The organism is Paenibacillus sp. FSL R5-0473 (assembly GCF_038004565.1).
Taxonomy (GTDB): Bacteria; Bacillota; Bacilli; order Paenibacillales; family Paenibacillaceae; genus Paenibacillus; species Paenibacillus amylolyticus.
Genome location: NZ_JBBORL010000001.1, coordinates 6,170,840 through 6,228,510 on the forward strand (window position 1 = coordinate 6,170,840; position 57,671 = coordinate 6,228,510).

The following is a 57,671-nucleotide window of genomic DNA, read 5'->3' on the forward strand; positions in this document are numbered from 1 at the left end:
GTAAAAGCGAACGGATGAAAACGACATCATCAGTTGTGCAGATTGTAACGGTACAATTATTGAACAAAGCCTTGAAATTCATCTCAAGAGATGGGCATGGTTCTGATTTCATTGAAATACAATATATGGATGAGCTATTTCTTTTTCCGGGGTATGCTAACCCTTTGGAGTGGATATAGGTTAGAATATAGATAGATAGCAGGATTAGGAGATGGAAAAATGGCTAATGATGAAGTGATTTTGACACAGGAAGGCTTGGAAAAGCTGGAGGACGAACTGAAGGATTTGAAGACGGTGAAGCGTAAGGAATTGGCAGCTCGTCTGAAACTTGCGATCAGTTACGGTGACCTGAAGGAAAATAGTGAGTATCATTCAGCCAAAGATGATCAGGCCTTTATGGAGACCCGAATTTTGATTCTGGAGAAGATGCTGACAAAAGCAAGAGTCATCTCTTCAGACAATATAGACTCCAACAAAGTGAGCATTGGATCCACGGTGTTGCTTAATGACATTGAGTTCGCCGAGAAGATTGAATATAAAGTGGTTGGTCCTGCCGAAGCCGATGTTGCGGATAATAAAATTTCGTACGAGAGCCCGCTGGGCAAGGAGATAATGGGCAAAGAAGTGGGCAGCGTCATTCATGTCAATGCTCCGATGGGCGTTATCAAGTACGAGTTACTTCAAATTAAAGTGTAATTCAAAAAGAGAGGTGGTCCGCAGTCATCCAAATGGCTGAGGGGACACCTCTTTTTGATTCTATTGGGCTTTGAACAGTTGGGAATACGGATTTGTTGAAACTTCATACGGTTGGACTAACGGACTTTATCACATACTGTGTTTAAGGAACTTATGAGATGAAGATTTCCGTGTGTTTTATATGTAAAAAAATAACATTTCGACAAATTTCGAATTTCGAATGACCTGACAAGTTGAGTAGTATATAATTACGGGAAAACTTTAAAGTGATGGAGTAGATACGATGAATTTTAGTAAGCCTAATCTAGATCAAGACAACGCTGGCAAAGGAGAACGTTTCTCCCAAGCTGGATTTATCCTGGCGGCCATTGGTAGTTCGGTTGGTCTGGGCAACATGTGGAAATTCCCGTACATTACGGGTGAGAACGGAGGGGCTGCGTTTTTCCTGCTCTTCATCGTTTGTTTGCTGCTGATTGGTCTGCCAGTGCTCCTGGCTGAACTTGCGATTGGTCGCAGTGGCAGAGGTAGTGCAGCTACGGCTTTTATCAAAGCAGGTGGACATAAAGGTTGGCTCGCAGCCGGTTTGCTGCAAGTACTGACGCCTTTTATCATCCTCTCGTTTTATGTCATTATTGCAGGGTGGACCCTCCAATATGCAATTACGTCATTCAGTGGAACACTGTTTAACAATCCGGATTATGCCGGACAGTTCGATTCCTTCATAGGCGGTTATATGCCGATTGTGTGGCAACTGGTCGCGGTCTTAATTACAGGCTGGATTGTAGCCAAAGGGGTATCCAACGGAATCGAGAAATTCAACAAAGTTCTGATTCCAGCTATGCTTGTACTGCTTATTATCCTGATGATTCGTGCAGTTACATTGCCGGGTGCAGGAGCTGGGGTATCCTTCTTCCTGAATCCGGACTTCTCGCAGCTTACAACGGAATCTGCACTGGTGGCGCTTGGGCATGCCTTCTTCTCCCTGTCACTTGGGATGGGTATTCTTGTAACCTACGGTTCGTATGTGGATAAAAATCAATCCCTCGGTGCGGCAACCGTTGCCGTCGGCGCGGGTGACCTGATCTATGCGTTCATTGCGGGTCTGATCATCTTCCCAACAACATTCTCGTTTGGTATTGCACCGGACCAAGGACCTTCACTGATCTTTGTGGCACTTCCGGCGGCCTTCTCGGCGATGCCACTTGGTTTCTTGTTTGGTGGACTGTTCTTCATCCTGCTGGCTATTGCGGCATTAACGTCAGCAGTATCTTTGCTGGAAGTTCCGGTGAAATATTTCATGGAACGTTTGTCCTGGAGCCGCAGTCGTTCGGTGTGGGTTATCTCTCTAGCGGTCTTCATCGTGGGACTTCCTTCGGTATTGTCGCTCGGCTTGCTGCCTGAATGGACGATTGGATCGAAGAGTGTGTTCGACTGGATGGACTTTGTAGCATCCAACATCCTGCTGCCTGTAGGTGGACTGCTTGTAACGATTTTTGCCGGATACTTCTGGAAAACGGCTGCTGAAGCTTCCGGCCTGCGTTCCGGATGGTTCCGGGTATGGCTGTTCATGCTGCGTTACGTGGCTCCGATCCTGGTTCTGCTGGTTCTACTGCACACATCCGGTATCATTCACTTCTAATGGTGAAGGCCCGATAGGGTGAAATATGGTATGTTGTGCAGATTTACCATGGATAAAACCTCTTGGAAGAAATGCAAAAGCCCTTGTTTTCCCTCGTCAATTTTGGGACAATACGGAGTAGAGGTTTTTTGGGTAGGACCGATAAGCCATATGCTTTTTTGCGAAAAGAGGATTATACAATGAACAAGTCATCCATATATGGATTAACATTAGAGCAATTACGTTCCTGGCTGCCGGAGCATGGGCAGAAAAAATCCCGTGCATCCCGGATCTGGGAATGGTTATATCAAGAGCGTGTACACGATTTTCCTGCGATGACCGATGTCCGTCAGGAATGTCTGGACGTTCTTTCCGAGCACTTCACAATGAACTCTCTTAGCGAACATGTGAAGCAGGAATCGGCAGATGGTACCGTGAAGTTTCTGCTTCGGATGCAGGACGGCAACCTGATTGAGACGGTATTGATGCGGCAAAAATACGGACTCACTGTCTGTGTGACCACACAAGTGGGCTGTAACATTGGCTGTAGCTTCTGTGCGAGTGGTCTGATCAAGAAGAGCCGTGACCTGACCGCTGGAGAGATTGTGGAACAGATTATGCATGTGCAGCGACATCTGGATGCAGCGGGTCAAGACGAGCGGGTAACCAACGTGGTTGTCATGGGGATTGGCGAACCATTTGACAACTTCCAACACATGAGTGATTTCATCGAAGTCATCAAGGATCGCAAAGGACTGGCACTTGCCGCCAAACGGATTACTGTGTCCACGAGCGGCCTTCCGGACAAGATCAAGGAATTTGCAGACAGTAGTCTGCAGGTTAACCTGGCGATCTCTCTGCATGCACCGAATAATGAACTGCGTACACACATCATGAAGATCAACCGGGCTTTCCCGATTGAGCAATTGATGGATGCGGTGGATTATTATCTGGCTAAAACGAACAAACGCATCATGTTTGAGTACATCTTGCTACGTGATGTTAACGATCAACGTGAGCATGCCGCGGAGCTCGCTGAACTGTTGTCCAGTCGCAGAAGTATGGTCAGTGTGAATCTGATTCCATACAACCCGGTGGATGAGCACAGTCAGTATCAACGGAGTACAGAAGAGTCGATTCTGGGCTTCTATGATACGCTCAAAAAGAACAACATCAACTCCACTGTACGTATGGAACATGGTACGGATATCGATGCTGCCTGCGGACAGTTGCGTAGTAAACAAATGAAGAACAAAGCTGCCGAATCCGAACCAGGCCGTCTGGCACTGGGATAAGATACAACGCGGAGCTGGCAAGTAAGTTAGGATACTTGGTTGTATAATTAGTGCCTGTACTTTGTACGTGCCACCTACCGTTGTTGAGTTCGCGAATGTGTTGCCTGAATGCAAAACGCCTCTGTAATCACTGAGAAGTGATAACGGAGGCGTTTTTTGGAGTTTCATTATTTCAGTTTTTTGGTCATCAGCAGATGGGGAATGCCGTCTTCCATAAATACTTCCGACGCGGGTGCATATCCGAGACGTTCGTAGAACCCGGAAGCTTGTACCTGTGCGTGCAGCTTGGCTTTCTCAAGACCATCAGCAACAGCCATCTGCTCCAGTTTGTCGATCAGCACACGGCCCAGGCCGTGTTTGCGGTAATCAAGCATGACACAGATCCGTTCCAATTTGGCGACCTGTTCCACAATGCGCAGTCTGGAGGAAGCAGCAGGTACACCGTCTACGTAGAGCAGAATGTGGCGTGCCTCCGCGTCTAATGTATCATAAGCATCGAATTCGTCCGCTGCGGGTACGCCTTGTTCTTCGACGAAAATAGCAGTACGAATGGCGAAGCACGCATCAAGCAGTTCCTGATTATTAACTTCAACAATCGTTGTATTCATGAATGTTTCTCCTTTAGGTGATCGTAATGTTATCCTGACGTGATAAACTGGTACATAACAGGAATATGGAACGATTTTCGTTCCATGTATACGGTTTGAGCTATATGTTTAAAATTGAAGCCAATTCAACTGTAGTTATACCATCAATTATGTTGCGAATGCAACAATTTTATAGGGGCGTGAGTGTGTGTTGACTGAGAAAAAAGAAGTGCTGCGTGAAATTGGTATGATTGCCCGCTGTCTGGATTCAATCAGTAATGTCGAGTTTCAGCATCTGAACCTGTCCCGTGGACAATATCTATATCTGTATCGAATCTGTGAGAATCCGGGCATTATTCCGAATCAGCTTGCTGAACTGATCAAAGTGGATCGCACGACGGCGGCCAGAGCTATTAGCAAACTCGAATCCGATGGATTCATTATTAAACAGCCAGCAATGGGTAATAAGAAGAATAAGGTGTTGTATCCCACCAAAGCTGGGCTTGAAGCATGGGAATTCATTCGTAAAGAGGGCGTGCATTCGGATCAGGTGACTCTGGATGGTCTGACGGAGGAAGAGATCGAGACCGCAGTCATGCTTCTACGTCGAATGCGACATAATATCGAGGTGGACTGGAAATTTGTCAAAAAGGGTGGACGGCGACCCTACATGGATATTTCGGAATGAACAGAGGAACGATTCTTGACCCCTGCATCCCAGACTCTAGCCGAAATTATCCAAAGGAGAAGAATCATTATGCCAGGGAAGCATCAGTACAGGAGGGAGTCATGAAACGGGTAAACCGAAAAAGGCTAACGTGGTGGATCATATTGGCAGTCAGTATCACGGCAGCGTTAATTATTTTTGTGAAGGAGCGGTTTGTGATGAATGAATCATCCCCTACGGTATCCTTTGTTCAAGATCATATGACTAATCCTAATGGTACAATTGCGACCTATTTGCAAGATGCTACCTCAGAGAGAGCGGACATCGTAGCAGGCAGAGAGGCTTTATCTGAATCACTTGGTCTTTGGATGCAATATGCTGTAGCCAAGAATGATCAGGCGTTATTCGAGGAAAGCTATGAACTGCTGACCACCTATTTCCTCATGCCGCAAAAATATATTGCCTGGAAGCTGGATGCCAAAGGTGAATCTCAAGTGACTACCAACGCGCTTGGCGATGATTTTCGAATTGTTGGTGCTTTATTAAAGGCAGCAGATCAATGGAAACAAGGAAGAGAAGCCAAGCTGGAAACGGCTTCGGAAATATCCCGTACACTTTCGCAATCGGTTCAGAATAAAGGATATTATGTTGATTTTCACGATTTTGCGAGTGGTCACTCCACAGATACATTAAGCCTGGTTTATGTTGATCTCCCGTCTCTTCAATTGATGGAAAAACATCAGATGGTGGAACGGGGAACCTATGCCAAGTACGAAGCTTTGCTGAAGAAGATGCCTGACGATGGATTGTTCTATCCGAAGACCTTCGATGTAGTCCGTAAAAAATTTACGTATGATGATACGGTGAATCTGATCGACCAGTTGATCGTGGCGAATCATCTAACCGTGACCGACCGCAAACCGGACAAGCTCATTTCTTTTTTGAAAAAAGAGTTCAACACCCGGCATCAGCTGCCCGGACAGTATAAGCGAGAATCACGCACACCTGCCGTCTCTTATGAATCTTCCTCGGTATATGGCCTTGCCATTTTACTCGCTGTTCGTTCAGGTGATCCAAAATGGGCCAAACAGTTGTATAACCATATGACTACGTTGCGTGGTCAGGACTCTCGTTATCCAGGTGGATATGTATTTGACGGTAACACACATCTGTTTGATAATCTTTTTCCTTTATTGGGAGAAGTTAATTTACAGAAAAATATGAAAAAGTAATGATTTTGTCATTTAATGAATTCTTCAATGTGTTAGCATAGTTTTGTCTAAACATGTCATAAATTGTTGCGATATAAAAGAAGTGAGGTTGAACAAGAGTTCTATAAATTCAACGGAGAGAAGGAACTATGAGGAATAAAGCACCTACCCGCCGTATTGCGTGGGGATATGCCCTTTTAATTGGACTAGCCCTCATGCAGCAACTGATGATTTATCTTAAAGTGTACATGGATCAGAGCTACACTACAGGGGATTTGATTTTTAGTATCGTGTCGCTGAGTGCCTTGGTTTTTGGTCTTTTTCTGCCTGTTGGTGTATCCGTCGTGACGGGGTTTGTATATCTGGTTTCTTATTTTGTGTGGCTTGTTACTTATGCTGATGCAAATGTGCTTGTGTTCTCCTGGTGGTTGCTCATCCCTGCCAACGTTGCCGTGGCTGCGTTCATCAAGGCAAGTCTGCTGCGCAGTGCGCGTGTAGTGGAACGTCTCCAGGATATGCAGGACCGTAACCCGGAAATCGATCTGGATACCACGCTTGGTAATAAGGGAGCGCTGGCAGATACGTTAATCAAACATAGTAACCTTGCTCGTCGGTACTCCGAAAAGTATGGATTCAGCATTGCCATGTTCAAGATTGAATTTTTGCCACTGGTGATGGAATCCCTCGGTTCTGTCCGGTATGCACAGTTCCTGCTTGAAATCTCGGGTATGATTCAGAAGCAGATTCGGTATGAGGACTATAAATTTTTCGTGGATCGTGGGCGATTTGTCATCATATGTCCGATGGTGAATGTGGAATATCTTCCACTTCTTACACAGCGGATCAAAAAAGCCATAATGGATCTTCATATTATTGATAAAAAGGGAAATGAGCTGCAAACGGTGATACGCTCTGGTGCTCTGGTATTCCAAAAGGAGCAATTCAGCAAGTACGAGGACATTGACGCGGTTATTGCCGCCCTTGAACGAAACACAGAGACCGATCTCATCGGTGAGTATATATAAGTTATATAGTTCAACTAATCATTTACACGATAACGGAGGGGACAGAAATAATCTGAAGAAGCGTAGCGTTCGCCTTTATCCCTGGATTTTCCCTTATGAAGAAGGGAATCAAAAAAATCTGGGGATAACAGCGATCGGAAGGTTGTTCTGTCCTCGGAGTGTCAGTGTAAATAATCTTTAGTTGAACTTATATAACGGGAAGGAGAGAGGCGCTGTGGACTATATGTCCTGGTTCATCCCGATCTGTATCGCCGTCAGTTCTTTATTTGCGGTATTCACGATTTGGTTAACAATTGCAACCCTTCGCTTTCGGTCGAAAGTTATTCGCAAGTATGATCGGAGGAAAGTAAGTGGCTGATTTTATATTAATATTATCTATATTTAGTATCTGGATTGCCGTATTCGAGTCGATTGTTATTATGGCAGGTGCGATTCGTTTTATTAATAAACAGGACAAAAAAGGGATTCAGATCCCTGAAGATATGGATCATTATCCAACAGTCACGGTCATGGTACCTGCGCATAACGAGGGTCTGGTCATTGTTGCGACAGTAGAGCACATCCTGCGCCTGAATTATCCGGAGGATAAAGTTCAGGTCATCGTGATCGCGGATAACTGTACAGATGATACCGCAGAGAAGCTGAGATCATTCCTCAGTCAGACCAGTTATATGCATCGCAATGTAACAGTAATGGAGCGTAAAGGAACAGGTGGCAAGTCCGGGGCATTAAATGACGGACTGGACATAGCCACAGGTGATTGGATCTGTATCTTCGATGCAGATGCCGCACCTGAACGGAATGCATTAATGTTTTTGACCCAAAAATCGCTTGAGAATCCTGAACAATATGGCGTGGTTTTTGGCAGAAACAAAGCACGCAACAGAGGTCAGAATTTCCTCTCCAAATGCATCAATCTGGAGATCATTACTTCGCAACGTGTGTATCACACGGGTCTGTGGGAATTGTTCCAGCTTGGTTCCATCCCGGGGACGAATTACATTATCAAAACCGAGTTGATCCGGGAGATTGGCGGCTGGGATGTGACAGCTATTACAGAAGATACGGCGTTATCATTTGAGATTTTGAATCGCGGACAGTTTGTGGCACTTGCGCCGCAAGCGGAAGCTTATCAGCAGGAGCCGGAACAGCTTAGTGTGTACATGAAGCAGCGCGAACGCTGGGCCAAGGGGAACTACCAAGTGGTACTGGATAATATCCATAACCTGTTTAACCGTTCCAGTTGGCGTAATAAGTTGCTAGTCATCTATTATGCCGTCAGTTATTTCTGGTTTATGCTTGCGATCATTGTATCGGATATTATATTTCTCGTGAATCTGGTCTATCAGGTCATTGCCATATTTAAACCAGAGGTAAGTTCACCGTTCCAGTTTGCCGGCGATGCATATGTGTTCCTGGTCATTGGTTGGGCACTCATGTACTTTATTTACGTGTTACAGATCAATTTGGCACTTGCCGCAGATATTGGACAGAGCAATACCCGTAATTTCATCTATGCCTGCGTATCCTATTTCACGTATGCACAGCTGTTCATCCTGATCTCGATCAAGGCTTTCTACTCCTTGATTATGGACAAGATTCGGAAACGCGAAAGCAAATGGTACAAAACAGAACGTTTTGGCTAAGCGACTAAAATTGTAGAAGTGTAAGGCAGAAAGGCTGTTTGCTGGATAACTCCAGACAACAGCCTTTTTGTTATAGCCAGACACATCCATATTCTGTATACTCTTACAGGCTGTAAATAGGAAGTATGCTTATCCGAAATGGAGGGTCACGGAATGAAGGACAGAGGATCGGACTTTTACGATGATGAGGCGAACTTTGAGAAGTATATGGAACGTCGCAAGTGGCAGGAGAATGTCAATGATACATTGGAGAAGCCGGTGATGCTGGAGTTGATTGGAGATGTTGCCGGCAAGAACATACTGGACCTTGGTTGTGGAGATGCAAGGTTCGCCGCAGAATTGCTGAGTCGGGAGCGCGAAGGTGCGACGTATACGGGAATTGAAGGTTCTGTGAATATGATTCAGGCAGCTAACGAATCGGTAAAAGGATTAAATGCCCGGATTGAGCAAGCGTTCATGGAAGACTGGACCTACCCGGCCGGAGCGTACGATCTGGTTATATCAAGACTGGCTGTTCACTATATTGAAGATGTGGAGAGCCTGTTCCGCAACATATACAATACTTTGAAAGAGAACGGGACATTTGTATTCTCTGTAGAACATCCTGTGATCACGTCCACACTGCAACCCTCCGGGACTCGAACGGATTGGGTGGTTGATCAGTATTTTGTAGAAGGATATCGGGAGCAGCAGTGGATGGGCGGTTCTGTGAAAAAGATGCATCGTTCCATTGAATCGTATTTTATGGCATTGCAGCGGGCAGGGTTCCGTGTAGAACATTTGCGCGAGTCAGCACCACAACGTGCTTATTTTGTAAACGAGGAGACCTATCTGCGCAGGCAACGCATTCCACTATTTCTGTTTCTAGGTGTGCGGAAAATAGATGAAACCGTAAAGTTATACTCATAAATTAGAAAGTTCTACACAGAAAACGGTGGATAACACTAGATATAGGAGTGAAAAGCCCGAAATCTATCCACATGTGGATAAGATATTGGGCTTTTACTGTTAAGTTTCTTCACCTATGTTACGTTTGCTGTGTATAACCCCGCAATTATGAATCCGCCGCTGCTCTGACATAGACACGTTCTCCGTGCCGATCAACTTCCACAGGTGCCTCGAAGAAGTTACTCAGCACTTCGGTGTTCATCAGATTGTTAGTTAATCCGCTATGGACTATTTCACCCCGGCGAAGAAGGAGGCTGTGACTAAAGACAGGCAATATTTCCTCGGTATGATGGGTGACATAGATGAGTGACGGGGTATCTGGACGCTGTGATAATTCACGGATGCTATCCAGCAGTCGCTCTCTTGAGAACAGATCCAGTCCATTGCAAGGCTCGTCCAGAATGAGTACGCGCGGATTGGCCATCAGTGCTCGGGCAATGAGAAGTTTCTGTTTCTCGCCTTCAGAGCAGGTACGATATTCGCGATCCCACAGGTGCTGACAACCCAGCGTTTGCATCAATTCCTGTGCCTGATCCAGATCATCATCTGACAGCTTGTCATACAGGCCAATGGTGGCGTGTTTGCCGCTGATCACGACATACTGCGTGCGGTCTGTGCCATGCAATTTCTCTTGCAGAGATGAACTGACCCAGCCAATGGATTTGCGAAGCTGTCTCAGATCCACATCACCATATTCATGGCCTAACACGGATATCTTGCCTTCGGTCGGCCAGAGATATCCGGTGATCATGTTCAGGAGTGTTGTTTTGCCTGAGCCATTCAGGCCAAGCAACGCCCAGTGTTCACCGTCATTCACCTGCCAGCTCACATCGTTCAGCAGGGTAAGGGGTCCCCTTTTCCAAGTGACATGCTGTACATCAATAATCATGCGTTATTCCTCCCTTCTGTTATCCTCGAGTGTCCTAGATGTATTGTAGTCACAAAACGAAAGAGGTTTCAACGGTTATCACGCTGTTCTTGGTTGGTCCTTGCGCAGAAATACAGCACACACACCAAGCAGTGGCAAAAACGAACATAACTTGATAACAAACGAAATGCTGGTCACGTCAATTAAGGAACCTAACACAACTGAGCCAAGCCCAGCCATTCCAAACGACAGGCCAAAAAACAATCCGGATACCGTTCCAATATGACGAGGAAGCAATTCCTGTGCATAAACAATGATGACGCTGAAGCCGGACATCAGGATGAGTCCAATCATCCCGCATAATACCATGGACAAGACGGGGCCCGCATAAGGTAGCATCAGGGAAAACGGTGCAGTGCCTGCAATGGAGAACCAGATCATCGGTTTGCGTCCGTAGCGGTCAGCGAGTGGGCCGCCGAGCAAGGTCCCGACCATACCTGCAAATTGCAGAACAAAAAGACAAATCTGTGCCTGGGAGAGAGGCAAGCCATGTGCATCCGCGTAATAGAAGGCGTAATACCCGGTCATGCCTGCAATATAAACGAATTTGGAGAACAGCAGCAGGATGAGAATTCCCATTGTAAAAGCGATGAATCCCCTGCTCACAGGCCGAGCTGCTGGCCCTGCGCCACTTGATTTTAGAAGGCGTTGCTGACGAATGTGAGTCTCGGCAAGCTTGTCTCTGTACCAACGACTGACAAAAGACTGAATGAAGATGCCGATCAGGGCAAAGCCCATCAGCCATAGAAAACTACGCTGCCCATGTGGCAGCAGGATGAAGGCGACCAGTAATGGAGCAATAGCCTGTCCTGTGTTGCCTCCCACCTGGAAGATCGACTGCGCCATTCCGCGTCCTCGTCCGGCTGCCATATGGGCCACACGTGAGGATTCGGGATGGAGGATGGATGAGCCTATACCAATCAATGCTGCCGAAACAAGCAACATCCATAACTCGGAAGACAAGGCTAAGCCGAGAACACCGATCAGGGAGAATAACATGCCTCCGGGAAGCAGGATCGGCATTGGCTTGCGGTCTGACATATAACCGACCAGTGGCTGAAGGACGGATGCGGTAATATTCAGGGTGAAGGCAATCCAGCCCATCTGGGCGAAACTTAGCTGCATGGTCTGCTGGAATAACGGGAAAGCAGACGGAACCACTGTCTGCATCGCATCATTCAGCAGATGGGCGAAGCTGACTCCGGCAAGTGCCCAATTGGCGGAGGAGTTGATTTGCATTTTGCTTAAAGTGGCCTGAGCCATGGGAGATCACCTCGATTTATTTTTTTCTATGATAAAAGATGGGGGCAGATCATGTCTTTGTGAAAAGTGCTTGGAAAGTGAGCACGATTTGCTATAATGTCAGCAGGTGAGCAAACGATGGAATTAAACATGACGCTAAATGGGTTGGAATTATGGAAAGCTACCGGAGGCTTTGCGAATGAGCCGCATATACATGACGACTGGTATCAGCTAACGCTGCCGGTCAGAGGTCAATGTCATCTGGTACAGGAACGGCATGCATACCCGCTAAAAGCAGGGATAGGGATTATTGCTCATCCCCAGACTGAGCATTATTTTGAGATAGGGTCGGATTCGGCTGTCATTGTGATTAAGTTCCGTAAACCGCCATTAGGCAGTTTCGAAGGTGCGGAGTTAAGTGGGGGGCGAGCTGAGTTTCGACCTACCCAGACATTTGATCCTGCTGAGATCAGCAGTCTGTTTCGAGGCTGGAATTCCATTTTGTTAGATGATGTGCCCGAAATTCTGCAAGTGCAGGAAACAGAAATGGCGATCGAGACGTATCTAAGACGTATGTTGACGGGGCAGGAAAATGGAAAAAGGACTGTAAATCCCGGTACATTCATGGACCCTCATCTCCAACGAGTGCTGGATTACATTCACAGTGCCTATACAGGCCCAATGGATATTGATTCGATGGCGATGGTCGCACATCAGAGCCGGTATCATTTTATGCGTTCTTTCAAGGCTCTTACGGGAACAACACCGTATCAATATCTGCTGAATTTGCGCGTAGAAGAAGCGTCCAGGAGGCTCCGTCATACAACGGATTCAGTGACCACAATCAGTTATGAACTGGGATTTTCCAGCGTCAGTCAGTTTTACAGAGCCTTTCAGCGAGTGTATGTTATGACACCGATGGAATATCGGAATCATGTGTAGATTTTAACGGGCAGTCTCGCATATGCGAGACTGTATTTTAGTACGTTACAGCATGCCACTGATTTTTTTTGTTGCCAAACATTGAAGACTTTGCTAAGATGGGAAAAAGTTTATGTAAGCGTATACATTTAGATTAAAATTACAACGTTGTAATTATAATTATGGCAAGTATTTAAAAGAAAGAAATACGGTGTAAGGAGGACTGTTTCAAATTAGTTATCTCGTTATTACGCAAAATGATATAGGTTGTTACAAAATGTGAATGAGATGAATAACAAATGCGTCAGTGGAATGATAGTTCCTTTTATTCAAAAATTCAAACGTTGTAATTATGTAGCGAAGGGGAGTGTTTCACGTTGAAAAAACGCATGTCCACGCTGTTCAGCCTGATCAGACGGGATAAATATTTGCTACTGATGTTTTCGCCTATCTTTCTGTATTACCTCATCTTCATGTACCTTCCGATGCCTGGCGTGTTGTTGGCATTTCGTAATTTCTTGCCGGGGCAGGGAATGCTCAGCGGGGAGTGGGTGGGACTGCGCTGGTTCGAACAGTTTGTGAATTCCATTTACTTCTGGCGACTGCTGCGTAACACATTTCTGCTCGCCTTCCTGCCACTCCTGTTTGGCTTCTCCATTCCGATTTTATTCGCTGTCTGTATCGTGGAGATCAAGAACCGGACATTCAAGCGATTTGCCCAGACGGTTACGTACCTTCCTCACTTCATCTCCACTGTTGTTGTAGCTGGCATGATTATTAACTTCCTGTCACCAACAGACGGTATTGTGAACACCCTCATCGCGAGTCTTGGCATGGAAAAAGTGAACTTCATGATGGATGCGAGCTGGTTCCGCACCATATTCACGAGTTCCGACATCTGGCAGAGCTTTGGCTTCAGCTCCATCATCTACATTGCAGCCATTATGGGGATCGACCCCGAGATGTATGATTCCGGCAAAATTGATGGCGTCAACAAATTCCAGGAGCTATGGCACCTGACCCTACCCAGTATCAAACCAACCATTGTCATTCTTCTGCTTCTGTCGCTTGGCGGCATTATGAGTGTAGGTTTCGAGAAAGTATATCTGCTCTACAACGGAGCCACCTACGAAACGGCTGATGTCTTGTCCACCTATGTATACCGGATGGGGATTGAGGGCCAGAATTACGGCTTCGCCACAGCGGTCGGCCTGTTCAACTCCATCATCACCTTTATCCTTGTTTTTGCTGCCAATTCCATGACCCGCCGCCTGACCAAGATGTCACTCTGGTAAGACTATAACCCGGACCAAAGGAGACCTGTATGCAAAAATCGAGAAGTGACCGTTTGTTCTACGGATGTGTCTACCTGCTGACCATACTGGCGGTTGTTGTCACGTTGTATCCCTTTCTGTACGTCATTAGTATTTCATTCAGCTCGGTGGATGCCATCGACAAACAAAAAGTTGTATTGTGGCCCGTTGGGTTTACCCTGTCAGGTTACCAAATGGTACTGCAATACAAGGAGTTGTGGGTTTCGTTCTACAACACCCTCTGGTACACCGTGGTAGGCACACTGTTGAACATCGTGGCAACATGTCTTGCGGCGTTTCCATTATCCAGACAGCAGTTTTTCTTACGTCGCAAGCTGAATTTCTTCATCGCCTTCACCATGTATTTCTCGGGTGGACTCATTCCGGTCTACATGCTGATTACCTCGCTTGGGCTGTACAACACTCGCTGGGTTATGGTGCTGCCTGTGCTGGTGATTACGTTTAACGTCATGATCTGCCGCTCAGCTTTCGAAGGTATTCCGAATGAAATTTTCGAAAGTGCCAGTATAGACGGGGCCAACGAGATGACGATGCTTTATCGTTTGGCGGTTCCGATCATTAAGCCAACACTGGCTGTGCTCACGCTGTACTATGCGGTATTCCACTGGAACAACTTTTTCACGGCCCTATTATATCTGGGCAAACAGGATATGCAGCCCTTACAGATGTTCCTGCGAAGAGTGCTGATCATGGCTTCGCCGGAAGTGATGCAGAAGATGGGCGGTACGATGACATCCGGTGCGCTGGCGGTCTCCTCCCTTCAGGTTCGTTATGTATCCATTGTGGTCAGCATTCTGCCTATTGTTACGATCTACCCGTTTATCCAACGGTACTTCGTTAAGGGGATCACCCTCGGAGCCGTGAAAGGATAGCTTTACTTACTTAAGTGTCATGTCATTCAAGGGAGTTCAAAATGGTTCATACCAAGGAGGAATGATGGATGAGATTTAAAGGGGCAGGAAGAAAAAGTGTAATCGCAGCGATACTGGCAATCAGCCTGGCGGGATGTAGCGGCGGAACAGGGGCGGGAACCGATGCGGGGAGCACCCCGTCCAGTTCGGAGCCAGCCTTCAATTATACCGGAGCAGGGCCGGTGACGGATCAACCGGATGCCAAGCTGTCTATTCTCGGCACCAACGCTTGGACGACCAATGTGGACTTGTCCACCGCAGCCATCGTGAAGAAAATTGAGAGCAACGCCGGTGTGACGGTGGATTGGGATCTGATTCCGCCGCAGAATTATGCGGATGCCGTCAATCCGAGGCTGGCTGCTGGTACCGGCTTGCCCGATATCGTGTACCTGCCGGATCAGGATCAGCTGATGAAGTACATTAACAGCGGTCTATTCATTCCGATTAATGAACTGGTAGAGAAATACGGCGTGAATCTCAAAAAAATATATGAAAAGTCGCCTTCGGTTAAAGCCAGTTTAACAACGCCAGATGGTAAAATGTATTATATCCCGCAGCAGACGTTAACCCGCAACTACATGCCGGTATTTATGGTCAATGTGCGCTGGCTTGATAAGCTGGGATTAAGCGAGCCGACCACGCTGGATGAATTCACGGCGATGCTGCGCAAATTCAAGACAGATGACCCGAACGGCAACGGAAAAGCCGATGAGATTCCGCTGTCCATGGAAGCAAAATTTGTGTCAATGGCCTTTGGCCCGGCATTTGGTCTCGACCTGTCCAACCAGTTCTACGCAGATGATCAGGGCAAAGTACATTTCAGCTATTATGAGCCTACCTATAAGGAGTACTTGACCTATCTGAACGGACTGTACAAGGAAGGTCTGCTTGGGGTGGATTATGCGAGTACCACGAGTGATCAGGTCACGTCGCGCATCTCTCAGGATGTGACGGGAGCAACGTTTAATTTTAGCTGGTATATGTCGATGGTCTACAGTCCGTTGTTCAAGGATTACAATCCGGAAGAGCCTATCATCAAAGGCATTTTACCACTGAAAGGACCGCATGGGGATCAGTTCTATGTAGGACGTACACCAGTGAGTGGCATCTTTGGCATTACACGTGATAGTAAAAATCCCGAACTTGCTTTCCGTTTCCTGGACTATGCCGTAAGTGAGGAAGCACAGACGTATTATACGTGGGGCATCAAGGATGACACGTATACGGAAGAGAATGGCGTGAAGACATTCACGGACAAAGGCAAGGACAATGAATACATTCAGAAGCTCGGCATTGGTCCGGTGAATCTGCCGAACATCCAATCCACTGATTCTGCTGATTCCGTCGTAGCCCCTTGGCATGCGAAGATGGATAAAGAACTGGAGCCGTATGTGCGCGAACCGTTCCCGTTTGTCTATGCCCTGCCCGATGAAGCGAGTGTGGAAAGCATGGCGATGCCTGACATCACCACATATGTGGAAGAGATGAACTTTAAGTTTATTAGCGGGGACGCCAGTCTGGACCAGTTTGACAGTTATATTGAGACGTTGAAGAAGATGAATATAGAGCAGGTTATTGCGGGCAGACAGGCACAATATGATCGTTATAAATCTGCACAGAAATAAGAAATAGGGCTTCAGGCGTATGAGAGGTGTTGATTGATTTTGATAACCATTAAAGACATTGCTAAACTGGCGGGGGTGAGCTATAGCACGGTATCAAAGGCGCTGAATGATGATCCCCGAATCAAACCGGCAACAAAGCAGAAGGTGCTTGCAGTCGCAGAGAAACATCAATATCGGAAAAACATGCTGGCCCGGCAGCTCTCCACAGGCAGAAGCAACATCATCGGTTTTGTGCTGGATGAGCTGAGCAATCCGTTATTCTCGAACATCTCCGGCCGTCTGCACACCGAGCTGAAGAAGCGGGGATATCAGATGATCTTGGTTGTGGCGGATGATGGAGTGGATGTCTTCAGCCAGCTGCGCGTGGACGGATGTATTCTGTGGGACTATGCACTGGACAATCGGGAGATGTTCTGGAAAAAGTTTGCAACACTCAACATGCCATGTTTTGTGCTGGGTACAGATGAAGCGCCGAACTCTCCTTACATCAAGATTGATCGCAAAGAAGGGCTGTTCAAAGCAGTGGAGCATCTGAAATCGCTGGGCCACAGCCGAATCGGATTCATCGGCAACTCCCAGAATATTAAACTGGAGGGATACCGGGAAGCGTTGCAGCGTACGGGTCTGGATTTTAACGAAGACCATGTGCTGCCAGCGCATTCCTCTTGGGAAGACGGGTATTTTGCCATACGTAATCATGCGTTTGGGGCGGATTCGCCGACAGCTTTTATTGGACTGAACAACCTGGTCACCCGAGGTGCACTCCGGGCTTTACTTGAGGCAGGTTACAGTGTTCCACGCGATATCTCGTTAATCGGGTATGATGATCTGCCGGATATGCAATATGCCGAGGTGGCCTTGACTACAATTGGCCCGCCTCTGGATGAACTGGCCGTGCAGGCAGCAGAGTTGATTGTCTCGTTGATCCGTGATGAACAGGTCGATGTTCCGGTAGTCATTCAGCCTAAGCTGAACCTTCGCAATTCAACGGCAATGTGCCGGCAATAAGGACAGCAACCTTTGAAGAGTGAAGCGGTTATCCGTTAGTCATACATGTATGTATTAGGTAAGTACAACATTCAAGGAGGAATTGCTTATGCAGGTACAGACACAGTTATCCTGGTCTGAGCGAATTGCAGCAACGATCATCCAGCAATGTGACGGGGACGGTTATCATGCGTTCCCTTCGGGACGATGGGCATACGTGGAAGGCATGACCTTGATGGCAATGGCACGAACCGGGCAGTATTATGGCAAACAAGAGTATGTTGATTTTATGAAAAAACATATGGACCTATATATCCAGCCGGACGGCTCTATTGGCACCTATACTTTGGAAGAATATAATCTGGATCAGATTAATCAGGGGAAAAACCTGTTTGCCTTACTGGATGGTGCTGAAGATCAGCGTTACGTAGAAGCGGCTCATCTCTTGGCAGCACAGCTCGCAGGGCAACCCCGCACGTCGGAGGGCGGTTTCTGGCACAAAAAAATCTATCCATTCCAGATGTGGCTGGACGGCCTGTATATGTCCTCTCCCTTTTTGTCCGAGTATGCCAAGACATTTCATCGCCCCGAGTTATGGGATGAAGTGGCACATCAGATTTTGCTGATCGAACGCCAGACCCGTGATCCGCGGACCGGGCTGCTCTATCATGGCTGGGATGAATCGAAGGAGCAGGTCTGGGCAGATTCATCGACAGGGTGCTCACCACACTTCTGGAGCCGGGCGATGGGCTGGTATGCCATGGCGATTGTAGACAGCGTGGAGCATTTCCCCGTGAATCATCCAAAGCGCGGAACCATCATCGGCATCTTCGAACGGATGTGTCATGCTCTGGTACGCGTGCAGGAGCAGGAGAGCGGGTTATGGTTCCAGGTGCTGGATCAGGGCTTCCGCAAAGGCAACTATCTGGAAGCATCCGGGTCAAGCATGTTTGTATATGCACTTGCGAAGGGTGTGCGACTAAGGTATCTGGAGCCGCATTTCAGAGCTGCGGCGGAGAAGGGATGGCAGGGACTGTCCTCCAGATTGGTGGAGGAGACGGCTGACGGCGTTCGGTTAAACGGGATCTGTCATGGCGCAGGACTAAGCCTGGATCGGGATGGCTCGTACAACTACTATGTAACCGAAGCGGTTGTAAGCGATTCCTTTATGGGTGTGGCTCCGCTTCTGCTGGCAGCACTGGAAATGGAGCGACTGCCATGACGCAGCAGAGATTGCCAAATACAGCATTGGAATCATCAGCTCCCTGTCTGACTGTTGCTTCAGATGGGACAGGGGATTATGTGACGATTCAGGCCGCAGTTGATGCGCTGCCGGAGAATGGCATCGGAATCGTTCCAATTCGAGTGAAGGCTGGTGTCTATCATGAGAAGCTGCATATGGAGAAGCCGGGCATCCACCTGATTGGTGAGGGGGCGGAGCAGACGATCATTACGTATGATGATCATGCACTCAAGAAGTTTCCGGACGGGTCGCCATATCATACGTTTCATTCCTATACGGCTTTCGTTGGTGCCGATGATTTCACGGCAGAGGGGATTTCCTTCGTAAATGCTGCCGGGCCGGGCAAGCAGGTTGGTCAGGCCCTGGCCGTTTATGTGGATGGAGACCGGGCGGTCTTTCGCCGCTGTCGTTTGATCGGTCACCAGGATACGATCTTCACCGGCCCGCTGCCGGAGCAGCCCATGGATCGCAGTTATTTTGGCGGGCCACGCGATGGTGCCGAGCGGCGCAAACTGCGGCAGTATTTCGAGGACTGTTACATCGAAGGTGATATCGATTTTATTTTTGGTTCGGCTACGGTGGTGTTTAAGGGCTGCGAGATCTTTACGAAGAATCGCCTGACTGAAGCGGAGGCTACGGATGGACAAGTGAACGGTTGGATTACCGCAGCCTCTACGCCGGAGGATGTGCGTTACGGCTATGTGTTTCTGGACTGTGATCTGACCAGCAATGCTCCTCCGCAGTCGGTGTATCTGGGCAGACCGTGGCGTCATCATGCCAAAGTCTGTTTTCTGAACTGCTGGATCGGCGCTCATGTGAAGCGGGAGGGATGGCACAACTGGAACAAGACAGATGCAGAGCAGACCGTTCAGTATGCTGAATATAACAGCGCCGGACCTGGTGCCGGAAGTGCTGCTGATCGTGTGCCTTGGGCCAAAATACTGACCGAACAGGAAGCGGCCGAGTACACTGTACCTCTGATTCTGTCCGGCGTGGATGGATGGCAGCCTTTGGAAAGGAGAGGGGAGTAGCGGCAGTAAGATACGCCCTCTTCTCTGCGAAATATCTAACACAGGTTTTCTTTCAAGTCTCCTAAGGAGTTGAAAGAAAACCTTTTTTGTGCGCTATATTACATTTTTCGCCCCCAATAGAACTATTTTATCCCTTATCTCTTTTGCATTTTACTGATTAAATACAGGGTGAGGATCTGTAAATTCCCTGTAAAATTTGGGTGGTACCTGCAAAAAAAGAACACGAGAGGGAAGGTCCATTTTGGTAAGGGAAGGGAGTGAAGTGACAAGCAACATCAGATGGCTGAATGAGGTTGGCTCTAATCGATCACAGATCAGATGCAGGTGGAAAATTGAAGTTTTGTTTGCAAGGTGAACGTATCCTTAGTACAGGAGGGATTTTGCTTGAATCAAGCTGTTCGATTCCGCCCGGTCATTACATTTGCTTTGGCATTTCTTCTACTTATTTCGTGGTTTGCACCGAGAGCCGATGCCGCCGCCCAGTGGCAGGCAGGCACCGCATACAAGAAAGGAGACCTCGTAACATATCAAAATAAAGATTATGAGTGTATTCAGGCCCATACGGCGTTGACCGGATGGGAGCCCTCTGTTGTGCCCGCGTTGTGGAAATACGTCGGGGAAGGTTCGGGAGGGGAAACGCCAACGCCAGATACGGCACCACCTTCTGTTCCTACGGGTCTGACTTCATCCTCCATCACGAACACCTCCGTGAGTCTTTCCTGGAATGCATCCACGGATAATGTGGGCGTAGCGGGGTATGAGGTGTACCGAAACGGCGTCCTTGTGACAAGTACTTCAACTACAACGGCTGTAGTCACGGGACTGACAGCTAGCACGACTTATGCTTTTACGGTAAAAGCCAAAGATGCCGCAGGCAATATATCCACTGCGAGCAACTCCCTCAGTGTGACAACTTCCAATGGATCATCCAATCCGGGGCCAACCGGCGGCAAATGGCTGATCGGCTACTGGCATAACTTCGATAATGGTTCAACGAATATCAGACTTCGTAACGTATCAACCGCCTATGACGTCATTAATGTCTCCTTTGCCGAACCGATTTCACATGGCAGCGGAACACTTGCTTTTACTCCATACAATGCGACGGTAGCCGAATTCAAATCCGATATTGCCTATCTTCAAAGCCAGGGGAAAAAAGTACTTCTTTCCATGGGGGGAGCCAACGGTACCATTGAGCTTACCGACGCAACCAAGAGACAGCAGTTCGAAGATTCGTTAAAATCAATCATTTCCACGTATGGTTTCAATGGTCTAGATATCGATCTGGAAGGAAGCTCCCTGTCTCTGAATGCAGGGGATACCGATTTCCGTAGTCCAACTACACCGAAAATTGTTAACCTCATCCAAGGTGTGAAAGCGGTTAAGTCACACTTCGGCGCCAATTTCATCCTGACGGCTGCGCCGGAGACGGCCTATGTACAGGGTGGATATCTGAGCTACGGCGGCCCTTGGGGAGCTTACCTGCCAGTCATCCATGCCTTGCGTAATGACCTGACCCTGCTTCATGTGCAGCACTATAACACGGGCTCCATGGTGGGGCTGGATGGGCGCTCTTACGCCCAAGGAACAGCTGATTTCCATGTGGCCATGGCGGAGATGTTGCTTCAAGGCTTTCATGTAGGCGGCAGCACAGGCCCTTTCTTTAGTCCCTTACGACCAGATCAGATTGCCATCGGTGTACCGGCTTCCCAGCAGGCTGCTGGAGGTGGTTATACAACGCCAGCCGAGCTGCAAAAGGCACTGAATTACCTAATCAAAGGTGTGTCATACGGCGGTTCCTATACCTTGCTCCAGCCTGCGGGCTATGCGGGGATAAAAGGGATTATGACCTGGTCAATCAACTGGGACGCATATACGAATAATCAGTTTTCGAGCGCACATCGTCCGTTCCTGAACGGGCTGAGTACGCAAACGACAAAGGAGGTTGTGTATTAGATGATACATTTTAATAAACACACTGCTTTTAAGAAGACTGCAACATTTTTACTGGGTCTATCCCTGCTCTTATCCGTCATTATTCCTTCTTTTGTGCTCCAACCCGCTACGGCAGCAGCTGCAGATTCTTATAAAATTGTTGGTTACTACCCGTCCTGGGCTGCGTATGGGAGAAACTATAATGTAACGGACATCGACCCAACCAAAGTCACGCATATCAACTATGCGTTTGCCGATATTTGCTGGAACGGTATTCATGGAAATCCAGACCCTTCAGGCCCTAACCCGGTGACCTGGACGTGTCAGAATGAGAAGAGCCAGACGATCAATGTACCAAATGGAACGATCGTGCTTGGCGATCCATGGATTGATACCGGCAAGACATTTGCAGGGGATACGTGGGATCAGCCCATTGCAGGCAATATCAATCAGCTTAACAAGCTGAAGCAGATCAATCCTAATCTGAAGACAATCATCTCCGTGGGAGGATGGACATGGTCCAACCGCTTCTCTGATGTAGCTGCGACTGCTGCAACGCGAGAGGTATTTGCAAACTCTGCCGTCGACTTCCTGCGGAAATACAATTTTGACGGAGTAGATCTGGACTGGGAGTATCCGGTATCAGGCGGACTTGATGGTAACAGCAAACGTCCTGAGGATAAGCAAAATTACACACTGCTTCTGAGCAAAATCCGTGAGAAGCTGGATGCTGCCGGAGCTGTGGACGGCAAGAAGTATCTGCTTACGATTGCAAGCGGTGCATCGACGACCTATGCTGCGAATACTGAGCTTGCCAATATAGCTGCCATCGTCGACTGGATTAATATTATGACATACGATTTTAACGGGGCTTGGCAAAAAGTCAGCGCGCATAACGCGCCGTTGAACTATGACCCTGCGGCTTCGGCTGCTGGGGTGCCGGATGCCAATACATTTAATGTGGCTGCCGGAGCACAAGGGCATTTGAATGCAGGCGTACCAGCCGCTAAACTTGTGCTTGGTGTTCCGTTCTATGGCCGCGGCTGGGATGGATGCGCACAGGCGGGCAATGGTCAGTATCAGACCTGCACGGGAGGTTCTTCCGTTGGAACATGGGAAGCAGGCTCCTTTGATTTTTATGATCTGGAGACCAACTACATTAACAAAAACGGGTACACGCGTTACTGGAATGACACGGCCAAGGTGCCATATCTCTATAATGCGACCAACAAGCGATTTATTAGCTATGACGATGCGGAGTCTATTGGATATAAAACCGCTTATATCAAGAGCAAGGGACTCGGCGGAGCGATGTTCTGGGAACTTAGCGGTGACCGGAACAAAACACTTCAAAATAAACTGAAAGCCGATCTGCCTACCGGAGGTACAGTGCCTCCAGCAGATTCGACGGCGCCAAGCGTACCCGGTAATGCCCGTTCGACAGGCGTGACGGCAAACTCGGTAACGCTGGCCTGGAATGCTTCAACGGACAGTGTAGGGGTTACCGGTTATAACGTCTATAACGGCAATAATCTTGCAACATCCGTCACCGGAACGACAGCAACGATCAATGGACTTACCGCAGGTACTTCTTATACCTTTACGATCAAAGCAAAAGATGCGGCAGGCAATCTGTCTGCAGCCAGTAATGTTGTAACCGTGAGCACTACGACTCAGCCGGGAGGTGATACGCAAGCGCCAACTGCACCGACGAACCTGGCATCAACGGCGCAAACAACATCCAGCATAACGCTGAGCTGGGCGGCATCCACGGATAACGTGGGTGTAACGGGTTATGATGTGTACAACGGAACGGCTCTGGCGACATCCGTGACCGGAACGACAGCAACGATCAGCGGGCTTGCAGCGGATACCTCGTATACATTTACGGTAAAAGCAAAGGATGCGGCGGGGAATGGTTCTGCTGCGAGCAATGCGGTGACTGTGAAAACGGCAGCAGGAACGACAAATCCGGGCGTTTCCGTCTGGCAGGCGAATACAGCCTATACTGTAGGACAGCTGGTCACCTATAGCAACAAGACGTATAAATGTTTGCAGTCCCACACATCCTTGTCTGGGTGGGAACCATCAAATGTCCCTGCATTGTGGCAGGTTCAATAGTTAAAAAATGGGTTACAACATTTTGAATTGAAACGTGCAGTTTTAGCGAGGCTTGGCTATAGGGAAGAGAATATAACGAAAAACACCGGATACTGGTCCGGTGTTTTTTCGTTATATTATGTCAAACCAAGCAGGCTCCAAAAAGGCTATTCATTAGAAATCGAAGTTGTCCGGATCAGGTCCAACGCGTACATCTTCGTTCAGAGCACTGATCTGATCCATCTCTTCATTTGAAAGTTCAAAGTCGAAGATGGAGGAGTTCTCGATAATCCGGTTTTCCTTGGTGGACTTCGGAATGGTAATGACTCCATTTTGCAGATCCCAACGCAGGATGACTTGTGCAACCGATTTGCCTTTGTCTGAAGCAATCGCCGTGAGCACTGGGTTGTCCAACAGCTGACCTTGCATCAGAGGCGACCAAGCTTCAAGCTGGATACCATGCTTCTCACAGAAAGCCTTAAGCTCAACCTGAGTCAGGCGAGGGTGGTATTCCACCTGATTGATCATCGGTTTCACTTTGGCATCCTGCATCAGGTCTTCGAGATGATGAATCTGGAAGTTGCTTACGCCAATAGCTTTAATGCGGCCGGCTGCGTACAGTTCCTCGATTGCTTTCCAGGCTGCTTTGTATTTGCCTGCCTTAGGCCAGTGAATCAGATACAGGTCAAGGTATTCCAGTCCCAGTTTGTTCAATGTGGTATCAAAAGCGGCAAGTGTCTCTTCATATCCAAGGTCTGCATTCCATACTTTAGATGTAACAAACAGTTCTTCGCGTTTCAGGTTGTTTTCTTGCAAAGCTTCTGCAATCGCTTGGCCAACACCAGCTTCATTGCCGTATATTGCAGCAGTATCAATGCTGCGGTATCCATGTTTAATCGCATTTTTCACGGCTTCAATCAGTTCAGATCCTTCTTCTACCTTAAATACACCAAGTCCGAACCAAGGCATAGAAACACCGTTATGCAGAGTTACTGTGGATTGTAAATGTTGTGCGGTTTGAGCTGTTGTCATGAGATTTCCTCCTTAAAGTGTGTAAAAATCAGTCATATTAAGCTGGATTTTTGTTGTTTTATCATACAAAATTAAATCATAGTAGATCAAATTGGGTTCAACGTATTATAGTATAATAAAATACAATGTGAAACCGGTTCCCCTCTAAGGCTGGAACTGATATATATAAGAGTGAGACCCATGGTCGGAATGGAAATTAGAACGAAGCTTTTTCCATTTCGACTGATGCATGTTGATCTTTGCTTTCCAGCATTTTAGCCCAAGCGGTCAGGATTACAGCTACGAGAACCATCAGGGCACCGACCCATGTCGTGTGAATCAAACCGATGGAATCATTGATCACTCCACCCAAATAGGCACCTATAGCGATCCCTGCATTAAATGCGGCGATGTTAAAGGCTGAGGCTACATCCTTGGCCTGTGGTGCATATCGTTCAGCCAAGGTTACAACGTACATCTGAAGACCAGGCACATTCATGAAAGCGAGCAGGCCCATACCCATAATGGTGAGCAGTGCTGCCAACTTAAACGGGACGGTGAAGTACATCACGCCGAGAATGATGGTCTGAATGATGAACATGTAGAAGAGCGCCTTGAGCGGGTTGCGATTGGCTGCTCTGCCGCCGATGATGTTGCCAACAGCAATGGCGATTCCGTACAACAACAGAATGAACGCTACTGTTTTCTCGGAATATCCGCTAATATCATGCAACAACGGGGACAGATACGTAAAGACAACAAATGTTCCTCCGTACCCAACAGCAGTGATGGCAAAAGCAAGCAGCAAGCGTCCACCTGTAACAAGCTTCAGCTGATCCCGAAATGCCGTCCGTGTTCCTCGCTTCAACGTGGATGGCACGAGTATCAGGTTACCGATCATTGCAACGATGCCAACCACAACAATCAGGATAAAGGCAGCGCGCCAGCCCCAATGTTGACCAATGAGTGTACCGAGAGGTACACCGGTTACTGTGGCAATGGTTAGACCGGAGAACATGATGGCAATGGCACTCGCCCTACGGTTGGCAGGCACCAGATCGGCTGCAATCGTGGAGCCAATGGACATGAACACCCCGTGTGCCAGAGCGGACACTACTCGTGCAATGAGTAACATGGTGATGCCCGTCGATAGTGCAGCCAACGTGTTACCCGCAATGAAGACAATCATGATGGCAAGCAATAGCGTTTTGCGTGATATGGTAGACGTCAGTGAGGTCAGGACAGGAGCCCCAAAGGTAACGCCTAATGCATATAAAGTAACGGTCAGTCCCGCTGTAGTTACGGAAATGCCCAGGTTATCTGCAATGAGGGGCAGTAGCCCAACGCTGATAAATTCTGTGGTACCGATTGCGAATGCACTAATGGCCAGTGCTAGCAGTGCCCACGTGCTGCGTTTTGAATCTTGTAACATTTCTTGCTCAACTCCCCCGAATGTAGATTTACGTACCGGCAAATGCTATTATGAGTTATTCGGTATAGATTGAATAGTACGTACTTTTTAGTACCCTACGTACTTTTTGGTGCCTATACAGCATGCGACGGATGTAATCCAATTCATCAGGGAGGAAGCAAGTTATGGTTAGAAAAAAATATAACATCTCGGTTGAAGCGACCTTAGAAGTGATCGGTGGCAAGTGGAAATGCGTCATTCTCTGTCATCTGACACATGGGAAAAGACGAACCAGTGATCTCAAGCGTATTATGCCCGCAATTACACAGAAAATGTTAACACAGCAGCTGAGAGAGCTTGAAAACGACGGAATCGTAAACCGCATCGTATATAATCAGGTCCCTCCCAAAGTAGAATACGAATTGAGTGATTACGGGAGAAGTCTTGAACCGATTCTCAATGCGCTCTGTAATTGGGGAGATCAACATATTGTGAAGGAATACGGAGACAAATCAGCAGTTCTGGAAGATAATGGACTCAATGATTTTAACTCTGACAATAGGGAGCTGGTGCAACCGTGAACTATGAGATTTTATATGATGGTGCTTTTGCGATGCTCAAGGTACATTTGCAGCGGGGAGAGCGGTTCAAGGCCGAAAGTGGTGCGATGGTATCTATGACTCCTACGGTTGAACTGAAGGGTTCAGCAGAAGGTGGGATGTTTGCCGGGTTCGGTCGGATGTTGAGCGGGGAGAAGTTTTTCTTTCAGGAACTGACGGCTGCGGGCGGATCGGCAGAGATTCTGCTCTCACCTTCAAGCATGGGCGATGTAGAAGCTGTTGAATTGGACGGTTCCTATTCACTTTATGTGCAAAAAGACGGATTTCTGGCAGGAACCGAGGGCATTCAGGTGAATACCAAAATGCAAAACCTGAAAAAAGGTCTCTTTTCGGGAGAAGGTTTCTTCATTATTGAGATCAGCGGACGTGGAACCGTATTTCTGTCTTCCTATGGTGCCATCCATGCAATTAATCTGGCAGCAGGTGAAGAAATGATCGTGGATAACGCCCATTTGGTGGCATGGCCTCATTATGTAGATTACCGTATTGAGAAAGCTTCACAGGGCTGGTTATCCAGTGTTACAAGTGGAGAAGGACTGGTATGTCGGTTCCGGGGAGAAGGAACCATTCTTATACAGAGCCGCAATCCTCAAGGATTCGGACAATGGGTGAAGCAGTTTATCCCTGCGCGCTAATTATTTTTTTGAGAAAGAACACACAGAGTTGCAACGGATATGTTTCCATCATCGTTATATGAATAATGGATTTACTTCATTGACTGACGGGTATATATTCTGTTGCATAAGGTCGCACATCATGGAGGTATGAGATGACAAGCTCACGGTATAAAAACGCACAAGAAAGTCCGGGATATCTGTTATGGCAGGTTACAGCCATGTGGCAAAAGGAAGTACGCAGGGTGCTGGAGCCCCTCGAACTGACACAACCTCAATTTGTATTATTGCACGCCTGTTTATGGCTCAATGAACACGATGAGGAAGGCAAGGGAGTGACTCAGGTTCAAATTGCTCAGTTTGCCAAGGTGGATGTTAACGTGACTTCTCAGGTTCTACGTGCGCTTGAAAAAAGGGGATTAATTACCCGCGCTCGTCATCAGACAGATACGCGTGCCAATATTATCACAACAACGGAAGAAGGAACCCGATTGGCTGTGGAGGGAATCCATCTGGTCGAGGAATCGGACAAGGCATTTTTCGAAACTTTGGATGAACGTAAGGGAGAGTATTTGGAGATCATGCAGGAGTTTCTTCGCCAAAAAACAGAGAGTTGATCCGTAATATATCTTTTTTTAATGTATTAAACTACAGAATGTAGTGGAACTGGAAAATTTTCTGATTATTAATAATTATAGCGCCTCTGTAAAATACAAATAGACCTCCTGACTTCATCTTGTCGGGAGGTCTATTTTGGTTGCTCAATCGATTCGATAGGACGCAAACGGCTCGCGGCGACGGAAAGAGTCGCTGATCTGGTCCAGATCGGCCAACAGCTCATCGGGCAGTGACATGTCCAGACTAGCCAGATTATGTTCCAGCTGTTCGGTGCGTGTAGCGCCCACAATCACTGTGGATACAGCTGGACGTGTCAGTAGCCATGCGAGTGACAGCACACTCGGGGAGCAACCATATGAGGCAGCTTTAGCACTCACTTGTTCACTCAGTTGGATATTATGCTCCAGCAGGAAACGGTTGAAGGACGGATCGGTGTCTGCTCTGGAACCAGAAGGCACACGGGTCTGTCCGTTATATTTACCGGTCAGAATACCACCTGCCAGCGGGAAATACGGGATAATGCCTACACCCTGATCGAGACACATCGGTACCAGTTCAAGCTCGGGTGTACGGTCTGCCAGGGAGTAGCTGGTTTGGGTGGAGATGTAGCGCACATAACCTTTCTGTTCACTGATGCCCAGAGCTTTCATCAGCTCCCAGGCTGCGTAGTTGGAGGCTCCGATGTAACGGACTTTGCCGGAAGTGACCATATCATCCAGTGTGCGCAGTGTCTCATCCAGTGGTGTATGCGGATCAAAAGTATGGATCTGGTACAGATCGACGTAATCCGTTTGCAAACGCCGCAGGCTATGTTCCAGCTCTTGTTGCAGATGGTAGCGGGAGGAACCACGCCCATGAGGACCATCATGCCGGGGTAATCCGGCCTTGGTAGCAAGCACCGCGTTTTCCCGTCGACCTGTAAGAGCCTGTCCAATGATGCGTTCCGATTCCGTGCCTGCGTAGATATTGGCGGTATCGATAAAGTTGATGCCCTGATCCATCGCTGCATGAATAATGCGGGTAGAAGCTGCTTCATCCGCGCGTTTGCCAAACGCATTGGTGCCAAGCCCCAGTGCCGACACACGCAAACCACTATTGCCCAAACGTCGATACTCCAACATTCATCGCTCCTTCTCTATTCATTTATGTAATGCAGATTATAACGTAATCTATTGAAAACGTGTTATTAATATAGTTAAATGATTCTAAGAACCCGTTATTAAAGGAGATATGATGGAAAACAGTGCCGCACATTTAACAAGACGGAAGCCGAAGAAACCGAAGAAGAAATGGAAGAAGCCATTGATCATCACCCTAAGTGTGCTGCTTGTGTTGGGAGGACTCGGATTTATCTATCAAAAGCAACTCGTCGTGTTTGCCTTTAATTTGTTCGCTTCAGCTACGGTGAAGGAAGCCTTGGATGACTCCTTTGTACCAGCGGGCGATAAGGATGCCCCTGTCGTGGAACATACGGACCCATTCTCGCTGTTGCTGCTAGGGATTGACCAACGAGATAACGAACCAAGCCGTTCGGATACCATCATCTATTCCGTCGTGCGTCCAGAAGACAATAAAGTGCTGCTGCTGTCCATTCCACGTGATTCCTATACCGAGATTGTCGGCCGGGATGTGAAGTCAAAGATCAACTCAGCGTATGCCCACGGTGAAGCCAAGATGGCGATGGATACGGTGGAGAATTTGCTGGGGAACAAAGTGGATTTCTATGCCGCGATTAATTTTAACGGGCTCAAGGATATTGTTGATGCGGTGGGTGGCGTTGAACTGCCAATCAAAAAGAATATTGAGAACAAACTCAAAATTCATGAGAAGCTGTTTGTTGAAGCCAATAAACCGATCTATAGCGGCGAAGAAGCGCTTGGTTATGTGCGTTACCGGGAGGACTCCGATTTCAATCGGACGATGCGTCACCGGATTTTCCTAAGTGCCTTCATGAATCGTGCGCTGGAAGTGAAAAATCTGACCAAGATCCCGGACGTAATCCAGATTGCCGGATCGAATTTTACAACCAACATGACCTCGGACTTTATCGTGAAATTTGCCGAGTCCTTATATATGAAAGATAGCATACCAACGATCAGCAATTACATGCTGAAGGGTGAGGGTGCAACGCGCAGTGGCACATGGTACTACGATCTGTCGGAGGACGATCTGCAATATGTGCGTGGCATGATCGCCAGTTGGCTGGACCCAGATGCGACCGAGATAATTGAGCCCGAGTCAGCGGACCAATCGGAGACGAGTGATGCGGCATAAGCATCGATTCTTGTGCAAATGTTCATATGAATATAAGTCCGGCGAAGCAGTTGCTTCCCGGCTTTTTTTGCGTTTGAGATCCTACGGATGAAATATTGCACAGATATATCTAATGTTTAAACCTCTTTTTATGGCATACATATAGTAAAATATAGGGAAAAGATTAAACATCAACCAACGGAGGAAGCTCATGAAGGAGTTTAAGGATCGGCTTCAACAGGTTCAGGAGCAACAAAAGCAACTGGCGAAGGAGTATCACGCCCTGCTCCAGGAATACCAGTCCGATGACCTGATCGTTCAGAATGAACAGTTACAGGAACAGTATGAAGCTCACAAACTCAAGCTGCAACAGCTCGAAATTCGCTCGCGCAAGATGGAAGAAGAGAATGCACGTCTTCGTATGGCTTTATCTGAACAGATGCTGGATGAGAAGCTGAATCTGATCCGGGTATCGCGGGAGAAGATGGAGACCTATTTTCAAGGGAAAACAGCGGTACATAATGATCGAATTGCATTCCATGAACATCGAACCAAATCCAATCTGAACGCGCTGTACAACCAGGCCGCACAGGAGTTGCAAGAGGATTCCGATGAGGTAAAGGAGAGGATTGCTTACCTTGCGGCAGAGGTGAACGAGCGCATTGAATCGCACAAGCGGGCCGTACGGGAGCGAGAAGAGGCTCTGCGTGGGCACATGGAGCGTGGATATGAGCAGATGGCGGAGGAAGGGTTGAGCGAAGAGACTATTCAGCGCCGGATCAAGCAGAATCGCATGGAGATGAAGATTGGACTCAGCTGGATTAACAAGGTAGCCATCCTGCTCCTCATTCTGGGCGTTGGAGCAGCGTTCCGTTACTCGTACTCGACCTGGTTTAATGACGAGATGAAGAGCGGAGCCTTTTTCCTGCTCGGTGTACTGATGCTTGCTGGAGGAGAGTTGCTGTTCCGCCGCAAAAAGCAGACGTTTGCAATGGGGCTGCTCGGCGGTGGGATCTCCGTGTTATTCGGGTCCATCTTCTATAGTTACTTTTTACTGCATATTATCGGGTTATATACGGGACTTGCCCTGTCTGTATTGGTATCGGCAATCTCCGTATTGTTGTCCCTAAGGTATCAGTCGAAGACCATCTGTTCATTGGGTCTGGTAGGCGGATATCTTCCGCTATTCTCGTATATGTTCTCGTTCGGGCTTGAGGGCACTGCTGTCTATGTAGCCATGATCTATCTGCTGCTCTTAAACGGCATTATTGTGTTCATTTCGTTTGGCAAACGGTGGCCGGTTGTGCACTATATCAGTTTCCTGTTCAACACACCATCCATGCTTATCCTCTTATGGCTGTCGCCAAGTGAGAAGATTGGCATGTTGTATTCCATTGTGACGTTTGCATTATATCTGGGCATTACGCTGGCATATCCGTTCAAACACCGAATGAAGTTAACCTGGTGGGATTTCGCTCTACTCGCCATGAATACGAGCATTAGTTGTCTGATGTTATACGTATTATTTGATGTGGCGGGTTGGAATGATGCTCAGGGCTTGCTGGCGTTGATCTTCTGCGTGGTGTATCTGGGCCTCGCACGATTCGTCCAGCGCCATATGGCTCAGGAGAAACAGACGATATTACTCTTCTATGTCACTTCCCTGACCTTTGCCATTCTGATTATTCCGTTCCAATTCGGGGCCAAGTGGTTATCGATGGGTTGGTTAATCGAAGGGGTTCTGTTGGTTACGCTTGGACATCTGAAACGGCTCAAGTCGGTGGAACGTGCCGGATGGGGTATCGTTCTTCTATGTCTAATCACTTTTGTGTACTACGATCTGCTGGCGCTATTCTTCATCGGGGAACGTTCTTACTTCATGTTAAAGTACTCCAGTATCACGCTGGGAACCTTGCTTATTACACTATATTATTCCTGGGCAATTGGCAGCAGTTCATCTTCCAGAGAGAGATTCCAATACAGCGCGCTGGAGCTGGGTTTCCTGAACGGATTCAAGTATGTGACACTTGCGAATCTGTGGTTATACGTGCTATATGAATCGAATGAATTGTATACCAGAGCTGTCGATGGGACGTTTCTATTATACATGTTCTACAAATTACTCATGTTTGCAGCGCTTACGATTGCATTGGCGTATGGACTGAACAAGGTGAAGCTGCTGCGTGATCGATACGTGCAGGTGTATACCACTTTCTTGCATGCTATTGGCTGCTGTATTGCACTGGCCGTAACCTTAACCATGCCAGCGCTTCAGCCGGAAGTTCAACAGCATACAGCGGCAGAGATTGTTGGTTTGCTGGTGTTAATTATCTTTAACGTAGGGGTATTCTTTGCAGGAAGGGATCTGCTGATTGCAGGCATCCGCGGGCAGTTCAAGAGCATTGAATGGTACCCGGTTATCGCTGGGGTGTATCTGCTCGGTGTCATCACCGTCTTCCTGACAATCCAGTTCCAATGGGGCGATGTGGGGCTGATGTTCAGTCTGATCTATCTGTTGCTGGCGATTCTCTATATTGCCTATGGATTCCGTAGAAAATATGTCATGATTCGGCGTCTGGGCCTAGGACTAACGTTGTTCGCTACGGGGAAGATGGTGTTCTATGATGTGGGGATGCTTACCTCGGGTAGCAAAATCTTTGCCTATTTCAGCTTCGGCGTACTATTGCTGGGGATCTCTTACCTATATCAGAAGGTGTCCAGCCGGATGGAGGAAGTACAGTCCAGAGTGACAGCGAAGCCTGACGACGAGCCGACTGTACCGGAGGAAGACCAAGATTGATTTGGGTTTTGAACGATTGTATTTACCTTTGCGATTATCGGAGGAGGGATTCTTGAAATGGGATTCGACCTGAAAATTATGCTTTGGCAGTTGTTATGGTTCGCTGGCCCTGTAGCTCTTGTCGTGTATGGCTGGAGGAAATTCGGCGCGAGAAAGAAACGGCATTGACGTGAGTGTGGGTAAGATGGTGGGAATGTCCGCTGTCCACTTCACTTCGCTTTGGGAAATAAGTCGTTATCTCTGTTGATCAACGGATAGATGATCTTTTATGTAGTATAGATTTTTTGGATTAAAATGAGGCTCCGGGCTGCTGTTACCAGCAATCTGGGGCCTTATTGATGTGAGTCTATGGCATAGCCTAATATGACATTCGTGAAACGTTTTGCGCAGAGATCGCGTTATAATAGAGTAGACTTAGGGTTGGATCTTCATTTGTAACCATGAGGTTTCGGAAGCCGATGTGCCTTTCAGTGATTCTCCGCCATCATCATTCATACGGGAGAGCACGGTTAATGTCATGGACAGGGCAAAGGCGAGCAATACGTATATGAAAATGTTTTTTTTGTTCATTAGAAGGTACCTCTCTTGTTGAATGAGCTAAAGTAGACATCCGGCCGTCATGAGAAAAAAAGCACAACGTCTGGTATAGTAGAGTAAGTAGAACCGAACATAAATCGTTCCTGTATACCACTATATTGAACTATAGCGGTGCAAACAATGGAACAAATCTGATGAATTTATCATTATTGTTGAAGGTATGTTTATAGAGATCGAGTGAGTGATCATTGAAGGTGGGAGAATAACATGCGGGAGACGGCAAAAATCGTCATTCGTACGCCAGGACAGGAAAGTGACGGCTCATTCGCTTATGTAAGCCAAGGTCGCTCCATTACGGTGGGACGTTACACAGGCGGTAATGAATTGGACTTGTCTGTTTATAATCAGATGATATCGAAGCGGCATTGCCGCATTCATTATGATGTACAGCAACAGCTATGGATCGAGGATCTGGATAGCAAAAATGGAACCGAACTGAACGGGCAGCGCCTCGTTCCCTATGAGAAATATCCGTTTAGTGAGGGAGACAGCCTGACGTTGGTCAACGGCCTGATCCAGCTTCGCACGGAAGGTGATCTTGGAGAGACGAGGGAATATCGTGTGTCGGATCTGCTGGGTGAGGGCGTACGTTTACTGGATCACCTGCAAACCGTACAGATCGGCGAAGTGGAGATTCCGCTGTCCAAGAAGGAGTATCAGCTGTTCAAGCTGCTGTATAGTCAACTGGACCACTTTGTGACAAGGGAACAGATTGTGGCTCAGGTGTGGCCGGAGCGGAGCATGCTGGAGAGTGAAGCGGTAGGGATCGACGAGATTAACTCGCTAATCTATCGGACGAATCGCAAGCTGGGTGTGCATTTTACCATCAAGTCCGTTTATAAAAAGGGTGTATATATGAAGTCTCATGTGCCGGAATGAATGAGTGATAACAAAGGGATGAGTTCATGTTCATCATTTACCTGATTCCATGGCTGATTGCCGTGGTGACATTGATCGGTGTCATATCGATCGTACTCGTGAGTTGGAAAAACGGGATTTCCCCGATGCCCACATCCAGTCGTGTCAGACAGGTGGTCATTCAGGAAGTGAACCGTACTCCAGGGTACGGGGATGTGCTCGAAGCGGGCTCTGGATGGGGCACATTGGGACTGGATGTTGTAAGGCATTGCCATGGCAAAAGGCTGACCGGGATTGAGAATTCTATCATTCCCTTATGGTCTTCCCAACTGATTGCCTATTTCAGTGTTCGCTTACGTCGAGCCAAGGGAAACAAGCACTCTCTCAAGGGCAGGTTGCGCTTCATGCGCGGGGATATCTACACCAGTTCCTATGAACATGCGGATTGTGTGATCTGTTATCTGTTCCCGGGAGCCATGACTAAGCTTCTGGACAAGTTCAGTCGGGAGCTTCCGCCGGGTGCCAAGGTAATTAGCGTCTGTTTTGCCCTGCCAGGAAAAGAACCGCTACGCACCATTACATGCCGGGATGCCTTGCGCACCAAGGTGTATGTGTATTCCTTTTAAAGAAAAGAACAGGAAAGTGATCACCAGGTTTTTGCTCAGCTGGAGTGCTGTAAGCCTTCTGCCATAACGTTAATGGATGAAAGAGTGTGCTCCATATCATAGTAATGCAGATACCACGTAAGAACGCGGATGCGAAAAAGGCCCCGAACTCACTATGAAGTGATTCGGGGCCTTTTTGTCTCGCCTTTGAGTTGGGGCAAGAGATTGCTTGATTATTGCTTACCGCACGTATTACTTTGCAGAATCAGTAGTAACTGTGCTGTCGGATGTTGTACCGGATTGCGATCTGTTTCTGCCGCCTCCGAAGCCGCCTTGACCACGGCCTCCTCCTGGACCACCCATACCTGAATTGGCAGTAGTTACACCCGATTCATTGACCCAAGTTACATTGCTTGTCGATTGGAATGCAACCACTTGAGTTCCGCCACTATAGGTACCGTCTGTGTAGAGTCCATCTACCGCTTTACCCGTAGACGTACCACCGGAGTAGATCACGTAGGAACCATCTTTCGCAAGATCCGGTGAGCTGACAACCACCGTTTGATAATCTTTTGCCGGAGCGAACGTCAGAATGTTGTTGCCTTCGCTATCTTGTACATGTACAAGTGTTCCAGCTTTTTGCGTGGCAGGGAATGTCATCACAATGGTATTTTGCGTAGATGCATCGGATGTTCCTTGTACCATGCCAGAGCTTCCGGCAGCCACGAGGTACCCACCGCTGATTTCAAATGTGCCATCATAATCCAATGCTCCGTTGCCGCTATTCGTCGGTCCGTTCACAATAACCGTTCCGCCAGTCATGTCAATGGAACCATTGGAATCCAGCCCGTCACCACCTGCGTTCACAGTGAGGGAGCCGCCGTTAATGTGGAACTCGTTATTGCTTGCTGCTGCACCACCCATACCGCCCGGTCCACGTCCTTGTTGAGTAGTAGCCGTACCTTGGGATGCCTGATCGGTAGTCGATGTTGTACCTGTCGTTTCGGTTACAGAGATGTTGGATGTCGTGGCTGCATCGGTTGCTGTAGTCGCGCTATCTGTACTTGCCGCTGTATTCGCAGCTGTTTCCGTCTCGCCACCTGCAGCATTTACGCCATCATCGGATGCCGTTACATCTACATCCCCATCGTTCAGGGTGATGATTGCACCTTCAAGTCCTTCATAGCTCTTCGCAATCGTGATGGTTCCGCCGTTAATCGTCAGGGCCTGATCGGCATGTATGCCATCATCACCGGATTCGATGTTGAATGTTCCGTCGTTAACTGTCACGTCATTGTTGCTGTGCAGGGAATCATCCATGGAATCAATGGTATACGTACCGCCATTAACCGTAAGATCTGTACCTGCTTTGAGTGCTTTGGCACTTGTGGACTCAGTAGCTGTTGTTGCAGTGTCCGCATCAGCATTGTTATCCGTTGTTGTTGTTGTGTTAGCAGAGCTGGATGCTGCTGCGCCGTTTGTATTAGCACCTGCATTCGTACCGCTGTTAGGCATCTCTGGCATATCCGCAGGAGGTTCGCCATCCGGTGGTGTGCCCATATCTGTTGGAGGTGTGCCGCCTCCCCATCCACCGCCACCGCCGCCAAACGGACCTTCTTCTACTTTGGCTGGTGCATTGGCGCTACCGCCAGCAGTCACAATGTTGTATGTCCCGCCATCCGTAACAAGTGCAGTTTCGGCCTGGATACCGTCGTTGCCACTTTGGATATCGAAGGTACCTCCTGCGATAGCAACGTAACCTTTGGTGGTATCTGTGTCATTGGTTGATTTAATGCCGTCGCCTTCGGCTTCAATGGTAATCGTACCCGCTTGGATGGCGACCATATCTTTACCTTTGATCCCGTCATCGGCTGCTTTGACGCTGATGCTACCACTAATGATTTTGAGATCATCCTTGCTCGTAATACCTTCATTATAGTTACCTGTGACGGTCAATTGACCTGCACCGTTGAATGTAAGATCCGCTTTGCTGAAGATCGCAGCATCCGGCTCGTCTGTCGTAGCGTCGGCGTACACATACGTTTTACCATCGGATACGGTGTTTTTGGTTCCTTTTTCGAGTGTAATCACCGCTTTACCAGCCTTCTGAATGTAGATCGCGGCGCTGTCATTATCATGAATGGTTGCTCCGTTTAATACGAGATGTACGATGCCCTTATCGGCAACATTAACCACGATCTGGCCGTCGGTTAGCTCACCGCTAAGTACATAAGTGCCTGCTTCCGAGATAGTTACCGAGCCATTGGCTGCTTTGGCGCCCGAACCGGTCACCGTTGCAGTTGTGCCATTCAGCTTAATCGCTGTGGAATCTGCTTCACTCCAGCTAATGTTGGTATCGTCAGCATCCAGAGAGACCAGGTCTGCATATTTCACAGAAGTTTGCTCGCTGACAGATACCGTTTTGGTTGTTCCTGTCGTTGACGTTGCGGCATTGGCGGTTGTGCTTGTGGTTGCTGGTGAACTGCATGCGGCGAGTAGGCTGGTAATCATGGCGATGGACCAAAGTTTGCTACCTGTTATCATGTTTTTCTTCATATTAGATCGTTCCCTTCGAATTATAAATTAATATTCCGTTGTTGGACTCATGGTTAACGAGATATCCAGGTTGCCGTTCCGGGTACGGATCGCATCGAGGAATTCTTTTTGGCTAACACTTTCATGAATGGTTACACTGTAGACCAGCTCGTACAGACTGCCGAGTTCAGTGGTTCTGATTTTTTTCAGATCAAAAGGTACGTTGAATGTATGGAACACTTCATTAAGTGCTTCTTCATAGCTCAAGTTCTCGGGAATGGTGACTTTCAGCGTTTTCAGCTGACTCTTCTTGCCGCCGAAGTTGAAGCGACTCAGGACAAACATCAGTACACACAGGATAATGGTGAACAGCACCGCGTATCCAAAAGCGCCTACACCGCAGGCAAGACCAGAAGCCATCGTGAACAATACATAAGCAATGTCTTTTGGATCCCCAGGTGCACTGCGGAAACGAATGATGGAGAAGGCACCTGCCAAGCTGAATGCTCGTGCGATGTTGCTGCCGATGAGCAGGATGATGATGGCGACAATGACGGGCAGGACAACCATCGTTAAGGTGAAGCTCTGGGAGTATGTGCTTTGGTTAGTCTTCATGTAGGTAAGGCTGATGATCAATCCCAGAATGATGGCAAGACCAATGGTGATGACTGCGTTGTTAAACGTCAGGTTGGTATCGGTTAGGGCTGAACTGAACAGTGAATCAAGCATATAGGACACTCTCTCTTTCTATAATCGTTTTATCTTGTTCTATGGATGGGTTGAAATCGGTACCTGGCACAAGAATGCGTTCCGTTTGGTAATTCAGGTTCGTTGTTCTCGCCAGATGTCTGTACTCGTTGCCGTATTTGGAGAATCCGGTACGGTATAGACCATGCTCACAAAGCAGTTGTGACAGCCACAGCGGAACGGTTTTCTCGGCTTTTACTTCCATCAGCCATCGACCGTCCTTCACCAGCGGTTCACCGTAATCTCCCTGTTCCAGCTTCAGATCGTATCTGCGGCTACGAATGTTGGTGTCAAAGGTAATGCGGAGATCCCGGCTGTTCTTGTCGAAAAGCGCTTTGCGTTCATACGCCAGATACACTTTCGGTTCCAGGTCGTATACCCGAAGGAAATATTTGATCTCTTCAACAACCTGTTTGTTCATGTAATCCGCCAGCTCCGGCGCCTGTCCCGAACGGACGAATTCGTAAGCTTCATCCAGCTTCAAGGCTGTTCTGCGCTTGTTCACCAGGCCGAAGACTTTCTTTTTGATCTCCAGATACACTTTGGCATTCTCTTCAGGTATTCCATAAGCCCGTAGTCTCAGCTTCTCCTTATATTTTGGTTTGGAGAGACTGGCGCGAATCAGTGAATCCTGCGGAGTGTCGAAGTACAGGTTACTGATGGAGTAGTACTCATGTTTCTTGTTGTAGGCATCCAGCTCCATGTATTTCAGCAGGTCATTGTAGAAATGTGCGTACTGTTCATCCGTCAGAAGATACTTGCTCTCATATCGGTTGAATACTTCAATAGCCATGTGGGACTCAGTCCTTTCGTTGGTGGGTTGTATGTTTTGTTGCATCGTGTATTGCTTCCATGTCTGTATCTTAGAGCCCCAACCTTGAATGAATCTTAAATGGTTTTACATTGCGTTAACATTTTTTAATCTTCCTATAATAGTGCGCATACACAAAATGAATTAAGATTGATTCAAGGTTTGATTGATAGAATAAGAACATATAAAACAAGTCCATTGAGAGAAATAATTCAAGCAGAGGAATGAATAGATGATGAGAATATTAATTGCGGAAGATGAGGTTCATTTGGCAGAGGCTGTATCGCAGATTTTGAAAAAAAACAATTACTCCGTGGATATGGTCCACGACGGCAGATCAGGATTGGATTATGCGCAGAGCGGCATCTACGACCTGTTACTACTCGACATCATGATGCCGGAGATGGACGGGATCACCGTCCTGAAGAAACTTCGCAGTGAAGGCAATCATACGCCTGTCATTCTGCTTACTGCGAAAGGTGAACTATCGGACAAAGTCACAGGCCTCGATTATGGTGCCGATGATTATATCGCCAAGCCTTTTGCCACAGAGGAATTGCTGGCCCGGATTCGAGCAGCCTTACGACGGAAGGGCGAAGTGGTTCCCGAGGATGGATTGAAGTTTGGCGATATTGAGCTGAATACAACCCAGTTGAAGCTAAGCGTACAGGGTAAGGAGATCAAGCTGAATCTGAAGGAGAATGAACTGCTGGAGCTGTTGATTGCCCGCAAACAGGCGATAACTTCCAAAGAGCAGATTATTGAGAAGTTATGGGGATTTGATTCGGAAGTGGAGTATAACAATGTGGAGGTGTACATCTCTTTTTTACGTAAAAAATTAACCTTCCTGAACTCTGCCGTCCGCATTAACACGATTCGGGGTGTGGGGTATGTGCTTGAGGTGACGTCCTGATGTTCAAGAAACTTCGAAATCGATTCCTGATCGTGAATCTGGTGTCCATATCTATTATGATGCTGGTGGCATTTGCGACGATCTATACGATTACGTACCAGAATGTGCAACGTGAGACGAGTATGGAGCTGTACAAGGTATCTGATTTCTATCACAGTCCTTATAATTCATCCAAGATGCCACGTGGGGAAGATGGGGGGATGGGTACAGGCTCTGGTACAGGTTCAGGTTCAGGTTCAGAGTCGTTGCCCTCCAATGCCATGGGTGGTGATAATGGAGGGCCGGGAGGGGACCCCAACTCACCTCCGGCACGTTCCGTTTCGTTTATGATCAAGACGGATGACCAGTGGAAGATTACGGATACGCATTCCCGATTTGATATGGAAGATACGTTCTACACCGAGGCGTTGCAAAAGGTTGACCAGAATAAAGTTGGTGATTCGGAACGGCAGACGGGACAATTTGCATTGGATGGAACGGACTGGGCCTATGTGGTTGACCCGAGCGGTGATGGGCATATGATCGTATTCATTGATGTGACTGCACAACAAGGCATTCTGACGAATCTGATCTATACCTTTGCTGTTGTCGGACTGGTTATGCTGATTGTGATCTACTTCTTGAGCCGTTATTTTGCGAATCGTTCCATTGCACCGGTTAGAGAAGCATTTGAGAAACAAAAGCAATTTATCGGAGACGCTTCTCATGAGCTGAAGACACCTCTGGCGATCATCAATACGAATGCTGATGTACTGCTCGCAAATCAGGAGGACACCATAGCAAACCAGGCGAAGTGGCTTCACTATATTAAGTCGGAAACCGAGCGTATGACCGGACTAACGAATGATCTGCTCTATCTGACTCAGATGGATGACTCGCGCTCAACGATGATTCATGCGAAGTTTAATATGAGCGATGCGGTGGAAAGTATTATTTTGCCGATGGAAGCCGTAATATTTGAGAAAAACATCTCCCTCGATTACAACATTGAGCCGAATCTTACGGTTCATGGTAACAGTGAGCAGATCAAACAGGTCATTCTGATCTTGCTCGATAATGCTGTGAAGTATTCCGGTCCCAAAGGGTCCGTAAACGTTACGCTCCAGAGACAAAATAACGATGTTATGCTGGCCGTGTCCAACACAGGGGAAGGCATTGCACCGGAACATCTCGATCGGATCTTCGATCGATTCTATCGTACGGATTCGTCAAGAGCCCGCAAACATGGTGGGCATGGTCTGGGTCTGGCGATTGCTCGTTCTATTGTGGATCAGCACAAAGGAGAGGTGTACGCTCGTAGCGTGGTCGGAGAGGGTGCTACATTCTACGTTCGGTTGTCGTAGGGCGAGGTAATGTGCTGGCTCCACAGTAACCTTCGCTCCCGTTATATAATCGTTGGCCAGGCATAAGTTCTGCCTGTAATGGGTTAACCTATGCTACAATGGCAACAGTATGTATGAATCAAGGAGATGAACTGACGTGGCAGAAACAAACGCAATTAATGAACAAGAAATGATGCAATATATTGCAGATAAAACGAAGGCAAGCCAAGCGAACATCGCTCTTGTGCTGAAGCATGAGCAAGCGTACATCAACAAGGCGCACGAAAATGCCAAAGGTAATGATGTGGATATTGACGGCGATGATCTGGCGGACTACATCCTTAGTCGTAAAGATGTGAAGCTGGATGAGTTGACCGTGGAAAGCATTTTGGATGCTGAGATGGACTACTTGATGGACAAGGGTCACGCGGGATACGTCGATTAAGTTAAGCGTGGATTTGGAGCTTGGACTGTGGCGTGAGGTTTAATGAGATTTGTATCGATGATCGGCGCATGAGGGGCTAGATTATTGGTGTGCGATGGTTGTTCAGTCCGGCGACTAAGCCTTTCTGTGATCCGGGCAAAATCTAACGAATCTCACACGCGCTATTCGGGCATTTCTCGCTCGTTTGGGAATGTAACGAATCTCAGACACGTTATTCTCTGGATTTTAGGACTTTTCGGTGCAATTGCAGCATTTCCGCGGAATTAGCGTGTCTGAGATTCGTTAGTTCGGGAAATAAGGGCTTTTAGCCGAAATAAGGTGCCCTAGGTTCGTTAGAGTAACTTAGAGTGATCACATGGTGCAACGAGGCGTTAAATGGCTGTTTCAAAAGTACATTTTCACAGATGCCGCCTAATGAATGGCAAGTGTTGTACTATAAAAAAGACCTCAACTCCACAATACTGTGGTGTTGAGGCCTTTTTTAGATTGTAGTGACCAGGCATTCCTTCGGGAATACCTGTCAGTATAACTTTTATAAGAATGGACTTGAAGTTCTATCGACCCAATCCCTATCAATCCCACCGTTTATAGCTTCTTATTGACCCACCATACCGCCATCTACGGTGTAAAGGGAAGCTGTTACATAAGATGCTTCTTCGGACAACAGGAAGTTCATTACCGCAGCGACTTCTTCCGGTTCACCGTAACGGCCCATTGGAATGCTGGACACGGTTGCTGATTGATAATCTTCCACGTTACCGGAATTAGCTTCGATCTGACGCATCATGCGTGTATTGATTGTACCTGGCAATACAGCGTTAACCCGGATATTATAAGGTGCCAATTCATTTGCAGCGGTACGCGTGAGACCAACTACGGCATGTTTGGACATAATATATGGAGATACAGCAGGTGCACCCATCAGACCCGCGAGGGAAGAGGTATTAAGAATCGCACCGGATTTTTGTTTTTTCATCACTGGAATGACATTTTGCAGACCCAGGAATACTCCACGAATGTTGACGTTATATACGGTGTCGAGTGCTTCAACACTCAGGTCTTCGATCAGCCCTGTTGGACCTTCAATTCCGGCATTGTTGGCAAAATAATCGATTCGACCAAAAGCATCCAATGCTTTTTGCACATAGTTTTTCACGTCTGCTTCTTGGGATACGTTCGCTTTTACTGCGATGACGTGCTCTTTGTCGAGGTTCAGATCAGTAATTGTCTGCTGGATGGCTTCTTCATTCAGGTCCACCAGCACCAAGTTGATTTTGCGCTCAGCAAGGCGGCGTGCCAATTCTTTACCAATGCCTCCAGCTGCTCCTGTAATTACGGCTGTATGTGTATAAGATGTACTCATGAACTATCCGCTCCTTATTCATTATTGGCAGGTATTTCTCAAAAAAAGTTTCAACCTGTCGTCTATCTTTCCTGTCTCAATGTTAAGATATACATAGCAATGTGACAATAATCATTGACAGCGCATATGTCAGCTATCGGACAGAGGTGTAAGCGGTGTTCATTTATATTACAATAATGAACAAAGGAGGCGAAAATGTTGATCATTGAACATCCTCAGGACCGGAGAGCACGAAGAACGCAGGATGCGATCATCGCTGCGGCGGTTTCTTTGATATTAGAGAAGGGAGCGGATGCCCTCACAATCCGGGATATTACGGAACGGGCGGATTACAACCGTGGAACCTTCTATTTACATTTTCCCGGCAAACCGGAGTTGTTGCAGTTCATTCTGGATGATTTCATGCAGGGAGTGGGGCGAGCTTATGCAGAACCATACGCACAGCTTACAGAAGTGGACATGACTGCATTGCTACCATCCACGATGCCTGTATTCGAATATATTGAAGCCCATCAGGATATCTTTCGTGCGTTAATAACAATGCATTCAGATATGAGCTCCCGGCTGTGCAATATGTTTAGAACGTATCTAACCGAAGATTTTGTATTGGTGACCGAGGATAGTGAATGGACGATTAATTACGACATCATGCTAAGTTATCTGGTATCTGCAACGGTAGGGGTAATCATGCATTGGGCGGAGATTGGATTCAAATATTCTGCGCATTATATGGGAGAGCAGCTTACGGCGCTGATTAACATCAAGCCGACCCGTCTGCTGATTGAACCAGGGCAGAAGGGTCGGACTATTCACGAGCGTATGCTGTTGGATTAAAGTACCGGATTATCCGGTCATGGAGGCGTTCGCGGCCTGTTGCATCTGAAGCAGTTGTTCGCGGATCAGGACGGACTCGCCGATCATGATTAATGCCGGATTATTCACTTGATGCGACTTGGCGAGGGAATGGAGTTCGGCAAGTGTGCCGGTAATAATCCGTTCCTCCGAGGTGGTTCCCCGTTCGATTAAAGCCGCAGGGGTGTGTCCACTTTTGCCATGGTGAAGCAATTCATGTTGAATCTGGGGCAGTTGGCTAATGCCCATGTAGATGACCAGTGTGTCCACGCTATGAGCGAGTAGATCCCAGCGAACCGATGATACACTTCCGTCACTGCCGGTTCCCGTGACACATGCGAAGGATGAAGCAACCCCGCGATGGGTTAACGGAATAAGGGATGAAGCGGATGTACCTACAGCTGAAGTGATGCCAGGAATGATCTCAAATGCAATCCCTGCTTCCGCCAGCACAAGCGCTTCTTCACCACCACGGCCAAAGATAAACGGATCGCCACCCTTGAGTCTTACGACTTGTTTGCCTTCCGCTGCATGGGCAGCCAGCATCCGTCCAATCATCTCCTGACTCATGGAATGAAGGCCTGGAGCCTTGCCGCAGTAGATGCGGAGTGCTCCTTCGCGAGCCTCAGCGAGCAATTGATCATTCACAAGCCGATCATACATAATGACATCTGCGGACTGAATACGTTTCAGGGCTTTTACCGTAATCAGATCCGGATCTCCAGGACCAGCGCCAACAATACTAACCAGGCCCCGACTCATGATCGTGTCCCCAATTTCGGTGCAGCATCAGAACTTGCCAATCCTGAACGACCACCCTGAATGGTCGCCAGTTTGGTCGATAGCTTTACTGGATTTCCCCAGTGGTGTGCAGCATATAGACCGAGGCCTGTAAATACAGCTCCGCCAATGAGGTTACCCACCAACACCGGGATCTGATTCCACAGCCACCAGTCAGCGACACTGACCTGTGCACCAAGCATCATGCCTGCCGGAATGACAAACATATTTACCACAGCGTGCTCAAATCCCTGAGCGAAAAATATGGTAATGGGCAGCCACATCGCTACGATTTTGCCCAGTGTAGAAGTGGACGTCATTGCCATCACTGCTCCGAGTGTGACCATCCAGTTACATAGAATGGCTTTGATGATGACCAGTACAATGCCAGCCCCGCCCAAGTGCTGATACCCCAATGTTTTGGTTTCACTGTTCTGGATCAGCGTTTGAATTAGAGGGTTGCTCATATCCGTACCCATCTTGGTAATGGTCAGGCCGTATAAGAGAGCATAGAATGCACATCCGATTAGATGTCCTGTGATCACCCAAAAATAATTTCGGAGCATATCCATCCATGTAATTCTACGTTTCAACACTGCGAGTGGAAGCATCGCAAAGTTTCCTGTCACCAATTCGAGACCCAGCAGAATAATGATGACAAATCCCGCCGGGAATATCAGTGCACCTGCCAAACCAACGGAAGTTTGAGATACAGCGGTATATGCCATTGTGGTTGCAAAGGCAAGGATTGCCCCTGCCAGAAAACCGCGGAGCAGCATCTGTACCCGATTCATTCTGGCTTTGCTCTCACCAGCTTCGACCATCGATTGCAACACTTCTGCAGGTTTAACAAAATCCATAGCGCACGCCTCCTTGATGTCAGGGTATCTCTAGCCTTTAACCCGCAATTGTGATGAAGATTTCTCCGCTGTTGCCGTCTACTTCTGTTTTGTAGGTATTCAAGCAGCCTTCATCCGGCTCGTGTACCTTACCGTTACGCAGATCAATCTTCCAATCATGCAAAGGACAATGAACCGCTGTCCCGCACACCATGCCTTCGGACAGCTTGCCGCCCTTGTGAGGGCAGCGATTCTCGACGGCATGCAGACTTCCGTCGCTCAGTTTGAAGACTGCAATTTCGGTATCCTGTATCAGGAAGGTCCGTGCTCCCTTTTCATCAATATCTGCAAGGTGTCCAATCCGGAATTTGTTCATCGCTGTTCCTCCTCTTCTAGTGGGTTACCGGCTCGGCACCGGACAGTGGGGTGAAGTTTTTACGCAATTTCTCGTCTTGAATGATTTCTTTCCAAGGATCAACCGTGTGACCCAGTGTTACTTCCAGACGTTCAACCAGAGCGAGACGTACATCCCGATCCGCCAATGCTTCCTTCACATGATCCAGACCAACCCGTTCAATCCAAGCCGCTGTTCTCTCATTCCATTTTGCGTTCTCTCTATAATATTGCAGGTAAGAGTAAGTCCACTCTTCCACTTCCGCATCGGTCTTCACCGTACACAGCAACTCGGCTGCACGAACCTTGACTCCCGCGTTACCGCCAACATGAATCTCCCAAGCGCCATCAATGGCGACAACACCCAGATCCTTGATGGTCGCTTCAGCACAGTTCCGCGGACATCCGGAGACAGCGAGTTTCACTTTGGCTGGAGCCACCATCTTGTCGAGTTTTTTCTCCAGACGAATACCCATCTCAATGGAATCTTGTGTGCCGAATCGGCAGAACGTATTACCTACACAAGTCTTCACCGTACGAAGCGCCTTGCCATAACCAAAACCGGAAGGCATATCGAGTTCCTCCCAGATCTTCGGCAGGTTCTCTTTCTGTACACCGAGCAGATCGAGTCGCTGTCCACCCGTGAATTTCACCAACGGCACATCGTATTTCTCTGCAACAGTTGCAATCTTGATCAATTCCGCTGGGGAAGTGACACCACCATAGATCCGTGGAATAACGGAGTAGGTACCGTCTTTCTGGATATTGGCGTGATAACGTTCATTGGTGAATTTGGATACACGCTCATCTGTGTATTCAGCCGGCCAGATCATCCCGAGATAATAGTTGAGGGAAGGGCGGCACTTGGAGCAACCTTCCGGTTCATTCCAACCGAGAACATTCATGACTTCATTGACGCTTTTGAGTCCCATCTCCTTGATCTGTGCAACAATCTCATCCCGATCATAGGATGTACAGCCACAGATGCCTTCTTTAGTCTGTTCACCTACATTATCACCGGCATAATATGTGAGCAGGTTTTCGATAATAGGTTTGCACCCACCGCAAGAAGCGGAAGCTTTGGTACAGGATTTGATTGCACCGAGTGTATTACAGCCTTTATTCAGAACGGCGTCTCCAATGGAAGCTTTGGTCACACCGTTACAACCACAGACGATCTCGTCATCCGGCATACTCGCCATTCGTTCTGCGACAGATGGACCCGAGCCTGAACCACCGGAAGGTACACCGAGCAAAATTTCTTTCTCCCGACCACTGATGTTCTCACCACTCTTAATGAGGGAAAACAGCGATGCGCCATCCGTGGTATCCCCGAACAATACAGCTCCGATCAGCTGTCCGTCTTTGATCACCATCTTTTTGTACACACCATCAACGTCATCCTGAATACGAATGCTGCGAGTGTCCGCAGCGTCTTTGAATTGTCCGGCAGAGAATACGTCCACACCGGATACTTTCAGTTTGGTAGAAGTGACTGAACCTTCGTATCCTTCGGTTGCCGCGCCAGCCAGGCGTTTTGCGAGCACCATACCTTGTTCATATAATGGAGCAACCAGTCCGTAGGCAATACCGCGGTGTTCTGCACATTCGCCGACGGCAGATATACTAGGGATGCTGGTATGCATATAATCATCTACAATGACTCCACGATTCACATCGAGGCCGGTATTGCGAGCCAGTTCAATCTGAGGGTGAATCCCGACAGCCATGACAACCAGATCCGCTTCAAGCACCGTTTGATCAGTAAAACGAATGGCTTTTACTCGTTGTTTGCCTGTGATTTCTTCGGTATGTTTGTTCAAAAGGAACTTCATGCCCTGTTCTTCAAGCTCACGCTGGAGCATCAGACCTGCCGGCAAATCTAGGTTCCGGTCCATCAGATGACCGTTAATATGGATGACTGTGACGTCCATGCCCAGATTGAGCAGCCCCCGCGCTGCTTCCAGTCCTAGCAATCCACCTCCAATGACGGCAGCTTTGCGATACTTTTGTGATGCTGCCATCATGGTCTCGCAATCTTTGATATCACGGAAACCGATCACGCCTTCCTTGTTAGCTCCGGGAAGAGGGAGGATGAACGCCTGTGAACCGGTTGCCATAATCAGCTCATCATAGGCTGCGCGTACACCATTTTGAGATACAACTTCCTTGCGCTTGGTATCGATCTGAACGACCGGGTCACCCGGGTACACCCGAATGCCGTTATCTTCGTACCAGCTCCACTCATTGATTACGATATCTTCGATGGATGTTCCGCCAGCCAGTACGGAAGATAACATGATCCGGTTGTAGTTGGGATGCGGCTCTGCGCCGAAGACTGTAATTTCATAAGCGTGTGGAGCAAGCTTAAGGATATGTTCGATTGTGCGGATTCCCGCCATGCCATTGCCAACCAGCACCAGTTTTTTCGTTGTACTCATTATGATTAGCCCCCTTAGGTCCATTCTGCAAAATGCCTCAAAACCTTGTCTCTAAAATCGAAAAAGCCTGTTATGCCTCGGAGGACTGCGCATATACATACGCATCCCTTGCTCCGAGATTGCAAAACAGGCTTCATTGCCGTTTCAACCAGCTACGCCGTTGTAACTGTGATCGATTCAAATATGGAGTTGTTATGGCTTAACTATAAAAGATCGATCTATTCATGTCAATATAGTTAACATAAAAAAGTATTTGAAATTTAAAGTTAATTATGTTTACATGAGTTTATTGGAATATCGAATGGACGACGAAGTTTTACGAGTATATCTTCTTAGTTTAAAGGCTTCTAGATAACGTTAGCACGCTGGATACGATAAATACTGTAGAAAAGGTGCCATGTATAGTGTTTCACCCTTTTTAATTGCAACATGATGAGGCATGAAAAGATCATTCTAATGTTAAAAATAAGACGCATAATCGTCACTACTTAATTTTTGTTAGGTAATGTAACATGTTTATTGCTTTCATGTATTAACGTCTTAAATGATGTGGACTCTGATTATAGCAATAGGGGAGGGATTGATCCATCATGCGATCTTTATTGGTCATCCGTGTTCAACCAACGATAGCTGCCTCATCCGATGCAATCCCTCTGACACCGGAGAGGCTGCTGGGAGCAAACGGGTACCATGTACAGGTGGCGGGCAGTGAAGCGGAAGCGGTGAAGCTAGCTCGTGCGGCCGAAGCGTCCATTTTACATCTGTCGCTGGCTGATGTGGAGTACTGGGTGAACTGCCTGGGAAAGGGGAAGTCGGATTCACCGCTGCTTTGGTGGTGCGCGCCAGATACAGCCTCTTCCTCCGCAGAATCCTGCGAGGTCGAAACATCATTTGATGGAATACTTACACCATCCATGACTGGGTCCGAGATTCACTGGACTCTTCACTTTGCAGCCCGACGCTACATGGAACGCAAACAGTGGGAGCAGGAACGGAAGCAGTTGCAATCTAGGCTGGAGGATCGGAAGTGGATTGATATGGCGAAGGCTATTCTTAGTGATCTGAAGCAGATTTCAGAGGCCGAAGCCTATGACCTGTTACGCAAGAAAGCGATGGATGAACGAAAACGAATGGTCGATGTAGCCACAGCGATTGTGAAGGCCCATCAACTGCTCCAGTCTTAATTGGAAGGAGGATTCTCCATGGATATGTCTCAGATACTCCGAGAGGTCGGACGTGGGAAACGAGGCTCACGTGATCTGAATTATGCAGAAGCACTGACCGTAGCAGAGAAAATCCTGAAACAGGAGGTTTCCCCTGCCCAGACGGCTGCGTTCCTAATGGCTGAACGTATGAAAATGGAAAACGTCGAGGAACTGGAAGCTTTTGTTCATGCTTGTCGTAACATTGCGGAACGTTTCTCCATATTTCAGGATGGATTGGACTGTGCGGGTCCCTATGATGGACGAACAAAGTCGTTCATGGCCACGTTTCCGGTTGCGTTTGTACTCGCGGCGGCCGGGTTGCCGGTGACTTTGCATGGGAGTGACCCTTTACCACCCAAATGGGGAGTTACGCTGTCGGTTCTGTTAAAGGAAGCAGGAATTGATACACGTAAAATGGATCGGGAAGATGCACGGAGCGCTGCATTGCGTTCGGGTGTCATGTACGTATCCTCCGAGGATTGGTGCGAACCTCTTCGTAAGCTTCGTCCGTTACGGGAAGAGTTGGGTTTTCGAACGGTGTTTAACACAGCGGAGAAACTGATTGATTATAACCATTCACCGTATTTGGTGTTTGGTGTGTTTCATAATACCTTTCTGGATCGGATTGCGAAGTTGCTCACCCGGTTTAACTATCGGCGTGCTTATGTTGTACAGGGGATGGAAGGTTCTGAGGATCTGTATATTGATCGGCCAACCCGCGTATACGCCGTGGAAGACGGTGATATGAAGCTGGAACTGGTTGATCCTGCAGCCTATGAACTGGATATGCCCGTGCCGGAGCTGGTCTGGACGGCTGCGAAGCAGCTTGAAGTGGCGGAAAGCGTGTTAAGCGGTGAGGGTCATATTGCTTTTGTGAATCAGGTCTTGTTAAATGGAGGTTTCCGCTTGTATGCGGCGGGGCGTGTCAATTCCATCGAAGAGGGAATATACACGTGTCAGGGATTACTGGAGAGTGGTGCAGCGTATCGCATCTATCAGCAGTGGTGTGTCTCCATGGGTGGTGAACTGCCGGATAGCAGAGCGGTGTCCATCTATCCGGCATCGACCAGATAATGTAATGCTGGTGTTCAATCTTGTTATTGTTTAGCGTGTTTTTATTCCCAAGGATAAGTAACGGTCAGGAAGTCAGCGAATTTCTTGCTCTCTTCCCGCCGTTGTTTCCGCATGGCCGCCCGATCCGGAGCGGTCTCGTATAGTTTCTTCTCTTCTTCCGTCTCCGGGATAATGCGGGGTACGATCAGTTTGCGATTATTTTCGTCCAAGGCCACAAAGGTCAGAAATGCAGTCGCCGCAATTTTCTTCTCTCCGGTCTTCAGATCCTCTCGAATCACTTTCACAAAAATCTCCATGGAACTTCGTCCTGTCCAGGACGCGAACGATTCAAGTGTAACCGAATCCGTTGGATTAATCGGGTACAGGAAATCGACAGAGTCGGTTGAAGCCGTTACAGTATTGACCCGGCATAGCTTGGAAGCGGCAATGGATGCAATATCATCGATGTAGGACATCAGCTTGCCACCGAACAGTGTATTATGATTGTTGACATCGGTTGGGAACACCCGTGCCGTCTTGAAACAACGTGTTTCGCGTACATATTTTTTCTCCACCTGATCCATCTCCGTTGGTTTCGGTATCTCTCTCATGCTTTTTTCCTCCTGACAGTATGGCTACTGTGACATTTCAATTCAGGTGTTGCAGGGTCTGTTTATAATCTGTTATCCCTAGTATAGGTGTCGGTCAGATACATATTCAAATGAAGTTGGACTGCAAAAAAACCGCCAGGCGCGGACCGGCGCGCTGGCGGTTTACTGCTGTATATTAAGCCTTGGGTTTGAAAATGCCGGACGGTTTGCCGATCGGCAAGAACGCATAACCGAAGTGAGCGTTCAGTACCGAAGCACCTGTACCATACAGGGACACAATTCCGATTGCCAGTTCAGCGTATGCTGCAATGGTGTGGAAAATGTGAGGAGCTACGCCGAAAGCGTCAAAGGTCAAGCCAAGGAACAGGAAGTCAATCAGAATGAAGATGATAAGCAATACTTTATTCGCTTCAATAGCACCAATCGTCATGAACAGGGTGAATACGAGGTATCCGGCAAAAGCAAATCCGAGCTGCTTGCCATCGGCCTGTTCAGCGAGAGTGGAGCCAAATACGCCCATTTTGATCATCCAGTTGGCAGCCATGGCAAACCAGAAGAATGCGTACGCGCCAAAAGCTGTTGTGCCAAAGGTATTGTTGCGTTTGGAATCTTGAATACATGCGAATAGCTGGGCAAAAGCACCCAAAAAGATCGCCCAAGGAATAGCGTAGCTAAGTCCTTCTGTAATGCCAAGCTTTTGGGAAGAAGCGACCAGGGTTACGATAGCCAACCCAAATAATCCCATTGCGCTGGGATCGGCGTTAACAATTTTGACTTTAGTCTGTGAATCGGTCTGCATGGTGATGATAAGCCTCCAATAATATCAAATCAGGATCAATGGCCGTCGTTGGCCGTCCTCTACATTACATCATTTGTATCCGCCGGGTCCGGACACACACATCGCCCTATTGTACCTGAATGACCCCATTATGGAAAGGGATTTTATTACCTTTTAAACCAATAGACTTTTTGTTTTTTCAATATACACATTTACGACACAATCCGTTCTGGCCGTGAATGATGAGGCCAGACGTTAGAATCCAACCCTCGGTGTTACCACTAAAATTGCGTCATATCAGCCATTTTCGGATAAGCTCTAGTGTGATAAAATAATCTTTATCAAAATTTGGAGAAGAATACAAAACATCCTTGTCTCCTATGCCATATGTTAATCCAACTATAGATTGACAGGAAAAACTAAAATGGTTCACAGAATAAGGAGGTATCAGGGGTCATGGTTATGAGTTTGGATTTGAAAAATAAAATAGAGAAGGCCAGACATAACCTTCATATGCTGGTAGAGCATAACAAGGGTGGTCTTGGGCATCCCGATGTGATTCGGCAGTCTATGGCATTGGACGAATTGATTAATGAGTATAACCGAATTAGCCGAAACCATTCACGGGCCTAAACCCAAAGCGATTTTAATTTTATACACGGAACAAATCACATAGATTGTAACGCTTGATCGTACAGACGGGCATGAATATAGCCGGTATGGACAGCCTCAGTTGAAGAGGTGGTGTCCTACCGGTGTAATATTCATGCCCGTTTGTTTTTGCATCGTATCCATCATGCATCTGTTTAATGCAGTAATCGTTTGGCTTCCAAATAAAGGACCTGTACGAATTTTTTCGTATTAATGCGTGTCTGGGACAAGGAAGGCTCCACATTGTTTTGCAGCTCCAGCATTTTCTTGCGAATTTCGGTGAAATCGAAAAATTTGGATGCATAGTTCTCGAACTTGGGATGTGTATAATCTGTTAATCCCAGAGAAACCACATGGCTCAGAGTCTGGAAGATGGCCCGGCGAACACGTTGTTCCGATGCCTTGATCTCCTTGTTCACCTCTGCGAGAGAGGCGTCTTCTCCCAGTTTACGTATCGCTACATTCTGGAAGATGTCTTTGAGGGATGGGAACGTATAGGGGGACAGCTTATGTTCATCTGTCTCTATCTGCTCCAGATATTCCAGCATGTCCAGCAGATCCCTGCTGCCCGCTTCACCGATCATGCCCATCTCGGACAGCAGGAAATGTCCTGCAGTCGTAATTGTTTTGTCCGGAACCGCAGCCGCAGCACGTTCGGTAGAATTCAAACCGGATAATCCCTGCAATGTCCGTTGGATATCTGCGATGGATTGCTGCATACGAAGCCTTTCGCTCACCAGCCGCAGAACAGATAGAATCTCCAGCCGGTTAATCGGCTTCGTAATATAATATTCAATGCCTAGTGAATAGGCTTCACCGATCATATTTTTCGACTCGATCTGGGAGATCATGACGATCTTGCCCTCAAACCTTCCTTCAAGCGCTCGCACAGTCTGAATCCCGTCTCGTTGGGGCATCAGCAGATCAATCAGCAGTACATCCACCTTATGCAGTTCCAACAGTTCCGCGTGAATATGTGCTCCGTCCTCAGCTTCCCCGGCAATATCGCCAAGGCCTTCATCCTCAATAATATCCATCAACATGGAACGAACGCCAGGATCATCATCCACGATAAAATAACGCATGTCAGTCATTCCCTTTCTCTGCGAATGGTGTGATTGATAAATCTATGGTAAAGGCGGTTAACGCCGCGATGAACTCTCGTTCCAGTGTAATCGTTCCTTTCCTTCTTGCATAGAACCTGACATGTCAGGTTCTATGACAATGATTGGGCGATAAAAGCCCGTTTTTAAAATAAATGTAGGAATTGCATGTAGGTATTTGTCGATTTCCGTAGATGCCCTTGTAGTATAAGTAACATCCCGAAGTCTGGGGCTAGTGTTGTGCAGAATGATACAAACTTTTCACGTGTCCATCTCTGTACTTGAAATACACCATAAAAAGGGGCATACCGATGGAGCAAACAATACAAGATATTGTCGTCATTTTCAATGATTTTCTATGGTCCAAAGTGTTAATTATATTATTGGTAGTATGTGGTATATACTTCACCACCAAGACCCGATTCATGCAATTTCGTATGATTGGAGACATGGTGAAGGTGCTTCTAGAGCCGAAAAGCAAGGAACCAGGCAAAATTTCACCTTTTCAGGCGTTCTGTATTAGTATGGCGGCCCGTGTAGGTACAGGGAATATTACCGGTATTGCACTGGCGATCGCACTGGGGGGACCTGGGGCTATATTCTGGATGTGGATCATTGCAATTATCGGATCAGCCTCCAGTTTTGTGGAGAGTACGCTGGCTCAGATCTATAAAGTGAAGGATAAGGGCGGATTCCGCGGCGGTCCTGCATATTATATGGAACGTGGGTTGGGCAAACGCTGGATGGGGATTTTATTTGCCATTCTCATTACGCTTTCATTTGGTTTGGTCTTTAATGCGGTGCAGTCTAACACGATTACTGTTGCATTTGAGAACTCATTTGGCACGGATCGGTTAACTGTGGGTATCATTATGGCAGTGATATTTGCAGGAATTATTATGGGCGGTGTCAAACGGATTGCAAAAGCATCGGAATACATCGTTGTTGTACTGGCCGTATTGTACATTGGGGTAGCGGCTTTTGTGGTGCTGGCGAATATTACCCAGCTTCCGGCCATGATTGCGTTGATTGTCAAAAATGCCTTTGGCATCGAACAGGTGGCTGGCGGAACGTTGGGCGCTGCACTGATGAACGGTGTGAAACGCGGATTGTTCTCCAATGAGGCGGGCATGGGTAGCGCCCCGAATGCTGCTGCAACGGCGGATACAACACATCCGGTGAAACAGGGACTTATTCAGGCGTTTGGCGTGCTGACAGATACGTTAGTGATATGTACAAGCACAGCCATGATTATTTTGCTATCCGGGGTATACAAAGGTTCCAATCTCGGAGGCATTGAATTAACTCAGGCTGCATTAAGTGTACATATTGGTTCATGGGCATCGGGATTCCTGGCGGTTATGGTGTTCCTGTTTGCCTTCAGTACGCTAATCGGAAATTATTACTATGGAGAAACTAATATTGAGTTTATCAAATCCAACAAAGTTTGGCTGTGGGTATACCGTATTTGCGTTATTGCGATGGTGGTGTTTGGTGCGGTAGCCAAAGTGCAGCTGGTATGGGATTTGGCGGACCTGTTCATGGGGCTCATGGTGGTGGTGAACCTGATTGCAATTCTGATGCTGTCCAAGGTGACTTTCGAAGCGTTGAAGGACTACAAGAAACAGAAAGCTGAAGGTCGTGATCCCGTCTTTACCCGGGACCGGATTCATATTCCGGGTGAAGTGGAATGCTGGCAGTCGGAAGAAGAAGTTATAGGAGATAAATCAATACATGTAGCCAATTAAGATTTTATCTGAACGTAGTTGGTTATATAAAATGGGCACAACAAACAACAGGACTTGGATTATCCATCATGGGCAACCCGAGTCCTGTTTGTTGCATATATAATGTATCTTTGCACTAGCCAAATTTCATCAAAGATATATTTGATTAATTTTTAACGGAATAGCTGATCAGTTGTTCAGACAGAGCTTTCATTCGCTCCCCTGTTTCATTAAGCTGCTCGATTACATCCGTAAAGGAGGATACAAGCGTAGCTTGTTCCTGTGAAGAGGCTGCAATCTGGGAGACTTCAACTTCCATCTGTTTGATGACCTGTTGTACATCTCTCAGACTGGTATCGATGTCACTTGTAGCTTGTTTGGCATCCACAGAGAGTTTGCGTACTTCGGAAGCAACCACACCGAAGCCGGCACCAGCTTCACCAACACGAGCGGCTTCAATAGCGGCATTCAGGCCAAGCAAGTTGGTTTGCTCAGAGATTTCACGAATGAACCCGGCTACTTTGTTGATTTGGGAAGAGTTCTGAACAGCAAGTCTGGTGTTCTGCAAGATCTGCTCACTGGTAGCTTGCAATTCTTCGGCATGAGCGGCGACATGTTGCACCATATCAACGAGGTTACCATTGATGGTTTGATTTTCTTGTATAATGTCTTCAAGTTGGTTCTGGTTAGATTGGTCGTAAGATACACAGAAAACAGCAACAACTTTCTGGTGATCATCAAAGATCGGAATGTTCAGAATATCCAGTTCGATACCATAAACTTCCTTGGAGAGAGTAGCAAGGGTCGCTTCTCTTCCATTTTTTAAGATGGCAAAGTTTTGATACGATTCCAAGAGTGACATTCCTTTTTCAAAACCAAGATCAAATTTATCTGTCATAATGACATCTAATACTTTTTCGTGATCGTAAAGAGTTAAACTAGCTGGTTCTCTGAGGATCAGGCTGATATAAGGCATTACTTTAAGCAGGGCATCTACAACGTTCATGGAAGAGGACCATCCTTTCAATATTTGAATGTATTATTTTTAACGATCTATGGAATGCTCTATCTTTCATCGGACGGAAATGACTTTTCGTGAACGGCATTTTGCATGAAAGAATGAACATTTTATGATTAAATTTTAAAATATTTCCCATCTAAAATGATTTATTGGATATAAGTGTTAGTTGTAACTATTTTTATATCAAGATATTTGTACGGATGTATATCAAATATAGGACATGTGTCCTTTTGTGTACATTATATAGGGCAACGGAGGGAAGTCGGAATGAAAGAAATTATGGACTTTGGACTTGTGCGGCAACTCGCCCGTGAGAATGGGCTGGATCAGGTGCTGGACGAGCCTGCGCTCGCTGAGTTGCGACTACTTGAGGCTGCGAAGGGCGAGATGATATGTGCCAAAGGTGAACGACCCGAGCGGTTGTATTTTCTCGTGCAGGGCAAGCTCAAGATCTATACCACCCTGCCTAACGGCAAGTCTCTGTTGCTTCGTTTCAGTACACCCCTTGCGCTTGTGGGAGATTTGGAACTGGTGAATGGCAAGGAGGCTATGAATACGGTAGAGTCTGTGAGCAAAAGCCTGCTGCTGGGTATCGGCTATCGCGCTCTCCAGAATACGTATGCAGAGAACCCTAAGTTTCTCCACTTTATGCTGAGTCAAGTTACGCACAAATTGTATACCTTTTCCAACCTGTCGAGTCTGAATATGTTATATCCGGTCGAGAGCCGATTTGCCAGCTATCTG

52 protein-coding genes (1 of these 52 cut by a window edge) are annotated in these 57,671 nt (G+C 47.5%); 33 read left to right on the top strand and 19 right to left on the bottom strand.

What is annotated here, in order from left to right; all coding sequences use genetic code 11:
• Positions 1–219: 219 nt before the first annotated feature.
• The 3 genes from greA (at position 220) to rlmN (ending at position 3,609) form a co-directional block, all read left to right on the top strand.
• The gene (gene greA, locus MKY28_RS27135) at positions 220–696 is read left to right on the top strand and encodes a transcription elongation factor GreA (protein WP_036612258.1); all 477 of its coding nucleotides are present in this window, start codon (positions 220–222) and stop codon (positions 694–696) included.
• A gap of 283 nt (positions 697–979) precedes the next feature.
• The gene (locus MKY28_RS27140) at positions 980–2,335 is read left to right on the top strand and encodes a sodium-dependent transporter (RefSeq protein WP_036612255.1); all 1,356 of its coding nucleotides are present in this window, start codon (positions 980–982) and stop codon (positions 2,333–2,335) included.
• 179 nt (positions 2,336–2,514) lie between these two features.
• Positions 2,515–3,609, top strand: coding sequence for a 23S rRNA (adenine(2503)-C(2))-methyltransferase RlmN (gene rlmN, locus MKY28_RS27145; protein ID WP_340937505.1), 1,095 nt, complete (start codon positions 2,515–2,517; stop codon positions 3,607–3,609).
• 167 nt (positions 3,610–3,776) lie between these two features.
• Here the strand turns inward: rlmN and MKY28_RS27150 are convergent, their stop codons facing one another.
• Positions 3,777–4,217: a GNAT family N-acetyltransferase gene (locus MKY28_RS27150; protein ID WP_017691597.1), complete on the bottom strand. Its 441-nt coding sequence runs from the start codon at positions 4,215–4,217 to the stop codon at positions 3,777–3,779.
• Positions 4,218–4,443: 226 nt separating this feature from the next.
• On the opposite strand from MKY28_RS27150, the gene MKY28_RS27155 reads away from it, so the two are divergent.
• From MKY28_RS27155 to MKY28_RS27175, 5 genes are all read left to right on the top strand, one after another.
• Positions 4,444–4,884: a MarR family winged helix-turn-helix transcriptional regulator gene (locus MKY28_RS27155; RefSeq protein WP_256720070.1), complete on the top strand. Its 441-nt coding sequence runs from the start codon at positions 4,444–4,446 to the stop codon at positions 4,882–4,884.
• 101 nt (positions 4,885–4,985) lie between these two features.
• Complete coding sequence (locus MKY28_RS27160; protein WP_340937506.1) at positions 4,986–6,095, top strand: glycosyl hydrolase family 8; 1,110 nt, start codon at positions 4,986–4,988, stop codon at positions 6,093–6,095.
• A gap of 128 nt (positions 6,096–6,223) precedes the next feature.
• Positions 6,224–7,099: a diguanylate cyclase domain-containing protein gene (locus MKY28_RS27165; RefSeq protein WP_340937507.1), complete on the top strand. Its 876-nt coding sequence runs from the start codon at positions 6,224–6,226 to the stop codon at positions 7,097–7,099.
• Between the two features lie 350 nt (positions 7,100–7,449).
• Complete coding sequence (locus tag MKY28_RS27170; protein WP_340937508.1) at positions 7,450–8,745, top strand: glycosyltransferase family 2 protein; 1,296 nt, start codon at positions 7,450–7,452, stop codon at positions 8,743–8,745.
• 153 nt (positions 8,746–8,898) lie between these two features.
• A complete protein-coding gene (locus MKY28_RS27175; RefSeq protein ID WP_340937509.1) occupies positions 8,899–9,654 on the top strand; it encodes a class I SAM-dependent methyltransferase in 756 nt (251 codons plus the stop codon).
• 145 nt (positions 9,655–9,799) lie between these two features.
• Here MKY28_RS27175 and MKY28_RS27180 read toward each other — a convergent pair whose 3' ends face one another.
• Both MKY28_RS27180 and MKY28_RS27185 read right to left on the bottom strand, forming a co-directional pair.
• The gene (locus MKY28_RS27180) at positions 9,800–10,582 is read right to left on the bottom strand and encodes an ABC transporter ATP-binding protein (RefSeq protein ID WP_340937510.1); all 783 of its coding nucleotides are present in this window, start codon (positions 10,580–10,582) and stop codon (positions 9,800–9,802) included.
• A 78-nt stretch (positions 10,583–10,660) separates the two neighbouring features.
• Complete coding sequence (locus tag MKY28_RS27185) at positions 10,661–11,884, bottom strand: MFS transporter (protein ID WP_340937511.1); 1,224 nt, start codon at positions 11,882–11,884, stop codon at positions 10,661–10,663.
• A 117-nt stretch (positions 11,885–12,001) separates the two neighbouring features.
• On the opposite strand from MKY28_RS27185, the gene MKY28_RS27190 reads away from it, so the two are divergent.
• The 9 genes from MKY28_RS27190 (at position 12,002) to MKY28_RS27230 (ending at position 23,971) form a co-directional block, all read left to right on the top strand.
• Positions 12,002–12,805, top strand: coding sequence for an AraC family transcriptional regulator (locus MKY28_RS27190; RefSeq protein ID WP_340937512.1), 804 nt, complete (start codon positions 12,002–12,004; stop codon positions 12,803–12,805).
• 368 nt (positions 12,806–13,173) lie between these two features.
• Positions 13,174–14,079: an ABC transporter permease gene (locus MKY28_RS27195; protein ID WP_047841090.1), complete on the top strand. Its 906-nt coding sequence runs from the start codon at positions 13,174–13,176 to the stop codon at positions 14,077–14,079.
• A 29-nt stretch (positions 14,080–14,108) separates the two neighbouring features.
• Positions 14,109–14,990, top strand: coding sequence for a carbohydrate ABC transporter permease (locus MKY28_RS27200; RefSeq protein ID WP_036612222.1), 882 nt, complete (start codon positions 14,109–14,111; stop codon positions 14,988–14,990).
• 68 nt (positions 14,991–15,058) lie between these two features.
• Complete coding sequence (locus MKY28_RS27205) at positions 15,059–16,654, top strand: extracellular solute-binding protein (protein WP_074092752.1); 1,596 nt, start codon at positions 15,059–15,061, stop codon at positions 16,652–16,654.
• Positions 16,655–16,693: 39 nt separating this feature from the next.
• The gene (locus MKY28_RS27210; RefSeq protein ID WP_340937513.1) at positions 16,694–17,662 is read left to right on the top strand and encodes a LacI family DNA-binding transcriptional regulator; all 969 of its coding nucleotides are present in this window, start codon (positions 16,694–16,696) and stop codon (positions 17,660–17,662) included.
• A gap of 88 nt (positions 17,663–17,750) precedes the next feature.
• Positions 17,751–18,863 carry a glycoside hydrolase family 88/105 protein gene (locus MKY28_RS27215; protein ID WP_340937514.1) on the top strand — a complete coding sequence of 371 codons (1,113 nt, stop codon included), beginning with the start codon at positions 17,751–17,753 and terminating at the stop codon, positions 18,861–18,863.
• Positions 18,860–19,915, top strand: a complete 1,056-nt coding sequence (locus tag MKY28_RS27220) for a pectinesterase family protein (RefSeq protein ID WP_338707332.1) — start codon at positions 18,860–18,862, stop codon at positions 19,913–19,915. The genes MKY28_RS27215 and MKY28_RS27220 overlap by 4 nt, the downstream gene beginning before the upstream one ends.
• Before the next feature lie 384 nt (positions 19,916–20,299).
• Positions 20,300–21,871 (top strand): chitinase, encoded by a 1,572-nt coding sequence (locus MKY28_RS27225; protein ID WP_340937515.1) that lies wholly within the window; start codon positions 20,300–20,302, stop codon positions 21,869–21,871.
• Positions 21,872–23,971, top strand: coding sequence for a glycosyl hydrolase family 18 protein (locus tag MKY28_RS27230; protein ID WP_340937516.1), 2,100 nt, complete (start codon positions 21,872–21,874; stop codon positions 23,969–23,971).
• A gap of 153 nt (positions 23,972–24,124) precedes the next feature.
• On the opposite strand, the gene MKY28_RS27235 is transcribed toward MKY28_RS27230, so the two are convergent.
• Together MKY28_RS27235 and MKY28_RS27240 are read right to left on the bottom strand one after the other, a co-directional pair.
• Positions 24,125–24,982, bottom strand: coding sequence for an aldo/keto reductase (locus MKY28_RS27235; RefSeq protein ID WP_315370850.1), 858 nt, complete (start codon positions 24,980–24,982; stop codon positions 24,125–24,127).
• A gap of 196 nt (positions 24,983–25,178) precedes the next feature.
• Positions 25,179–26,393 (bottom strand): MFS transporter, encoded by a 1,215-nt coding sequence (locus tag MKY28_RS27240; protein ID WP_340937517.1) that lies wholly within the window; start codon positions 26,391–26,393, stop codon positions 25,179–25,181.
• Between the two features lie 164 nt (positions 26,394–26,557).
• Between MKY28_RS27240 and MKY28_RS27245 the strand changes: the two genes are divergently transcribed.
• The 3 genes from MKY28_RS27245 to MKY28_RS27255 all read left to right on the top strand — a co-directional run bounded on the left by MKY28_RS27245 (position 26,558) and on the right by MKY28_RS27255 (position 28,223).
• Positions 26,558–26,953: a winged helix-turn-helix transcriptional regulator gene (locus MKY28_RS27245; protein WP_017691613.1), complete on the top strand. Its 396-nt coding sequence runs from the start codon at positions 26,558–26,560 to the stop codon at positions 26,951–26,953.
• Positions 26,950–27,627, top strand: coding sequence for a TIGR00266 family protein (locus MKY28_RS27250; RefSeq protein WP_017691614.1), 678 nt, complete (start codon positions 26,950–26,952; stop codon positions 27,625–27,627). Before MKY28_RS27245 ends, MKY28_RS27250 begins: the two co-directional genes overlap by 4 nt.
• 134 nt (positions 27,628–27,761) lie before the next feature.
• Positions 27,762–28,223, top strand: a complete 462-nt coding sequence (locus MKY28_RS27255) for a MarR family winged helix-turn-helix transcriptional regulator (RefSeq protein ID WP_036612197.1) — start codon at positions 27,762–27,764, stop codon at positions 28,221–28,223.
• A 144-nt stretch (positions 28,224–28,367) separates the two neighbouring features.
• On the opposite strand, the gene MKY28_RS27260 is transcribed toward MKY28_RS27255, so the two are convergent.
• The gene (locus MKY28_RS27260; RefSeq protein ID WP_340938056.1) at positions 28,368–29,342 is read right to left on the bottom strand and encodes an aldo/keto reductase; all 975 of its coding nucleotides are present in this window, start codon (positions 29,340–29,342) and stop codon (positions 28,368–28,370) included.
• 112 nt (positions 29,343–29,454) lie between these two features.
• Between MKY28_RS27260 and MKY28_RS27265 the strand changes: the two genes are divergently transcribed.
• Positions 29,455–30,498, top strand: a complete 1,044-nt coding sequence (locus tag MKY28_RS27265) for an LCP family protein (RefSeq protein ID WP_308737350.1) — start codon at positions 29,455–29,457, stop codon at positions 30,496–30,498.
• Positions 30,499–30,688: 190 nt separating this feature from the next.
• Positions 30,689–33,277 (top strand): DUF2339 domain-containing protein, encoded by a 2,589-nt coding sequence (locus tag MKY28_RS27270; protein ID WP_340937518.1) that lies wholly within the window; start codon positions 30,689–30,691, stop codon positions 33,275–33,277.
• A gap of 414 nt (positions 33,278–33,691) precedes the next feature.
• Here the strand turns inward: MKY28_RS27270 and MKY28_RS27275 are convergent, their stop codons facing one another.
• Positions 33,692–33,847 carry a hypothetical protein gene (locus MKY28_RS27275; RefSeq protein ID WP_165980318.1) on the bottom strand — a complete coding sequence of 52 codons (156 nt, stop codon included), beginning with the start codon at positions 33,845–33,847 and terminating at the stop codon, positions 33,692–33,694.
• Between the two features lie 234 nt (positions 33,848–34,081).
• Here MKY28_RS27275 and MKY28_RS27280 point away from each other — a divergent pair, with 234 nt between their 5' ends.
• Both MKY28_RS27280 and MKY28_RS27285 read left to right on the top strand, forming a co-directional pair.
• Positions 34,082–34,753, top strand: a complete 672-nt coding sequence (locus MKY28_RS27280) for an FHA domain-containing protein (protein ID WP_340937519.1) — start codon at positions 34,082–34,084, stop codon at positions 34,751–34,753.
• A gap of 26 nt (positions 34,754–34,779) precedes the next feature.
• Entirely contained in the window at positions 34,780–35,358 is a 579-nt protein-coding gene (locus MKY28_RS27285; protein ID WP_340937520.1) for a class I SAM-dependent methyltransferase, read from the top strand.
• A gap of 231 nt (positions 35,359–35,589) precedes the next feature.
• Here the strand turns inward: MKY28_RS27285 and MKY28_RS27290 are convergent, their stop codons facing one another.
• From MKY28_RS27290 to MKY28_RS27300, 3 genes are read right to left on the bottom strand one after another with little or no spacing between them, the layout of a single operon-like run.
• Positions 35,590–37,893 carry a carbohydrate-binding domain-containing protein gene (locus tag MKY28_RS27290; RefSeq protein WP_340937521.1) on the bottom strand — a complete coding sequence of 768 codons (2,304 nt, stop codon included), beginning with the start codon at positions 37,891–37,893 and terminating at the stop codon, positions 35,590–35,592.
• A 27-nt stretch (positions 37,894–37,920) separates the two neighbouring features.
• Positions 37,921–38,601 (bottom strand): DUF4956 domain-containing protein, encoded by a 681-nt coding sequence (locus MKY28_RS27295; protein WP_100528189.1) that lies wholly within the window; start codon positions 38,599–38,601, stop codon positions 37,921–37,923.
• Positions 38,594–39,412: a polyphosphate polymerase domain-containing protein gene (locus MKY28_RS27300; RefSeq protein ID WP_340937522.1), complete on the bottom strand. Its 819-nt coding sequence runs from the start codon at positions 39,410–39,412 to the stop codon at positions 38,594–38,596. Before MKY28_RS27300 ends, MKY28_RS27295 begins: the two co-directional genes overlap by 8 nt.
• A 253-nt stretch (positions 39,413–39,665) precedes the next feature.
• Between MKY28_RS27300 and MKY28_RS27305 the strand changes: the two genes are divergently transcribed.
• From MKY28_RS27305 to MKY28_RS27315, 3 genes are all read left to right on the top strand, one after another.
• The gene (locus tag MKY28_RS27305) at positions 39,666–40,343 is read left to right on the top strand and encodes a response regulator transcription factor (RefSeq protein WP_036612327.1); all 678 of its coding nucleotides are present in this window, start codon (positions 39,666–39,668) and stop codon (positions 40,341–40,343) included.
• Positions 40,343–41,686 (top strand): sensor histidine kinase, encoded by a 1,344-nt coding sequence (locus MKY28_RS27310; RefSeq protein WP_340937524.1) that lies wholly within the window; start codon positions 40,343–40,345, stop codon positions 41,684–41,686. The genes MKY28_RS27305 and MKY28_RS27310 overlap by 1 nt, the downstream gene beginning before the upstream one ends.
• A gap of 169 nt (positions 41,687–41,855) precedes the next feature.
• A complete protein-coding gene (locus MKY28_RS27315) occupies positions 41,856–42,110 on the top strand; it encodes a hypothetical protein (RefSeq protein ID WP_124116914.1) in 255 nt (84 codons plus the stop codon).
• A gap of 595 nt (positions 42,111–42,705) precedes the next feature.
• Here MKY28_RS27315 and MKY28_RS27320 read toward each other — a convergent pair.
• Positions 42,706–43,473: an SDR family NAD(P)-dependent oxidoreductase gene (locus MKY28_RS27320; RefSeq protein WP_036612166.1), complete on the bottom strand. Its 768-nt coding sequence runs from the start codon at positions 43,471–43,473 to the stop codon at positions 42,706–42,708.
• Between the two features lie 198 nt (positions 43,474–43,671).
• Between MKY28_RS27320 and MKY28_RS27325 the strand changes: the two genes are divergently transcribed.
• Positions 43,672–44,307 carry a TetR/AcrR family transcriptional regulator gene (locus MKY28_RS27325; protein WP_164783376.1) on the top strand — a complete coding sequence of 212 codons (636 nt, stop codon included), beginning with the start codon at positions 43,672–43,674 and terminating at the stop codon, positions 44,305–44,307.
• Positions 44,308–44,316: 9 nt separating this feature from the next.
• Here MKY28_RS27325 and cobA read toward each other — a convergent pair whose 3' ends face one another.
• Genes cobA through nirB form a run of 4 tightly spaced genes read right to left on the bottom strand, consistent with a single transcriptional unit; the run spans position 44,317 to position 48,778 of the window.
• Entirely contained in the window at positions 44,317–45,087 is a 771-nt protein-coding gene (cobA, locus tag MKY28_RS27330) for a uroporphyrinogen-III C-methyltransferase (RefSeq protein WP_340907461.1), read from the bottom strand.
• Positions 45,084–45,965 carry a formate/nitrite transporter family protein gene (locus tag MKY28_RS27335; RefSeq protein WP_340937525.1) on the bottom strand — a complete coding sequence of 294 codons (882 nt, stop codon included), beginning with the start codon at positions 45,963–45,965 and terminating at the stop codon, positions 45,084–45,086. Before MKY28_RS27335 ends, cobA begins: the two co-directional genes overlap by 4 nt.
• 37 nt (positions 45,966–46,002) lie before the next feature.
• Positions 46,003–46,320, bottom strand: coding sequence for a nitrite reductase small subunit NirD (nirD, locus tag MKY28_RS27340; RefSeq protein WP_036612155.1), 318 nt, complete (start codon positions 46,318–46,320; stop codon positions 46,003–46,005).
• Between the two features lie 16 nt (positions 46,321–46,336).
• Positions 46,337–48,778, bottom strand: a complete 2,442-nt coding sequence (gene nirB / locus MKY28_RS27345) for a nitrite reductase large subunit NirB (protein WP_340018741.1) — start codon at positions 48,776–48,778, stop codon at positions 46,337–46,339.
• 590 nt (positions 48,779–49,368) lie between these two features.
• On the opposite strand from nirB, the gene MKY28_RS27350 reads away from it, so the two are divergent.
• Both MKY28_RS27350 and MKY28_RS27355 read left to right on the top strand, forming a co-directional pair.
• Positions 49,369–49,962 carry an ANTAR domain-containing response regulator gene (locus MKY28_RS27350; RefSeq protein ID WP_100528196.1) on the top strand — a complete coding sequence of 198 codons (594 nt, stop codon included), beginning with the start codon at positions 49,369–49,371 and terminating at the stop codon, positions 49,960–49,962.
• 18 nt (positions 49,963–49,980) lie between these two features.
• Positions 49,981–51,057 carry an anthranilate phosphoribosyltransferase gene (locus tag MKY28_RS27355; RefSeq protein WP_340937526.1) on the top strand — a complete coding sequence of 359 codons (1,077 nt, stop codon included), beginning with the start codon at positions 49,981–49,983 and terminating at the stop codon, positions 51,055–51,057.
• A 41-nt stretch (positions 51,058–51,098) separates the two neighbouring features.
• Here MKY28_RS27355 and MKY28_RS27360 read toward each other — a convergent pair whose 3' ends face one another.
• A complete protein-coding gene (locus MKY28_RS27360; protein WP_026081401.1) occupies positions 51,099–51,611 on the bottom strand; it encodes an acyl-CoA thioesterase in 513 nt (170 codons plus the stop codon).
• A 211-nt stretch (positions 51,612–51,822) separates the two neighbouring features.
• On the bottom strand, positions 51,823–52,446 hold the full coding sequence (locus MKY28_RS27365; RefSeq protein ID WP_036671640.1) for an acetate uptake transporter: 624 nt from the start codon (positions 52,444–52,446) through the stop codon (positions 51,823–51,825).
• 435 nt (positions 52,447–52,881) lie between these two features.
• On the opposite strand from MKY28_RS27365, the gene MKY28_RS27370 reads away from it, so the two are divergent.
• Complete coding sequence (locus MKY28_RS27370; protein ID WP_017691636.1) at positions 52,882–53,058, top strand: aspartyl-phosphate phosphatase Spo0E family protein; 177 nt, start codon at positions 52,882–52,884, stop codon at positions 53,056–53,058.
• 173 nt (positions 53,059–53,231) lie between these two features.
• Here the strand turns inward: MKY28_RS27370 and MKY28_RS27375 are convergent, their stop codons facing one another.
• Positions 53,232–54,161, bottom strand: a complete 930-nt coding sequence (locus tag MKY28_RS27375) for a response regulator (RefSeq protein WP_340937527.1) — start codon at positions 54,159–54,161, stop codon at positions 53,232–53,234.
• Between the two features lie 329 nt (positions 54,162–54,490).
• On the opposite strand from MKY28_RS27375, the gene MKY28_RS27380 reads away from it, so the two are divergent.
• A complete protein-coding gene (locus tag MKY28_RS27380) occupies positions 54,491–55,927 on the top strand; it encodes an alanine/glycine:cation symporter family protein (protein ID WP_307415644.1) in 1,437 nt (478 codons plus the stop codon).
• Between the two features lie 145 nt (positions 55,928–56,072).
• On the opposite strand, the gene MKY28_RS27385 is transcribed toward MKY28_RS27380, so the two are convergent.
• Complete coding sequence (locus MKY28_RS27385; RefSeq protein ID WP_036612138.1) at positions 56,073–56,912, bottom strand: methyl-accepting chemotaxis protein; 840 nt, start codon at positions 56,910–56,912, stop codon at positions 56,073–56,075.
• Positions 56,913–57,194: 282 nt separating this feature from the next.
• Between MKY28_RS27385 and MKY28_RS27390 the strand changes: the two genes are divergently transcribed.
• A protein-coding gene (locus tag MKY28_RS27390) for a Crp/Fnr family transcriptional regulator (RefSeq protein ID WP_340937528.1) crosses the window boundary here: on the top strand, positions 57,195–57,671 show its 5' portion. It continues 216 nt past the right edge of the window; only the first 477 of its 693 coding nucleotides appear in the window; the start codon lies at positions 57,195–57,197; the stop codon falls past the right edge of the window.

Bases quoted from the DNA above. Each gene is read 5' to 3' on its own strand.
- greA (WP_036612258.1), top strand. From the start codon at position 220: ATGGCTAATGATGAAGTGATTTTGACACAGGAAGGCTTGGAAAAGCTG.
- MKY28_RS27140 (WP_036612255.1), top strand. From the start codon at position 980: ATGAATTTTAGTAAGCCTAATCTAGATCAAGACAACGCTGGCAAAGGA.
- rlmN (WP_340937505.1), top strand. From the start codon at position 2,515: ATGAACAAGTCATCCATATATGGATTAACATTAGAGCAATTACGTTCC.
- MKY28_RS27150 (WP_017691597.1), bottom strand. From the start codon at position 4,217: ATGAATACAACGATTGTTGAAGTTAATAATCAGGAACTGCTTGATGCG.
- MKY28_RS27155 (WP_256720070.1), top strand. From the start codon at position 4,444: ATGATTGCCCGCTGTCTGGATTCAATCAGTAATGTCGAGTTTCAGCAT.
- MKY28_RS27160 (WP_340937506.1), top strand. From the start codon at position 4,986: ATGAAACGGGTAAACCGAAAAAGGCTAACGTGGTGGATCATATTGGCA.
- MKY28_RS27165 (WP_340937507.1), top strand. From the start codon at position 6,224: ATGAGGAATAAAGCACCTACCCGCCGTATTGCGTGGGGATATGCCCTT.
- MKY28_RS27175 (WP_340937509.1), top strand. From the start codon at position 8,899: ATGAAGGACAGAGGATCGGACTTTTACGATGATGAGGCGAACTTTGAG.
- MKY28_RS27180 (WP_340937510.1), bottom strand. From the start codon at position 10,582: ATGATTATTGATGTACAGCATGTCACTTGGAAAAGGGGACCCCTTACC.
- MKY28_RS27185 (WP_340937511.1), bottom strand. From the start codon at position 11,884: ATGGCTCAGGCCACTTTAAGCAAAATGCAAATCAACTCCTCCGCCAAT.
- MKY28_RS27190 (WP_340937512.1), top strand. From the start codon at position 12,002: ATGGAATTAAACATGACGCTAAATGGGTTGGAATTATGGAAAGCTACC.
- MKY28_RS27195 (WP_047841090.1), top strand. From the start codon at position 13,174: ATGTCCACGCTGTTCAGCCTGATCAGACGGGATAAATATTTGCTACTG.
- MKY28_RS27200 (WP_036612222.1), top strand. From the start codon at position 14,109: ATGCAAAAATCGAGAAGTGACCGTTTGTTCTACGGATGTGTCTACCTG.
- MKY28_RS27205 (WP_074092752.1), top strand. From the start codon at position 15,059: ATGAGATTTAAAGGGGCAGGAAGAAAAAGTGTAATCGCAGCGATACTG.
- MKY28_RS27215 (WP_340937514.1), top strand. From the start codon at position 17,751: ATGCAGGTACAGACACAGTTATCCTGGTCTGAGCGAATTGCAGCAACG.
- MKY28_RS27220 (WP_338707332.1), top strand. From the start codon at position 18,860: ATGACGCAGCAGAGATTGCCAAATACAGCATTGGAATCATCAGCTCCC.
- MKY28_RS27230 (WP_340937516.1), top strand. From the start codon at position 21,872: ATGATACATTTTAATAAACACACTGCTTTTAAGAAGACTGCAACATTT.
- MKY28_RS27235 (WP_315370850.1), bottom strand. From the start codon at position 24,982: ATGACAACAGCTCAAACCGCACAACATTTACAATCCACAGTAACTCTG.
- MKY28_RS27240 (WP_340937517.1), bottom strand. From the start codon at position 26,393: ATGTTACAAGATTCAAAACGCAGCACGTGGGCACTGCTAGCACTGGCC.
- MKY28_RS27245 (WP_017691613.1), top strand. From the start codon at position 26,558: ATGGTTAGAAAAAAATATAACATCTCGGTTGAAGCGACCTTAGAAGTG.
- MKY28_RS27255 (WP_036612197.1), top strand. From the start codon at position 27,762: ATGACAAGCTCACGGTATAAAAACGCACAAGAAAGTCCGGGATATCTG.
- MKY28_RS27265 (WP_308737350.1), top strand. From the start codon at position 29,455: ATGATGGAAAACAGTGCCGCACATTTAACAAGACGGAAGCCGAAGAAA.
- MKY28_RS27270 (WP_340937518.1), top strand. From the start codon at position 30,689: ATGAAGGAGTTTAAGGATCGGCTTCAACAGGTTCAGGAGCAACAAAAG.
- MKY28_RS27275 (WP_165980318.1), bottom strand. From the start codon at position 33,847: ATGAACAAAAAAAACATTTTCATATACGTATTGCTCGCCTTTGCCCTG.
- MKY28_RS27280 (WP_340937519.1), top strand. From the start codon at position 34,082: ATGCGGGAGACGGCAAAAATCGTCATTCGTACGCCAGGACAGGAAAGT.
- MKY28_RS27285 (WP_340937520.1), top strand. From the start codon at position 34,780: ATGTTCATCATTTACCTGATTCCATGGCTGATTGCCGTGGTGACATTG.
- MKY28_RS27290 (WP_340937521.1), bottom strand. From the start codon at position 37,893: ATGAAGAAAAACATGATAACAGGTAGCAAACTTTGGTCCATCGCCATG.
- MKY28_RS27295 (WP_100528189.1), bottom strand. From the start codon at position 38,601: ATGCTTGATTCACTGTTCAGTTCAGCCCTAACCGATACCAACCTGACG.
- MKY28_RS27300 (WP_340937522.1), bottom strand. From the start codon at position 39,412: ATGGCTATTGAAGTATTCAACCGATATGAGAGCAAGTATCTTCTGACG.
- MKY28_RS27305 (WP_036612327.1), top strand. From the start codon at position 39,666: ATGAGAATATTAATTGCGGAAGATGAGGTTCATTTGGCAGAGGCTGTA.
- MKY28_RS27310 (WP_340937524.1), top strand. From the start codon at position 40,343: ATGTTCAAGAAACTTCGAAATCGATTCCTGATCGTGAATCTGGTGTCC.
- MKY28_RS27315 (WP_124116914.1), top strand. From the start codon at position 41,856: ATGATGCAATATATTGCAGATAAAACGAAGGCAAGCCAAGCGAACATC.
- MKY28_RS27320 (WP_036612166.1), bottom strand. From the start codon at position 43,473: ATGAGTACATCTTATACACATACAGCCGTAATTACAGGAGCAGCTGGA.
- cobA (WP_340907461.1), bottom strand. From the start codon at position 45,087: ATGAGTCGGGGCCTGGTTAGTATTGTTGGCGCTGGTCCTGGAGATCCG.
- MKY28_RS27335 (WP_340937525.1), bottom strand. From the start codon at position 45,965: ATGGATTTTGTTAAACCTGCAGAAGTGTTGCAATCGATGGTCGAAGCT.
- nirD (WP_036612155.1), bottom strand. From the start codon at position 46,320: ATGAACAAATTCCGGATTGGACACCTTGCAGATATTGATGAAAAGGGA.
- nirB (WP_340018741.1), bottom strand. From the start codon at position 48,778: ATGAGTACAACGAAAAAACTGGTGCTGGTTGGCAATGGCATGGCGGGA.
- MKY28_RS27350 (WP_100528196.1), top strand. From the start codon at position 49,369: ATGCGATCTTTATTGGTCATCCGTGTTCAACCAACGATAGCTGCCTCA.
- MKY28_RS27355 (WP_340937526.1), top strand. From the start codon at position 49,981: ATGGATATGTCTCAGATACTCCGAGAGGTCGGACGTGGGAAACGAGGC.
- MKY28_RS27365 (WP_036671640.1), bottom strand. From the start codon at position 52,446: ATGCAGACCGATTCACAGACTAAAGTCAAAATTGTTAACGCCGATCCC.
- MKY28_RS27370 (WP_017691636.1), top strand. From the start codon at position 52,882: ATGGTTATGAGTTTGGATTTGAAAAATAAAATAGAGAAGGCCAGACAT.
- MKY28_RS27375 (WP_340937527.1), bottom strand. From the start codon at position 54,161: ATGCGTTATTTTATCGTGGATGATGATCCTGGCGTTCGTTCCATGTTG.
- MKY28_RS27380 (WP_307415644.1), top strand. From the start codon at position 54,491: ATGGAGCAAACAATACAAGATATTGTCGTCATTTTCAATGATTTTCTA.
- MKY28_RS27385 (WP_036612138.1), bottom strand. From the start codon at position 56,912: ATGAACGTTGTAGATGCCCTGCTTAAAGTAATGCCTTATATCAGCCTG.